Source organism: Okeania sp. SIO3B5, from assembly GCF_010692555.1.
Classification (GTDB): Bacteria; Cyanobacteriota; Cyanobacteriia; order Cyanobacteriales; family Microcoleaceae; genus Okeania.
In genome coordinates this window covers 1-45,111 of sequence record NZ_JAAHHG010000030.1, presented here as the reverse complement: position 1 = coordinate 45,111, position 45,111 = coordinate 1, and the positions used below count along the sequence as shown (strand labels likewise).

The window sequence follows — 45,111 nt, the reverse complement described above, 5'->3', positions numbered from 1 at the left end:
CAGTACAGTAAGCGAAAAGGTGTACAAAAAATAATGTGTAAATATGCCAGCGCACATTGCTATAGTTAACATCTTCCTTCTCTTTTATTGCGTATGTCGCAATAATACAATGTAAGACAAATGTGTTTCAGACGTTGGTTGATAGACTATAGAGCGATCGCTTGTATCAGATATAAAATCCTGATGTTAGAAAATGGGGTGATGGGGGGATGGGGTGATGGGGTGATGGGGGGATGGGGTGACGAAAAAAGCGCTCTGCACTATTTTAGGTGAAACAATCCAGTACAGTAAGCGAAAAGGTGTACAAAAAATAATGTGTAAATATGCCAGCGCACATTGCTATAGTTAACATCTTCCTTCTCTTTTATTGCGTATGTCGCAATAATACAATGTAAGACAAATGTGTTTCAGACGTTGGTTGATAGACTATAGAGCGATCGCTTGTATCAGATATAAAATCCTGATGTTAGAAAATGGGGTGATGGGGGGATGGGGTGATGGGGTGATGGGGGGATGGGGTGACGAAAAAAGCGCTCTGCACTATTTTAGGTGAAACAATCCAGTACAGTAAGCGAAAAGGTGTACAAAAAATAATGTGTAAATATGCCAGCGCACATTGCTATAGTTAACATCTTCTTTCTCTTTTATTGCGTATGTCGCAATAATACAATGTAAGACAAATGTGTTTCAGGCGTTGGTTGATAGACTATAGAGCGATCGCTTGTATCAGATATAAAATCCTTATGGGAGCTATTTAGGGTTTGCTGAAAAAATCTTTTTCAGCAGTAGGGGACTCACACCTAACCCCTCCCAGGAGGCTATTCCTTACCCATAAGTCTTGAAACCCTTGTGGGGAGCAGGGGAGAAAGGAGAAAAAATCATAGTAGCTAAGTAAAACTACTGAAGTTGTCAAAAAAAAAAGTATTTTTCCATACATTTTTTCTCCCGAAAAAGCAGAACCAAGGCTTATACATAACTCGTATATTTTGTCAAGCTTTATGTTAAGAAAGATGTGAGTAAAGCATAACCCAGGAGGCAGGGTCAATTTATTGTCATTAGAGAAAAATTGATGGGGGGATGGGGAGATGGGGAGATGGGGAGATTTGCACAATTAATGTATTTAGGGCTTGCTGATTAAACCTGAAAAATTTTACAGATAAAGGTTTTAGCCTTTTTAGGTCTGAAATACCTTGGTTTTCAGCTATTCATGGTCAAAAAGTTAGGATTTTGGGCAAGATATAGGAAAGGGATGATATTTTGACTACTTGTTCTATAATTCCTATTCCTCCTGAATTGGAGGATTGCTGGATTCTGGCTCCTGCCTTCACCACTCATACTTTTGAGCGCAAACCCTATTTATTATGAATATTCTCTGACGACAAAGAATTAGCTTCACCTATGAAATAGGTTATTAATATAGATAGATATACACGCTTAATATAGAGAAAAGGCAACGACTCAAGAGTACTAATGAAAAATTTCTGGAAACAAATAGAAACAGATGGGCAAAATAAAATTAACAACCATCACCCATCACCACGCAACCCTAAAGCTAATACCCAAAATACCAAAACTATTCTTTTTCAAAAATCTAGAAAACTTATATGGAGAATTTTAGCCACTGGGATAATTACTCAAGGTGCGTTACTAGGAACTCCAGCTTTTGCTAATAAAGCTAATAATCAAAACTCTCTCACCTACACTCAGCTACTAGAAAAAATCAAGGCTGGAGAAGTTACAGAAATAGATGCTTATCCCTCTCGAGGAGAAGCTAAAGTTAGCCTGAAAGGACAAAAGAGTAATGAATCTATGTATACCGTCAAGATTTTTGAGTATAATCCAGAACTACTGGATCTAGTTCGCGCTCAAAAAATTGACTTTGAACTAAAGCGCTCTGGCGATAATAGCGTAGCTATGGGCATTATTTTTAATGTACTAATAGTCTTTGTCGTTATCATTATACTGCTAAGTATTCTGCGTCGTTCTAGTCAATCACAGGGAAATGCTTTAAACTTTGGCAAGTCCAGGGCACGTTTTCAGATGGAGGCCAAAACAGGGGTATTATTTGATGATGTGGCAGGTATTGAAGAAGCAAAAGAAGAACTTCAGGAAGTAGTCAGTTTCCTCAAAAAGCCAGAAAAATTTACAGCTATTGGGGCAAAAATTCCTAAAGGAGTACTTTTGGTAGGACCTCCGGGAACAGGTAAAACTCTATTAGCAAAGGCGATCGCTGGAGAAGCAGGAGTTCCTTTTTTCAGTATCTCTGGCTCAGAATTTGTGGAAATGTTCGTGGGTGTGGGAGCTTCTCGCGTCAGGGACTTATTTCGCAAAGCCAAAGAAAATGCTCCTTGCATCATATTTATAGATGAAATAGATGCGGTGGGTAGACAACGAGGAGCTGGTATTGGTGGGGGTAATGATGAACGAGAACAAACCCTAAACCAGTTACTGACAGAGATGGATGGGTTTGAAGGCAATACAGGCATCATTATTATCGCTGCAACTAACCGCCCTGATGTCTTGGATGCTGCATTATTACGTCCTGGTAGGTTTGATAGACAAGTAACTGTGGACTTGCCTACTTATAATGGACGCTTAGGAATTTTAGAAGTCCATGCTCGGAATAAAAAACTAACTTCAGAGATTTCCTTAGAGGCGATCGCTCGACGGACACCAGGTTTTTCGGGAGCAGACTTAGCCAATATGCTGAACGAAGCAGCTATTCTGACTGCTAGAAGACGTAAGGAAGCAATTACACCCTCGGAAATTGATGACGCTATTGATCGAGTAACCATCGGTTTGAGTTTAACTCCATTATTGGATAGTAAGAAAAAACGGTTAATTGCGTACCATGAAATCGGACACGCTTTGTTAATGACTTTGCTCAAAAATTCCGATCCTCTCAATAAAGTAAGTATTATTCCTCGTTCTGGAGGAGTAGGTGGTTTTGCTCAACCAATTATGGATGAGGGAATGGTTGACAGTGGGTTATATACCCGTTCTTGGTTAATAGACAGAATTACAATTTCTCTAGGTGGGCGTGCTGCGGAGGAAGAAATTTTTGGCCCTGCGGAGGTAACGGTAGGAGCTGCTAACGATATTAGGAGTGTGGCTAATTTAACCCGTGAAATGGTTACTCGTTATGGAATGTCGGATTTAGGGCCAATTGCTTTGGAGAATCCTAGTGAGGAAGTCTTTTTGGGTCGAGGTTGGCAGTCACAGTCAGAATATTCTGAGGAAGTTGCGACTAAGATTGACCATCAAGTTCGAGCAATGGCTGTTCATTGTTATGAGGAAGCTCGCCGAATCATTAGAGAAAATCGTGTAGTTGTGGATAGGTTGGTAGACCTTTTAATAGAAAAGGAAACTATTGAGGGTGAAGAGTTCCGGAGAATTGTTTCGGAATACACGACATTACCTGAGAAACAGAAACTTTCTATTGGTTTAGAAAAGAAAAGTTGAAGTTTAATCTATAAGCAGGGAATAGGGAACAGGGAACAGGGAACAGTGGGAAAATATTTTCCTGTTTGACATCCTCCCGACGTTGCTCTACGAGACAACGCGGGATTCCCATCCATCAATCAAACAGACGCTCGCTGCTTGAAAGATTCAGGGCGGGTTGACACATCATTGCTGCTTGCTTGCTTTTTACGGCGAGTCTTACGGCTGCTCCGTGTCCGATAAATAATCGACCGTTGACCCTCGGCGACTTCATTGAAAAGTGATAGTTGTACAGGATTCTCAAGTTCAACAGCTTTTTTAACTTTGGTTATCGGTTGTAGTGACGCCTCGCGAGACATCACTACTGTTTGAGCTGTTAATGTATTAAGAATGTTTACAGCAGCATTCACATCTCTATCGTGAAATGTGCCACAACTGATACAAGTCCATTCCCTGACATTTAATTCTTTCTTGCCTCCTTTAAACCCACAACAACTACACTTTTGACTCGTGGGTTCCCATCTGTTTATGACTCTAAATTCTCTCCCATATTTCTCACATTTGGCCTCAGTTAAAGTTCGGAATTGTCGCCATCCTAAATCAGATATAGCCTTAGCAAGTTTAGGATTACGTTTGCGAAGCATTCCGTAGGAAACCATGCCTGAGACGTTCAAATCTTCCAAAACAATGGTGTCGTATTTTCTTACTAAATTAGTAGACAATTTGTGTAGAAAATCTGTTCTCATGTCTTTGATTTTGCCATGAAGTTTAGCTACTTTAAGTCTACGTCTTTCACGACGTTTACTGCCTGGTTGAGTCTTAACCAATTTACGTTGAAACTTAGCTAATTTCTTAAGGTTTTGTTTGAGTGGTTTAGGAGCTTCGTATTTTTCACCATTGCTCAAAGTTGCAAAAGTAGAAATTCCTAAATCAATCCCAATATAATTATCAGTTTTTGGCAGAAATTCCGCATTAGTTTCTACTACAAAACTAGCAAAATATCTATGAGCTGAATCTCTAATAATAGTTACAGATGTAGGCTGACTAGCTAATGGTCTTGACCAGAATATTTTAATCTTACCTACTTTTGGTAGATAGATTTTATCTCGGTTAATCTGATAGTTAACTCCTACAAATCTTGCTGTTTGTCTTGACTTTCTACTTTTAAATTTAGGAGGTTTAACCTTAATTCCTTTCCTTTTACCAGTACAACTATTAAAAAAGTTTTTATATGCTTGGTCTAAGTCTTTTAATGATTGTTGTAATGGAGTAGAGGCTACCTCTTTTAACCAAAGCAACTCTCTTTTAGCTTGTGTTATGAATTGTTTAGTTAAATCAGTATATGAAGGCTTTTTAATACCATCGGCATACAGTTGATTACAATGTGCTAATGATTGATTCCAAACATATCTACAACATCCAAATAATTGACTTAACTTCTGAATTTGGACATGATTAGGGTAGATGCGATATTTATATCTGGCTTTCAATTTTTTCGACCTTTTTTTTTGACACTAAATATTTACAGCATGGCATCTTTTATGTTATTATAGCACAAAAATTTGTTAGCATTCATCCCGACACCAAATCTGCATATTATGGTGCGGGTCTTCTGCTAACGTTTTGATAAATACTAATAAATACTACAGCGCTTTTCAAATTGATAAACCACATCTTCTAAATTACAATTGCAAGAAACCCTTCTGCCTTCTTCCTTTTGCCTTCTGCCCTCTGCCTTCCTTCCACTAAAGAATAAGTATTCAAGCGGACATGATATCAGAGATGACTTTTAACTTTTAACTTTTAACTTTTGACTTTTGACTTCTAACTTGCCCGTAGCGCTATAGATTTTGAGTGGTTTGTTGAGCATACATCTCTCGTAAAATTAAACCGGGGTCTACCCAACGACCCCCATATTTTAAGCCCCAATGAAGATGGGGGCCACTGGTTCGACCAGTCATTCCCACTCTCGCTATTCGAGTCCCGGCAGGTAGAACTTGACCTTGAAGTAGCATAATTCCACCATCACGATCTACTAGATAACGACGTCCGCCACGAGTTTCTACGCCTCCTTGAACATGGCAGTAAACGTGTTCCCAATAGCCTGACTTAATTACAATGCCAGTCCCACATCGTCTATCTTCCCAAACTTCTACAACTTTACCTGCCCACCAATTTCGGATATAGCTTCCCCGGGGTGCTGCTAGGTCTAACCCATAATGAAATCCTCCTCCTCTCGGGCCAAAAGGGGATGTATATCCTTGAAAGTTTTCGACTGGGAAGGAAGCATTTTGCCAGTTATTGACGTAGGCTATTTGTTGATTATTAATTGCGGGTTCTTGAGCTGTGACTAATTCTTGTTTGAGTCCTGTGGTGGTGAAGCCAACTCCGATGATTCCTAGTAATAGTAAAATTTTTTTTGATTTATTAAAATACTGCTTTATAGGATTAGATACCAAAGGCAAACCAAGAGGGATTGGATTTGACATGGTTTTTATTCACTCCTCAATTTCTTGTGACCAGGGATGATTTGATACATCTGAAGATTCTGAGGAATTGTATCATAATTTAACCATATTGCCATCAGTCAAAAATTAGTTTACTGAAAATTTGGGTTTCAAGCCCTGTCCCTGAAAGAAAGCTTTTTGAAACTATAGTGCTATATATGTAGAGTTTGCTGAATAAAGGCTTTTTGCTGGGGTAGGAAACAGGAGACAGGAGACAGGAGAATGAGCGAAGAGGTAGGAGCAAGAATTGTCCCTTAATTTTTCTAGCTGAAAGCTAATAGCTGAATGTTTACCAACTATGAGCCTAAAATACACTCCTTTTTGAGCGTGAAGAGCTGAAAACCAGGTACTTTTATAGAAAATTCTCACCATTTTTGCTGAGTAAATTTAGAGTTCTGAGCAATTTACTACCCAACCATTTCCAGTAGTTTCTATCAAAAGAGGAATTACTTAGGCAACAGAAGATTTTTTCTTCTTCCTTCTTCCTTCTTCCTTCTTCCTTCTTCCTTCTTCCTTCTTCCTTCTTTCCTCTTCCTTCTCAAAAAATGTCAAGTTGGTATTTCAATCACAAATTCCGCTCCTTTTTCAGGAGAAGAAATACATTTTATTCTGCCTTCATGTTGTTCAACAATAATTTGATAACTGATTGATAGTCCTAAACCTGTGCCTTGACTGACTGGTTTGGTTGTAAAAAAGGGGTCGAATATTTTAGAGTAATTTTCTTCTGTTATACCCAAGCCATTATCAGAAATATAAATCCCCAACCAATCATTTTCTAATTTTTCTGTTCTGATAAAAATTTGTGGTTGTTCTACTCCATATTTATTCTTATAAAATTTTATTTCTAGTGCATCAATGGCATTGTTAACAATATTCATTATTGCTTGCTTTAATGCGTTAGGAAAACAGTTAACTAGAGGCAGTTCGCCATAATCTTGAATGACTTTAATATGAAACAATGGATTTTGTAAACGGGGTTGAAGAATTAGTAAGATACTGTCAATAATTACATGAATATCTACAGACATTATTTTTGTTTTATCCAAGCTGGAGAAAACTTGCAATGATTTAACAATTTTACTAATGCGATTTGCTCCTCCTCCCATTGAATCTAATAATTTTGGTAAGTCTTCTTCAATATAATCCAATTCAATTTCTTCAATTTTTTCTGCAATTTCATCGGGTAAATTTGAAGAATTTTTATGCAAAAGATGAACTAAATCTAATAAATCTTTAGTATAGTTATTAATGTGATTTAAATTACCCAAAATAAAGGTGACAGGATTATTAATCTCATGAGCAATTCCAGCCACCATTTCTCCCAAACTAGACATTTTTTCCGCCTGAATGAGTTGAGCTTGAGTCTTTTTCAACTTTTTAAGAGTTCTTTGTAAGTAAATATTTTGCTTTTTTAAGGCTTTTTTAGATAATTGATGCTCAATTTCAGCTGCAGAGCGAGTAGCAATTACTTTTAAGATAGATGTTTGTTGTTCATAATTGTGTTTTAAAGGTTTAGTATCTAAACCTCCAACATGACCAACATTGTTTCCATGACTATCTACAATAGAAATCCCTAAATAACTTTCAGCTTCCAAAGTTAATAAATCTTGATCTTCTGGGAATAGTTCTTGAATTGAATGGGGATAAATTTGTAGACCTGTTTCATAAACAGTACTACAAGGAGTTCCTTCTATATCGTATTTAAAATTAGGTATAAACTTGTCTCCTGACCAAAAAGCTAATACCTTAATTTGTGGTCGAGTACTATCTATAAATTCTCCAACAAATCCATATTTTATTTGCAAAACTTGAGCCAGGTATTGAGCACAAGCCTGAAAAAGTTCTTCGCCGATTTTAGATGCAATTCCTGCAAAAATGAGTTTGAGATTATATTCCGATTCAAAATCATAATTTGTCATTACATTATTCTATAATTCTAAATACTATTTATACATATTTTTCTGGATGTGTTAATTATGCTTTTGCTATTTATTTAAGTTTATTCAGTATTAATTATGAGATATTTAGACATCATGTTTTACCCGATATTTGTCTTCTTAAGCATTTTTAAGATTAAGATATAATCCAGAGCTACATTTTACCCGTCTAGTTATTTTTTCATCGCTAAATTGGACAATATTAAAGCTGATAACCAACTATTATTCTGTTTGTTTTACAATTATATTAAATTGTTCTAGGTATAATCCTAATTTAAGTTATTTTTCCGATTTAGCAACAACAGATAATATCAATTATCGTAAGCATTTCCTAGGTCATGCTGCGCAAACAGCTAGCTTGCTGTCAGCTAGCCTCCTGAGTCAGAACTGCGGACTTCAGCAACAAGACTCTCTCATATAGGATAGTGTTTAAATTAACAACTGACTTTAAGGACAAGGAAGCCAATTTTTGTAGTAAGACAATTAATAAAGCTTTTATTCTAAACTGAAAGCAATAGCTGATAGCTGATAGCTGATGGCTGTTTGCGCAGCATTCCGCAGGAAATGCTTACCAATTATCTAATTTCATGTTATCTAATTTCATGTTTATGTTTAATTGAATGCTTAAAATATAATCATCACTGAAGTCTGTTATAATTCAGGAATTTAATATTTTGACGAAAAATAAAATATAAGATTTTAAAAAATGATACTAGAAGAAATTTTTCCCTTTAGATTGGCCATAGATGCCACAGCGATCGCAGGTGCATCTCTCTGGTCTTTGGCCTTATATTGGGGTTTTTCCCCTCTAAGTGAATGGGTGACATTACAACTTAACCGTTGGTTTAATTTTGCAGAAAGAGCATTGTATACATCCGAGAAGGAATTTGAAAAGACCCGTAAAGCTAGAGAGTCTCAGAATGCTTTTTATGCATCTATTTTTAGTATTGTACCTTTTTTAATTGTAGGAAGTTTATGCAATTGGGGTGTAGAAATTGGTTTAGATAAAAGTTGGTCAATTAGTATTGGGATGATTGTTTGTGTAACTTGTGCTGTTTATGAATTAGGAAGAAAAGATAGTAAATCATAATTAGGGAGTAGTTTAAAAATTAATAATTAATAATTAATAATTAATAATTAATAATTACCTCTCCTTGAAAGTGGATAGGATTGACTAAAAGGAAAAATTTTTCTTGTTTCTCCTTTAAAGGAGAGGCTTTAAACCTTAATTATTCAGTAATATAAGGAGCAGGATAGGAAACAAGTAAAAAATATTTACCCTGTCAACTGTACCTCATAACTTTGGAAATTGCTGTAGCTCAATTATCAAGCTCTATATATTATGAAAATAGACCAAAAGTTTTCTTTTCCTACTGATGTAGAAACAGCGATCGCTCTGCAACAAAAACTCCGTCATCAAGTAATAACTGAAGACCAATTTGGAACTATTAAATATGTAGCTGGTATTGATGTTGGTTATAGTGATTCAGATCAGATTACTCAAGCAGCAGTAGCAGTTTTAAGTTTTCCAAAATTAGAATTATTAGAACAGTCTATAGTTAAACGTCCTACTTCTTTTTCTTATGTTCCTGGATTATTATCTTTTCGAGAGATACCTGCTATTTTAGATGCTTTAGAAAAGCTAAATATTACTCCTGAATTATTACTTTGTGATGGTCAAGGATTGATTCATCCTCGTCGATTTGGTATAGCTTGTCATTTGGGAGTTTTAGTTAATATCCCTAGTATTGGTGTAGCTAAATCTCACTATATTGGTAAGCATGATTCTGTTGGTTTAGAAAGGGGTAATTGGCAACCAATAATAGATGAAGGAGAAGTTATTGGTGCTATTGTTAGAACTCGTGCTGGAGTTAAGCCAATTTATGTTTCAACTGGTCATAGAATTAGCTTAACAACTGCTATAAATTATGTTTTGAAATGTACTACTAAATATCGGTTGCCTGAAACAACTCGTTGGGCAGATAAATTAGCTTCTAATTAAGAAGGAAGAAGGAAGAAGGAAGAAGGAAGAAGTAATATCATGTCTGGTTAAATACTTATAAATAACTACGGAGGAGTCAGGAGTCAGGAGAGAAAGAAAAGGAAGAAGGAAGAAGAAAATAACCTAAAAAATTGTACAGTAAATTCTAGATTAATGTTGTATAGTTAACGGGGTAAATATTTTTTGCTTGTTCCTTATCCTGCTCCTCATCTTACCTGCTTCCTATTCCCTATTCCCTAATTGTTAACAGTAAATTCCAGATTAATGTTGTATAGTTAACTGGATAAATATTTTTTGCTTGTTCCCTATCTTAATTCCTTATCTTCCCTACTCCCTACTCCCTACTCCCTATTCCCTATTCCTACAATTGTTCAATCCTGAAATACTTAAAAATCTACTGTGGAAATAAAATATGCTCTTGTTCACGAATGGTTAACGCCTAAAGCAACTGGTGGTTCAGAACTGGTTGTCAAAGAAATTCTTCAACATATTAATGCAGATTTATATGCTTTAATTGATTTCGAGTCAAGGAATCCTGAAAGTTATCTTTATCAACGTAAAATAGGCAAAACATTTTTACAACATTTGCCTTTAGCTCGTAACGGAGTACAAAAATATTTACCTTTATTACCAATAGCAATTGAACAATTAGACTTACGAGAATATGATGTAATTTTATCTTCTTCTCATGCAGTTGCTAAAGCTGTTATTACTACACCCTATCAACTGCATATTTGTTATTGTCATACTCCTATGCGTTATGCTTGGGATTTAACTTTTGACTATCTAAATAGTAGTAAATTAGGTAAAGGTATTCCTGGTATTTTTACCAGATATCTTTTACATAGACTCAGGGAATGGGATGTAATTTCTGCTAACCGAGTAGATTATTTTATTGCTAATTCTCAACATACCGCCCGCAGAATTTGGCGTTGTTATCGACGTGAAGCTGAGGTAATTTATCCGCCAGTAAATGTGGAAAAATTTCCTTTTAAATCTCAGAAACAAAATTTTTATCTTACTGTTTGTAGATTAGTGAGCTACAAAAAAATATCTTTAATTGTCAAAGCTTTTAATCAGTTGGGGCGAGAGTTAATAGTTATTGGTACGGGTGATGAATTCAATAAATTACGTCATATTGCTAAACCTAATGTGAAAATTATGGGTTGGCAACCTGAAGATGTAGTTACTAAATATATGTCAGAAGCAAAAGGTTTTATTTATGCTGCTTGTGAAGATTTTGGCATGGCTTTAGTAGAGGCACAAGCTTGCGGAACACCTGTTATTGCTTATGGGGTTGGTGGAGCGACTGAAACAGTTTTAGATATGAGAAAATATCCAGATTCAGCAACGGGTTTATTGTTTTCTGAACAGACAGAACAAGCATTAATAGAAGCAGTAGAAAAATTTGAAAATTTTCAGGCATATTTTCAGGCAGAAATTATCAGAAAGCACGCCTATAAATTTTCTCCAGAAGTGTTTCAAAATAGTTACTTAAATTTTGTGGAAAAGTGTTATGAAGCAACTGGCAATAGGCGACGGGCAAAAGATGTATTTTGATAATAATCAAATTAGAGACTGTTGTTCAACAATTAATAATTAATAATGAATAATTAATAATTACCTCTCCTTGAAAGCGGATAGGATCGACTAATAATGAAAATTTTTCTTTATTATCCCCTTAAAAGGGGAGGCTTTAAACCACAATTTTTCGGTAAAATAAGTATTAAGAAACTTGTCGATCAACTCCTATTTATTGCGCAAATTGGCTTTTGAATTAAAAATAGAAAAAATGGCAGCAAAAGATATTTTCCATGAAGCCGTAAAACGAGCTTTAGAGAAAGACCAATGGATTATTACCAAAGATCCACTAGAATTAGAATGGGAAGAAGTTCTAGTTAAGATTGATTTAGGTGCGGAAAGATTAATTGCTGCTAATAGAGGCAACGAAAAAATTGCTGTGGAAATTAAGAACTTTGTCAGTATATCTGCTATCAGTAGTTTTCATACTGCTTTAGGCCAGTTTTTGAACTACCGCATTATGCTAGAAGTGAATGATCCAGAAAGGTTGCTTTATCTAGCAGTTCCTGTTGAAGCTTATCAAACTTTCTTTCAGAGTCGTTTAGCTCAGGTGGTAATTAAGCGTTATCAACTTAAACTTATTATTTACAAACCCGAAACGGAGGAAATTATTCAATGGATAAGTTAGAAAGTTATCGTTCCTGCATTGAAATTTTGTTAGAAAAGTATGCTCAATTTCAAACTGAAAATAAAGAGGTAGAAAATCAACTATTTTTTGACCCAATACGAAATCATTATCAGTTTATGCGAGTAGGTTGGAAAGATTTAGAACGAATTTACTATACCGTTTTACATTTTGATATTAAAGATGGGAAAATTTGGCTTCAGCAAAATGCAACTGAGAGTGATGTTGGTCAAGAATTAATAGAAATGGGCGTTGATAAAGAGGATATTGTATTAGGGCTACATCCACCTTATAAGCGTCCTTATACAGGTTATGGTGTTGCTTAATCAGTTATCAGTTATCAGTCAGTGAGGATATTGTATTAGGGCTACATCCACCTTATAAGCGTCCTTATACAGGTTATGGTGTTGCTTAATCAGTTATCAGTTATCAGTCAGTAAGGCTCCAAAAATATTTCGCCTTAAAAGGCGGGGTTTTAGACCCCATTATTTTGATAACAATTTATGATGAGAACTATTTATGGTGAGAACTATTTTAGATTTAAAACCATTAATTACATTAACAAAAGAAGATTTTTATCAACTCTGTAAAGTTAATCCAAAAGATTGATGCCAGCTAAAGACTTATATCACGATACAGTAAAAAATGCCTTAATTAAGGATGGTTGGAATATTACAGACGATCCTTTAATTTTGTCTATTGGCAAAAAAGATTTATTTGTAGATTTGGGGGCAGAAAAGTTAATTGCAGCAGAGAAAAGTAACCAAAAAATTGCTGTAGAAGTTAAAAGCTTTATTGGTATGTCTCGCATTAATGATTTAGAAAAAGCCCTTGGTCAATATATTTTGTATAGAGAAATTTTAAGAGAAAAGCGGGAAGCAAGAATATTGTATTTAGCAATTAAACAACCTGCTTATGAGGATATTTTTGAACAACCTATTGGTAAGATTTTATTAAAACAAAATCTTGTAAATTTATTAGTTTTTGATGAAATAGAGGAGGCGATTTTACAATGGATTCAATAACTAAATATTATCAAATTATTTATCCGATTTTAAAAGAATATGCAGACCTTCCTTATCGCTATGGAGAAGTTAAGCGTCATTTAATTGTGAGTGAGGATAAGTTACATTATCTATTTATGACTTGGGGATGGGAAAATAGGCGGAGGTTACATGGTTGTATTGTGCATTTAGAAATTGTTGGCGATAAAATATGGATTCACGAAGATGGTTTGGAGGATGGTATTGCTCGTGATTTAGTTAATGCAGGTATTCCAAAAAGTCAAATTGTTCTGGGTTTTCATCCGCCAGAAGTACGTCCTCACACAGAATTTGCAGTGAATTAATTTGATTTTTAGGGAGTAGGGAGTAGGGAGTAGGGAGTAGGGGAGCAGGGGAGTAGGGGAGCAGGGGAGTAGGGGAGTAGGGGAGCAGGGGAGCAGGGGAGTAGGGGAGATTGAAGTACCTAGAATCGCCAACGCTATACAATGCTTTTCAGATTTATAGAACACAAACTCATCCGCCAAGAAATAAATTTCTTGGCTCACAGCAGAAGTCATCTTTAGATGACTAAAGGTAGCTGATTATTATGGCTAATTTAACGAGACCTAATATAAAATCTTACTTTTGACTTTTGACTTTTGACTTCCTTAAAATCTTACTTTTAACTTTTAACTTTTGACTTCCTTAAAATCTTACTTTTAACTTTTGACTTTTGACTTTTGACTTCCTTGATTTACGCCCAAAATTTCGGTTAAAACTTTTTCTAGATTACGAATTGCTTCTTCATCCCCTAGTTCTTGATAGGTAGCTTTGGCATTTTTGAAATAGTTGCGAGCTTCATCCTCATTTCCTACAATTCCATTGGTAATAGCTAACCCTCCCTGAGTCATTGCCAAACCCTCTAAATTTTCCTCAGCTTTCGCTAGTTCCAAAGCTTTGAGATAGTGTTCTCTGGCTAATCTATTCAATCCAATTTGTTGATAAACTTTTCCTAAGAGTTGATGGATAGCTGTAGATTCAACACCATCCTTAATTGCACTTTTCAGCAGGGCGATCGCTTCATTATAAACTTCATTACTTTGATACAAACGTGCTAGAGCGAGTGCTTCAGCTTCCCGACTTAGTTGCTTCTGCTTGACTTCTTCAACTGCACCCAATATCTCTTGCACTTCTTTCTCTGAAACGGTACTAAATCCAATAATTCCCTCTCTAGTTGAAGTTGCACCCGTATCCGTTTCCACGGTGAACCAATAACGAGTTCCTGGTTTCAAGGGTTGCTCTGCTGCATAAACTACTTGGTTTTCCTTTGTTTTGTCGTTCCAATTAACACCCGGCCCCCGTAAACTCACGCGATAATTTTTAGCTCCCTCAACCTGGTGCCAGTGAAAAGTTACGGACTCAGTAGGTAGCAATTTTGTCTCCCTGGGACTGATGAGATAGGGAATACTGGGGGTGTTGGGATTTCGGGTAGGTGCGGTATCTTCTCCTTGATCAATCAGTCTAGGGTTACTAACAGAGGGACACCCTTCACGAACAATAGATTCCTTGCCAGCAGGAACTTTCCACATAACTAAATTCTGACATATTACTTTAGCTTTAGCTCCCTTTGGCAAGAATAAGCGATCGGCATCTCTCAGACGAGTTCCTACTGTTGTCGGCTGATATGTTTGCCACTGCTCACGTTTAAGTTTGACCTGCCCTGGTGGGCTGAAACTTATGAGTAAGTTAAAGCCGGGAATAACTGAACTTAATGGTTTGGCTAGAACATTTACTATAGTCACCCCGGTTAAGAATGGAATTATAAATTTGAAATTTCCCCATCGCATGATTTCCCTTCCTCCTTTAATTTTTTATGGGCTGAAATCAGCCATTGAGTTTCATCTGGATTAGAGACAGAACCAAATTTACAGCATTGCTGCCATTGTTCAACTGCTTCTGCTTGTTTTTCTTGCTGTCCTTCAAGTAATTGTGCCAGCAAACAATGGGCGGAACCTCGATTTTGAATATTTTCAGATTCCCCGATCTGAATTGCTAGTCTGAGAAATTCCTCAGCTTGTTCGGTTGCTTCCTCTTTCCAGAAAGCCCATCCTAAATTTTTGTACAAACTGTATGTGACTCTAAGTGAAGGATTATCCTCATTCCCCAAATTACCTAACCCACTCCACAAAAGAGGAATAGCTAGGTCTGGTTTACCTTCCAGAATATGAAGACGAGCTTGGTTATTTTGAGCTTTGATAAAGTTTGCTTTGACTGCCAACTGATACTGAGTTTTGGCTTTGTCAAACTGTTGTAAATCTTCGTACAATACTCCTAAGTTATAATTGGCTTTGAAATTATCAGGATCAATTGCTAATGCTTGTTGATAGGCTGACTCAGCTCCAGCAAACTCACCCTTTTGATATTTTTCCAATCCCTTTCTGTTGTAAAAATCAGAAAAAGCAGGAAAATTCGCTCGCAAAGCAACTAGAAGCAAAAGGAGCATTGTTGTTGAGCCAAGTCTGGCTTCTTCATGGAAATGTTCCGGAATTCGCAGTCGTTTCAGTAAGCGATTAAATCCTTCTTTGCCAGTTTGAGTAAGTTCACTTTTGGCTTGTAATAGGGCGATCAGGCTAGGGAAAGCAACTGCAATTGTTCCCAGGAGTCCTGTTCCTGCCCCAATAAACCGAGGCACAATATCCATCAGTAACCCCAAGTTTGCTGTCCAACCTGCAACGGTTAAACCACGCCACAACCAATCCAAACGGTCCCAAAAATGGGGAGGAACTTCTGTCTCTAATCTCCACCACCAAGCTTTTTCAGGAGGAGAAAAGCTACTACGATATTGGGAGAGATTGACTCCTTTAGTCTGAGTAATTCGATGAGCTTGTTCTCTCAACAAATTGTCTAATTGAAGCAGTTGTTGTTGAGAGTTGGCAGAAATGGAGGTGGACTGATTCCAGGCTGTTTGGACAACATCCCTAGCATTTAATACTGCTAAGACTTGTTCCGGTTTGGGGGGTTGAGAAGCCTTAAGTTCCTGGAGGACTTGTTTATAGGTATTCACAGCCGTTTCCAAATGTGATGAATCCATGGCAACAGTCGCTTCTGTTTAAATTATTTTATAGTATAGCAGGGAATAGGGAACAGGGATAAAACTGTAGGGGTTTGGTCTCCAAACCCAAGGTATAGCAGTAATACAACGTCCGCTCACACTGATTATGGCACGGATGCACGGATTAAGAGTCTAGTAGGCTATCCAAATTGTCAAGTATCAAAGAGCGATCGCTGTATCAATATCAGGACTTACGCAAAGGTACTATATATAGAGTGATGCTCAGTTACGCTAGCGCTAACACACCCTACCAATAGCGTCCATGCGTAAGTCCTGAATATCTTGATTTTCTCCATTATGAGAATGAAGAAGTAAATTCAGCAATTAACAATTAACAATTAATAATTAATAATTACCTCTTCTTAAAACGGATAGGATTGACTAAAAGGATTTTTTTTTGGTTTTATCCCCTTGAAAAGGGGAGGCTTCAAGGCGTGAATTGTTGAATGAATAATTATTAACTATCAACTCTTAATTATTCATTATTCATTATTCATTATTCATTATTCGGTGATTTCTATATCAAGTTGTTTAAGAAAATTAAGTAGTTTCCCTTCACTAAAACTTTGAAATTCTCCATTCATTAAATGTCGGCTCACACGGATTATGGCACGGATGCACGGATTAAGAGTCTAGTAGGCTATCCAAATTGTCAAATATCAAAGAGCGATCGCTGTATCAATATCTTGATTTTCTCCATTATGAGAATGAAGAAGTAAATTCAGCAATTAACAATTAACAATTAATAATTAATAATTACCTCTTCTTAAAACGGATAGGATTGACTAAAAGGATTTTTTTTTGGTTTTATCCCCTTGAAAAGGGGAGGCTTCAAGGCGTGAATTGTTGAATGAATAATTATTAACTATCAACTCTTAATTATTCATTATTCATTATTCATTATTCATTATTCGGTGATTTCTATATCAAGTTGTTTAAGAAAATTAAGTAGTTTCCATTCACTAAAACTTTGAAATTCTCCATTCATTAAATGAGATACTTCTGATTGAGAAATACCTAGAATTTCACTAATTTCATCCTGTTTAAGATGGCGTTGCTTCAACAAACGTATTACCTGAATACCTATTTTTCCTCGTGTAAAAAGTTCGTCTGCATCATCCAAACCAAGATCGGCAAATACATTACCACTACTTTCTTCAAAAATTTGCTCTTGTATCATTTTTGTTTCTCCTTTATTACTGCATCTTGATAGCGTTTTTTAATCAAGTCAATGTCAGACTGTGAGGTTTTAATTCCTGTCTTTGATTTCTTTTGAAAAGCATGAAGTACATAAATAGTTTCTCCAATTTTTACAGCATAAACAGCTCTATAAGTATCAGTATCATAACGTTTAACAATTTCATAAACTCCACTTCCAACTCCCTTGAAAAGTTTAGCTTCTAGAGGTGTTTCTCCAGCTTGCACTAATTGCAACGCATAACCTACTGATAAACGAACTTCGGTTGGAAAGTCACGGATATTTTTACGAGAGTTTCCCATCCAAATTAAAGGGCGTAAAGGAAATTCTATGTTTTCCTCCCTATCAGTCATTTTATATGAAATTTTCTATAATAACAATTAAGACAATACCATAGAAGAATATTTTTGATAACGTACTTCCCGGACAATTTCGCAAATTTCTTCTGTTGTTAATTGATTGGGATCGGGGTTAGCTGCTTCGACTCGTCGTTCCCATTCTTCCCAGTCAAAACCTTTTTTAACCTTCTGAAAAACTAAGCTATCTTCTGTCATTGTAATTTTATCAAAATAATTTGGTCGTGCAACCCCGCCTTTTAAGGCGAAATAATTTTTGGAGTCTTGCTCAAATCCCCTATTTCCCCTCCTGGCTCCCAGGGCTGTTTCAAAGTATAGTATATTAACGATTTAGGGAGAAAAGAAGATGAGAGGATAGTGGAATAGTGAAATATACCAAAATTTGCCTATTTTTCAGCCAATAAGCGTCGTTAAGCTCTGAGAAAATATTTAGTTTAACGCCTCTTAAAAGCCTCTATCCCCGTGTCTCCGTGTCTCCGCGTCCCCGTGTCTATTGAGAATGAAACAGCCCTCCCTCCTGGGAGGGGCAGGGGTGGGTTAACTTCTAACTTCTGACTTCTGACTTTTGACTTCTTTAAAGCGATCGCCTGGAGTAAGTTGCTGTTGAATTTCTGCAGGAATTTTTAACTGTCTATCTGTGGTAACATCAACTATAATTTCTGGTTTCATAGATACATTAGTTGTTGATTTTATAATAATTATTTTCTACCATAAACTATTATTATTGTCAAGTATAAATACGAATTTTGTACCTCACGCTTTTTGTAAATTGCTATAATATTTTTAATAATTCAAAAGCCCAGTTAAAGAAAAAATCACTATGGATTTTGTTAGTCCCAAAGTAGATTATGCTTTTAAAAAAATATTGGGTTCCGAGGAAAGCACAGAGATTTTAATTAGTTTCCTAAATGCCATAATTTATGGTGGAGAAAAAACAATTGAATCTTTAACAATTATTAACCCCTTTAATCTCGGTAAAGCAATTAACTTAAAAGACACTTCTTTAAATATAACAGCTGTCTTATTTGATAGTTCGGTTGTGGTTATTGAAATAGAATTTGCAGGGATGACTGCTTTTAGCAAGGGAGTAATGTACAACTTTGTCAAAGGTTATGGCAACCAGTTAAAAACAGAAGACGATTTCCTTCTACTACATCCGGCAATAGTACTAACGATTACAGATTTTATTTTCTTTAAAGACAAAAAAGTAGTAGATGTAATTAATTCTTTTGTGTTTAAACATGAAGATAAAAACTGGAAATATCCCGATGTAGAATTGCGGCTAATATTTGTGGAGTTACCTAAGTTTAAAAAAACTTTGGCCGAGTTAGAAACTTTGACAGAGAAGTGGATTTTCTTTCTTAAAGAAGCTGCTCAACTGAATGATATTCCAGAGAGTTTGGGAGTAGTTGCAGAAATAGAACAAGCTTTAGACATTGCCAATAAAATTAATATGACACCAGAAGAGTTAGAAATAGTTGAGCGTCGGGCCATAGCATTGTAGGATGAAATTTGTTTCTCCGTTAAACTAATAAGAAATAATCAGCAAAAAAACTATGACTGCTCACAGAGATTATGGCACGGATACACAGATGGAGAGTCCAGTCCTAAGCTTTGATTTGGTCTTGTATCATTTTTGTTTTGTCGCTAAACTAATAAGAAATAATTACCAAAAAAACTATGACTGAGGTTTTACAAAAAGCACTAAGCAAACTCTCTCAACTACCAGAAAGCCAACAAGAAGCCATAGCTTATCTCATCCTAGCAGAAATAGAAGATGAGAAAAGATGGGCAGAAAATTTTGCTAATTCTCAAGATAAACTTGCTCAACTTGCCAAGGAAGCGAAGTCGGCTGTCGCCAATGCCGAGTTTAAACAAGGTAAAACTAAACCTTTAAACTTCTGATGAACTCTCAAACTACCTCTAAATTTTGGAAAGTATTTAATAAACTTCCAAGGATTAAAAATTTATATAATTTTTGAAGATTCAGGAGAACAAAACTTATGAAAAATGCTATTGATATAGCTCAGTATTTTTTATGCCGTGTTGACAGAGAAGCAGGGGATACAATCTCTCCTCTAAAGCTACAAAAAATTGTATATTATGCACAAGCTTGGAGTTTAGTATTTAGAAATCAACCTCTGTTTTTTCAAGATATTGAAGCTTGGGTTTCTGGGCCTATTATTCGTGATGTTTGGAATGAATATAAACCTTACCATTATCGGGATATTCCACCACCAGAAAAGTTAGAAATAGAATTGGCAAAAGATGAAATAGAAGTTCTTGAGGAAGTATGGAATACTTATGGAGAATTAAGTGCTAGATACTTACAGGAATTAACGCATTCTGAAACTCCTTGGCTAAATGCTAGAAAAGATTTAGAACCTGCTCAACCATCGAATAATATTATTTCTCAAGAGGATATGAAAGCTTTCTATTCTCAAATGGTGGAGGCTTAATTCAGTTATCAGTTATCAGTTATCAGTTATCAGTTATCAGTTATCAGTTATCAGTTATCAAAATCCTAGCTTTAGATTTACCGAAAAATTGTGGTTTAAAGCCTCCCATTTTAAGGGTATAATAAAGAAAAAAATTCATTATTAGTCAATCCTATTCTTTTCAAAGATAGGTAATTATTCATTATTCATTATTCATTGTTGAAATACACAGATAAAAATCGTTGGGTTTTGTCTAATTGGAATTCATCAGAAATTAATGACTTAATTCAAGGGTTAAAGAAAATAGAAAAATATACCTGGGCGCAGATAAAAACTCATGGTTCTAAAAAACCTGGTTTATCAGTTGGCACAGGTTATAAATTAATTAGTAATCATCCATCTTTACCAGAAAATATACCGGAGGATATTAAATTATCAGAAATGAGAATAGATGAAAAAAAGCGAATTTTTGGATTTCGGGTAGATGCGGTTTACTATATAGTTTGGTTTGATAGAGACCATTCTGTTTGCCCTGAATAATTTTGACCAAGAACCTTTGAAAAGTTAAAAGTCAAAAGTAAAAAGCAAGATTTTAGAGGTTCAAAACCTCAACCGAGACATTTCAAACCTCATTAGAAAATTTGTTATGATAACTAGACTAAGTAAGCAAACTAACTTTTAACGGCGTTGGTGATTCTGGGTATGATTTTGCCCCCCTAGCCCCCCAAAATTGGGGGGAATAAAACTCTAAAAGTCTCCCAAAATTGGTGGATTTAGGGGGCTTTACCAGAACCAAACAATCGCACATTCATACTTCAATTCAGCAACACCCTTTTAACTTAAAAATATGTTTTGAGTTTATAAAATCTTACTTTTAACTTTTAACTTCTGACTTTTGACTTTAAAATTTGAGCTTATAAAATCTTACTTTTGACTTTTGACTTTTGAATTTTGAATTTAATAATTATGTTTCCCAGAATACTCAGCACAACTCACTTGGCCAAAACTTCCCTAGCTGTCATTGTTCTCATCAACACCCTGGAAGCCGCTGTTATGCTGCCAGGAATAGCACAGACTTCTGTCCCCTCACAACAGCGATCGACACCGGAAGCTACTCAAGAGCTGATAATTAATGGGACTCTCAATCAAAATAGTCAGCAGTTAGAAAAAGATGGGAGTTACTTTCAGCAGCACACTTTTGCAGGGAGAGCGGGTGAAGCAATTACTATTGAGCTGAGTAGCTCTGAATTTGATGCTTACTTAGTCTTATTTGACCCAAATTCAAAGGGAATTGCTAAAAACGATGACGGGGGAGAAGGTAGCAATGCCAAGATTACAATAACTCTACCCACCACAGGAACTTATACAGTCATTGTCAATACTTATGAAAAAGGTGAACAAGGAAGTTACAAACTGAGTTGGCGAGAAGCTTCAGATAAAGAGCTGTCTCTAGCTGAAGCCACAGAACTTAATCAGCGAGGTATTGAGCTATATAAACAAGGTAAGTATGATGAAGCAGTTCCCTTGTTAGAGCAGTCTTTGGCAATTAGGAAGGGGGTATTGGGAGATGAACATCTTGGTGTTGCCACCAGCCTCAACAATTTGGCAGAACTTTACAAATCTCAAGGAAGATATACAGAAGCGGAACCATTGTTCAAACAAGCATTAGAGATGAGACAGAAGCTCCTGGGAACGAAACATCCTGATGTCGCTGAAAGCCTCAAGAATTTGGCAGCGCTTTACTCATCTCAAGGAAGGTATACAAAAGCTTTATCCTTGTACCAACTAGCATTAAAGATGATATTAGAGAAGGAACAGTTGGGTTCGCTCGGTTATGCACGATATCCATTTGTCGCCACCAGCCTCAACGATTCGGCTTTACTTCACTATTTTCAAGGTCGGTATACAGAAGCAGAACAATTGTTTAAACGAGCATTACGAGCGGCACAGCGGGAAGGTAAACATTCATTGGTCATCTACAGTTTCAACAATTTAGCAGCACTTTACTATTCTCAAGGTCGGTATACAGAAGCAGAACCATTCTATAAACAAGCATTATGGATGAGAAAGAAACTGCTGGGAACGAAACATCCTGATGTCGCTCAAAGCCTCAACAATTTGGCAGCACTTTACTATTCTCAAGGTCGGTATGCAGAAGCAGAACCATTCTATAAACAAGCATTATGGATGAGAAAGAAACTGCTGGGAACTGAACATCTTGATGTTGCCTCCAGCCTAAATGATTTGGCAACACTCTACCATTATCAAGATCGGTATATAGAAGCGAAACTATTGTATAAAGAAGCATTAAAGATGAGAAAGAAACTGCTGGGAGATGAACATCCTGATGTTGCCTCCAGCCTCAACAACTTGGCAGCACTTTACTATTCTCAAGATCGGTATACAGAAGCGGAACCATTGTATAAAGAAGCATTAAAGATGAGAAAGAAACTGCTGGGAGATGAACATCCTGATGTCGCCACTAGCCTCAACAATTTGGCAGTACTTTACTATTCTCAAGGTCAGTATACAGAAGCAGAACTATTGTACCAGCAAGCATTAGAGACGAGAAAGAAACTGCTGGGAGCTGAACATCCTGATGTCGCCACTAGCCTCAACAATTTGGCAGCACTTTACTCATCTCAAGATAACATGGCTTTAGCACTGCAATTCCTTGAACGCGGTTTGGAAGTTCAAGAAAAAAACCTAACTCGCAACTTGGTGGCTGGCTCTGAGTCTCAGAAACAGGACTATCTCAAAACTATCTCAGAAGCCAAAGATGGAGTCATTTCTCTCCATCTGCAAACGGCACCAGATAATCCTACTGCTGCTGCTCTGGCTTTCACCACCATCCTGCGTCGTAAAGGTCGCCTGCTCGACTTTCTCACCATCAACCAACAACTGCTGCGACAACAGCTTGACTCTCAAGGACAAGAATGGCTGGAAAAGCTCAATACTATTTATAGTCTACTTTCCACTCTGCTCTATAACCAACCAAAGAATCTCTCTCCAGAAGACTATCGCGAGCGGTTTGCCGATTTACAACAACAGGCAAAAAACCTAGAAGACAAAATAGGTCGTCGCCATAACGAGTTTTGGGAAGCGACTCAACCTGTTACTATAGAAGATATTCAGCCGTTGATTCCTGTCAATGCTGCTTTGGTGGAGTTTGTGCAGTATGAGCCTTATGATCCCAAGACGAGAAAATGGGGTGAACCACGCTATGGGGTTTACGTTCTGACTTCTGAAGGAGAACCTCAAGGCATCGATCTGGGAACAGTTGCAGAAATTGAATCAACCATGGAACTGTTCCGGCTTTCTCTACGAGACAAAGGCACTCCCCAACAACAGCTTAAGGATGCAGCCAGAGAACTTGACCAAAAGCTCATGCAGCCTGTACGTCAACTACTTGGCTCAACGCAACAAATTCTGATTTCTCCTGATAGTAATCTCAACTTAATTCCCTTTGAAGCTTTGGTGGATGAGAATAACCGCTACTTAATAGAAAACTATCGCTTCACCTACCTTAGCTCCGGACGAGACTTACTCCGGTTTACCTCTACCTCTGAGAAGCGCTCAAAAAAATCAGTATTATTAGGTAATCCAAATTTCAGCGACAAGGGTGATGTGACTATTAGGGGCGACTTCGATGTCTCCGAATGGATATTAGGAAAATTACCAGGAACGGAGGAGGAAGTCAAAGCTATTGGTGAGTTGCTTGAGGTTGAACCTTTACTAGGAACCGCAGCTACAGAAGAAGCAGTCAAACAAGTTGAAAGTCCTTTCATTTTGCACATTGCCACTCATGGTTTCTTTGAAACAACTAAAACTCGTGATGATCCTCCCACTGTAGACAGTAATTCCCTACTACGTTCAGGGTTAGTTCTCGCAGGGTTTAAGCAGGAGAAAATAGGAGGGGATAATGGTTTATTGACAGCTTTGGAAGCCACAGGATTAAATTTGTCTGGCACAGAGCTGGTGGTATTATCCGCTTGTGACACGGGGTTGGGGGGAATAAGTCCAGGAGAGGGAATTTATGGACTACGACGAGCATTTGCGATCGCTGGTTCACAGAGTCAGTTGATTAGTTTATGGAAGGTTGATGATGAGGCTACTAAGGAGTTAATGGTGAAGTATTATGGGCGGTTGTTGAAGCAGAATATGGGGCGAACGGAAGCGTTAAGAAAGACTCAATTGGAGATGTTGAGAGGGGAAACGGAGAGAGACTATAGTCATCCTTATTATTGGGCGAGTTTTATTCCTTCTGGGAATTGGAGAGCCATTACTCAAGTCAAAAGTCAAAAGTCATTTTAAGTCAAAAGTAAGATTTGATGGGTTCAAGACTTTCAATTCAAAAGATGAAAAAGATGGCATACTCCTCAAGAGTCATCTGAAGATGACTTAAACTATTAGCCAAGGATTGAAATCCTTGGCGAGCCATATCATCTTTCAAGTCAAAAGTCATTATTAAGTTAAAAGTCAAAAGTAAGATTTGATAGGTTCAAAATTTTCAATTCAAAAGTCAAATTATCAAAAGATGAAAAAGATGTCATACTCCTCAAGAGTCATCTGAAGATGACTTAAACTATTAGCCAAGGATTTCAATCCTTGGCGAGCCATATCATCTTTCGAGTCAAAAGTTATTATTAAGTTAAAAGTTAAAAGTAAGATTTGATAGGTTCAAAACTTTCAATTCAAAAGTCAAATTATAAAAAGATGAAAAAGATGGCATACTCCTCAAGAGTCATCTTAAGATGACTTAAACTATTAGCCAAGGATTGAAATCCTTGGCGAGCCATATCATCTTTCGAGTCAAAAGTCATTATTAAGTTAAAAGTTAAAAGTAAGATTTGATAGGTTCAAAACTTTCAATTCAAAAGTCAAATTATAAAAAGATGAAAAAGATGGCATACTCCTCAAGAGTCATCTTAAGATGACTTAAACTATTAGCCAAGGATTTCAATCTTTGGCGAGCCATATCATCCGCCAAGAAATAAATTTCTTGGCTCAAAGCAGAAGTCATCTAAAGATGACTAAAGATAGCTAATTTATTATGGCTAATTAATGAGATTTGATATTAGCCCTAAAGTATAGATACATAGTTCCATTTTCAGTTATTGTCAAATATGACAATGATAGTTAATTTTCGGCAAATTCTGTATATTTCCTCAAATTAGGTGGATGATAGGCCAAAACAATATCTTGTGCCGGAACTCCTTTTTCTATTAATTGGTCAGCGATCGCTTCTTCAGTCCCATCATGTTGCACCCAGATTTTTCCATCAATAATATCGACATGAATAGAACAACCATAAATTCTGGTATTGTTATTTCTCCACCCTAAATTTACCATTTGATAATGGTCTCCTTCGTGGTCAAAAACAGTTTGACTTTTGATGGGGTCATTAGGAGAACGTAACTTAGCCCTTGCTGTTAGTAATTCCTGAATTAATTGACGATATAAATCTAATTTATCCATTGAGATATCGCCTCCTTTTCAACATCATAAATAATTAAGGGAATTTGATTACGATTAATTACAGTTTGAATAAATGGATACTTGAAAAAGCATTTATATAGCGTTTATCAAATTGGTGAGATACAGTGTTATATCCCCCCTAACCCCCCTTAATAAAGAGGGAACTGCTTAAAGTAAGGTTTCAAAGTCCACCTTTTTAAGGGCAAGTCAAAGTCCCCCTTTTTAAGGGGGATTTAGGGGGATCGTAAATGTACCTCATTTTTATGAGAAATGCTATCAATCTCTAAAGGAATTGCTAAATACAATAGCAGGCATTGTAGCGTTTAACGGAAGTTAAAGGTCAAAAGTCAAAAATAAGATTTTATAGGCTCAAAACTTTGACTGATAACTGATAACTGATTTGTTGGGTTGCGCTGGTGCTTAACCCAACCTACAATAGAATAAATTTTTAAATTAATTATAGCTTATGTCGGTGCAAAACCAAACAAAACTTAATCAACCATCCTTAGAAAAACATCTAAAAAATTACTTTGGTTATGATTCATTTCGCCCTGGGCAAAAACAAATTATTGAAACAGCACTTCAACAAAAAGATATGCTAATTGTTATGCCTACTGGTGGGGGAAAATCTTTATGTTTTCAATTACCAGCATTACTCAAACCAGGCTTAACAATAGTAGTATCTCCTCTCATTTCTTTAATGCAAGACCAAGTAGCAAGTTTACAAGATAATGGTATTGCTGCGACTTTTTTAAATAGCAGTCTTGGACTGACAGAAACTCGCAAACGAGAAACAGATATTATGCAGGGCAAAATCAAACTTTTATATGTTGCTCCAGAGAGATTATTGTCAGAGAGATTTTTACCATTTTTAGAGTTAATTAATACTCAACAAGGTATCTCTACTTTTGCCATAGATGAAGCTCACTGTGTTTCAGAATGGGGTCACGATTTTCGCCCAGAATATCGACAGTTACAAATGTTACGAGAAAGTTATCCAAATGTGCCGATGATGGCTTTAACTGCTACAGCGACAAAACGAGTCCGGGGAGATATTATTGCTCAATTAAATTTACAACAACCTTATATTCATATTGCTAGTTTTTTCCGTTCAAATTTATATTATGAAGTTCGTCAAAAAACTAATGCTAAAAATACTTTTGCTGAAACATTACAGATAATTAGAAAAATTGGTGGTTCTGGAATAGTCTATTGTAATAGTCGAAAAAAAGTTGATGAAATTGCTCATAAATTGCGACAAAATCATGTATCTGCATTACCTTATCATGCAAGAATGAGTGATGAAGAAAGAACTATTAATCAAACTAAATTTATTAGAGATGATGTTGATGTCATAGTGGCAACTGTGGCTTTTGGCATGGGAATTAATAAACCAGATGTTAGGTTTGTAATTCACTACGACCTGCCCAAAAATATAGAGAGTTATTATCAAGAAACTGGTAGGTCTGGTAGAGACGGAGAACCTGCTAAATGTATTCTATTTTTTAGTTATGGGGATAAGAGAAATATAGAATATTTTATCGATCAAAAATCTGATGAGCAAGAAAAAAGAATTGCCGAACAACAGTTAAGAAGAATTATTAATTATGCTGATGCTACTGAATGTCGCCACCGAGTTTTATTAGGCTATTTTGGTGAAGATTTGCCCGAAAATTGTGGAAATTGTGATAATTGTAAATATCCTAAACCAATAGAGGATTGGACTATTGAAGCAATGAAGTTTTTGTCCTGTGTGGCGAGAACTAAAGAACGGTTTGGTATGAATCATATTATTGATGTTTTAAGAGGTTCTAAAAGTCAGAAAGTTTTAGATAAAAAACATGACAAACTTTCTACTTATGCTATTGGTAAAGATAGAAGTGCTGATGAATGGAAACATTTAGCAAAATCTCTCTTACATCAAGGTTTAATGGAGGAAACAACTGATGGTTATTCGGTGTTGAAACTTAATCAAAATAGTTGGGATGTAATGGGGCGAAGAAAAAAGGTAGAAGTTGCTATAGAAAAGAAACATAAAATTGAAAAAACTACTACTTCTTTAGCCGCAGATGAACAACGATTATTTGAAGAATTGCGGGCGTTGCGGAAACGAATTGCTGATGAAGAAAATGTGCCTCCTTATGTAGTTTTTCAAGATACAACATTACAACAAATGGCACAGAAACGACCTCAAACTTTAGATGAATTTATGGATATTTCTGGAGTAGGTAGTCGCAAACAAGATAAGTATGGCAAAAAGTTTATTCAAGCTATTAGAAATTATTGTGCAGAGTCTGGTTTACCTACTAATTCAGAACCAATTAGAGAGTTAGCAAAAGTTGTAGATAATGTTCCTTCTTTTACTCAAATAGAAACATTAGAATTGCATAAACAAGGATTAAGTATTGATGCTATTGCTAATCAAAGAGGAATTAGTTCTGGCACTGTTACTGGTCATTTAGCGGAATTAATAGAAAAGGAGCAACCAGTAGATATTGATAAATTAGTAACACCCGAACATCAGGAAAAAATTATTGCTGCAATAGAAGAAATAGGAGATGGAGCATTAAAACCTATTTATGAATATTTACAAGAACGTTATAATTATAATGAAATTAAATTAGTTAGAGCATATTGGCGGAGCGATCGCCTAGATTTTTAGTAATTAGGGTTTGCTGAATACGAAATATCTTATGCCTTTAAACCCTACTCCCTACTCCAAAATAAATGTAGTAAAACTTTTGATAAATGGTATAACATAATTGATGATAATGTAAGAATTTTCTACGGAATGCTGCGCAAACAGCTATTAGCTGTCAGCTATCAGCAACAATAGTATCTCCTTAAAGATAGTGTTTAAATTAACAACTGAGTTTAAAGGCAAGGGAGGCAACTTTTGCAGTAAGACAACTAATAAAGCTTTTATCCTAAACTAAAAGCAATAGCTGATAGCTGATGGCTGACGGCTGAATGCTTACATGATAATTGATGTAGAGATTAATTTTTATGGAAATAATTGATTATATAATTGTAATAATTTACTTAGTATTTATTCTAGTTTTTGGTTTTTTTCTACAAAGAAAAGCTTCTGCAGGAATAGAGTCTTACTTTCTCGGAAATCGGAATTTACCTTGGTGGGTTTTGGGTGCTTCTGGTATGGCTTCTAATACTGATCTTGCCGGTACTATGATATTAACTGCTTTAGTTTATGCTTTGGGAACTAAGGGATTTTTTATTGAAATTAGGGGTGGAATAGTATTATATTTAGGGTGTTTAATGACATTTATTGGAAAGTGGAATCGTCGCGCTCAAGTAATGACTGTTGCTGAATGGATGCAGTTACGTTTTGGTACAGATCGAGAAGGAAATATTGCCAGAATTATTAGTGCAGTTGCTAATATTATTTTTGCTATTGCTTCTATTAGTTATTTTGCTGTTGGAGGTGGGAAATTTTTAGGAGATTTTTTTGGTATTGATGATGGAATTGCTGGAGTTTTACTGATTTTATTGGCTTTAATTTATACTGCTGTTAGTGGTTTTTATGGAGTAGTTTTGACAGATATTTTTCAAGGAATATTGATTTTTGTAGCAATTTTATATATCTGTTTTATAGCTTTTCAAACTGTAAATTTACCAGAAACTTTTTCAATTTCTATTCCTGGTACGGAACAATTACAGCAATGGAATTTGGCAGAATGGAGTAGTATTACTCCACCAATAACTATTGATTTGCCAGGGGATTATAGTATTTTTAATTTGTTTGGTGGAGTAATGTTATTTTATACTTTTAAAGTATTTCTCGAAGGTGCTGCTGGTGGGGGTGGTTATGTAGCTCAACGTTACTTTGCTGCGAAGAGCGATCGTGAGGCTGGGTTACTTTCTTTATTCTGGATTTTTTTATTATCATTTCGATGGCCTATGGTTACTGCTTTTGCAGTATTAGGAATAGATTATGGTCTGAAAAATCAGGTAATTTCTGACCCTGAATTAGTTTTACCTACTGTAATTGCTGAATATATTCCTGTAGGAATTAAAGGTTTATTAATTGCTTGTTTTATTGCAGCAGCAATGTCAACTTTTGATTCTATTATTAATTCTAGTGCTGCATATTGGGTTAAGGATATTTATCAAGCTTACCTTCAACCTGAAGCTTCTAATCAAAAATTACTTACCCAAGGTCGTTTAGCGTCTATTGTTATTGTTGGTTTAGGGTTAATTTTTAGTTTTAATATTACGAATATTAATGATATCTGGGGATGGCTAACTTTAGGCTTAGGAACTGGGTTGTTTATTCCTTTAGTATTGAGATGGTATTGGTGGAGATTTAATGGTTATGGGTTTGCCATTGGTACTGGAGCGGGTTTAGTTGCTGCTATTTTGACAAAAGGGGTAATTTTACCTGTGGTAAATAATTCTCAAATTCAGGAATATATTTTATTTTTAGTGCCAAGTATTTGTTCTTTTTTAGGATGTATTTTGGGGACATTTTTAACTCCAGCAACTAACTTAGAAACGATTAATAATTTTTATCGAGTGACCAGACCTTTTGGTTTTTGGGGAGTAGTGAGGAAAAATTTACCAACTAATATTCAGGCAAAAATTCAGGCAGAAAATCGACGAGATGTTGTGGCAGTTTTGATTGCTGTTCCTTGGCAGTTGGTTTTATTTTTGATGGGAATTATGTTGATGATGAAGCAGTGGGATAATTTTGGTATTTTATTATTAATATTTATTTTATTGTCGATTGGATTGTATTTTACTTGGTTTAAGTATTTAGATAAAATATAGACTTAAGCTAAGAGGATATCTGAAAAGTTTTTTGATACCGAATTTTGCCCCCCTAGCCCCCCAACTTTGGCTATCCCTTATAAGGAACTCCTCAGATACGGGGACACGGAGACGCGGGGACGCTGGGACGCGGGGACACGGGGACACGGGGACACGGGGACACGGGGACACGGGGACACGGGGACACGGGGACACGGAGACACGGAGACGCGGAGACGCGGAGACGCGGAGACGCGGAGACGCGGAGACACGGGGACACGGAGACACGGGGACACGGAGACGCGGAGACGCGGAGACGCGGAGACACGGGGACACGGAGACACGGGGACACGGAGACGCGGAGACGCGGAGACGCGGAGACACGGAGACACGGGGACACGGAGACGCGGAGACGCGGAGACGCGGAGACACGGGGACGCGGAGACACGGAGACACGGGGACACGGAGACGCGGAGACGCGGAGACGCGGAGACACGGGGACACGGAGAGCAGGGGAGAAGGGAGAAATAGTCATAGCGTCTAAGTAAAACTATTTAATTAATCAAAATTAATTTACTTTTAAATACATTTTATCTCTAGAAAAAGGCTTTTAAAATCTTGAACATAATTTGTCTATAATGTCTACGTTTTATGTTAAGAAAGATGTTTATAAAGCATAGCAACTTTGGGGCTAATAAGAGTCAATTTGCTTCTAAAAGTCCCCCAAGATTGGGGGATTTAGGGGGCTTGGGTAAGGTCAAAATAATTGAGAAATTGAGACATAATAAAAATTACTGTTAAAGTCTTCTTTCTAAACCTTAGAAGTAATGAATAATTACTAATAGCTGTTAACGTAGTTCCTCTAAAAGTCCCCCAAAATTGGGGGATTTAGGGGGCTTGGGAATTGAGAAATTGAGACATAATAAAAATTACTGTTAAAGCCTTCTTTCTAAACCTTAGAAGTAATAAATAATTACTAATAGCTGTTAACGTAGTTCCTCCGGAGGAGGCTAGCTGAATGCTAATAGCTGTTTGCGCAGCATTCCGTAGGAAATGCTTACATTAGGTCAGTATAGAAATGTTTTAACTTTTATATAGCAATCAGGAATCAGTCGTGAGAATTGAGATGTTCCTTAAAAGTATAGAATATAGCAATTAAAGTATAGAATATAGCAATTATTATATTCATATGATACGTTTTTTTCTTCTTCTCTATTCCCTATTCCCTATTCCCTATTCCCTAAAAGTTTTCAATATCTCACAACTCAAATCATATTGCTATATGCTTAGAATCAAAATTTGCCATAACTGAAGATTATTAGCTCAAATTTGTATTTCCTTATCAAATTGTAAAAATACTTAATACTAATTGAGGCAAATTTTAGTTAAACTGTAAGGTAACTCACCAGATATAAATCTAAATAGGTAAAAATATATGGCAACTATTTCTCCAAATCTGGAATCTAATCAAAAACGTTGGCAAACAATAGTTTGTTTAACTTTAGGTTTCTGGTTAAGCGCCTGCATAATTTTAGATGGGGTAATTATGCCTAGTATGTATGCTTCTGGCATGATGAATACATCAGATTTTACAGCAGCAGGCTCAATAATGTTTTCCTTATTTAATCGAGTTGAACTAATTTGTGCAAGCTTGGGTTTAACAGGTTTATTAGTATTAAGTGCTACGCCAAATAATTTAATTAAAAATACTAAAACAGCAATTATTTTTTCTATAGCATTGTTGGCGATCGCTCTAATTGATACTTATGGTTTAACACCTCAAATGAGTGCTTTGGGTATAAATCTAAATCTGTTTGAGTCAGTGAAAGAACTTCCTGTTACCATGAATCAAATGCACGGCGGTTACTGGTTATTAGAAGTAATTAAATTAGTTGTTGGCGGTACTTTACTCGGTTGGTGTTATCAACAAAAAAACTAATAAGTTGTAGGTGAAAAAAGTAAGATGGGTGAATTTTGGTTGAGATAAGAGGTTGTCTGAGAAGTCCCATTTGCTACATCCAAGCCCCCGCGCATCCCCCAAAATTGGGGGACTTTTAGAAGCAAATTGACTATTGTCCCCCCCAAATTTGGCTTGATCGGGGGGCAAAATTCAGTATCAAAAAACTTTTCAGATATCCTCTAAAATTAATCTTAATTAAGTTAATATTTGCCCACCCTACACTCTTAAAAGACAACATATATTTTTATTGCTTCCTATTCCCTAAAATCTAGAACTTTACTTATAACAGAGGTACTGATAACTGACTAACTGATAACTGAAATAACCTCTAAAGAAACTCATGCCTTACAGTAAATTTACCTTAGAGGAAGTTCTCACTAATTTTAATCTTCAACTGGTCGAAAATTTTGGTAAATTTAATAAATTACCAGATGTTATTCCCAGTAAATTTCTTCAAGAAGCTTTAGAATATTATCTACCATTAGCAGTGGCGATCGCTTCAGAAAAAGCTCGTTCAGAATTTATTATTGCTCCAGTATTAGCAGAAGTAAAAAAAATATCTAATAATCAAATAGGCTTATTTTCTGGCATCGAATTTAATGTTAACCCAGAGCTAGGATTAAATGGTTTTTGTGATTTTATTATTAGTCGTTCCACATTACAAACGATAATTCAAGCACCAATAGTTACTCTTGTAGAGGCTAAGAATGATAATATTAAATCTGGCTTTGGTCAATGTATTGCCGAAATGGTTGCTGCCCAGATTTTTAATCAAAATAAAGGCAATGAAGTTAGCAAAATTTATGGAGCTATTACCACGGGAACAGCTTGGCAATTTCTAGAGTTAGAAGCTCAAACAATAATCATAGATTTAGAAGAATATTCTATCAAAAACTTACCGAAGATTTTGGGAATATTAACCAGTTTTGTTAGTTAGTAAGAGGTAGAGGGAGTAGGGTTCAACAATTAATAATTAATAATTAATAATTACCTCTCCTTGAAAACGGATAGGATTGACGAACATGAAAAGTTTTCTTTATTATCCCCTTACAAGGGGAGACTTTCAACCACAACTTTTCGGGAAATAATTAATAATTTATGTACGATAATTGATTTTATTCTTTATTATTAGAAATGTCTAAAGTAGATTCCAAGTATATTGAGCTACAAATATTAATATTCAAATCTCCGTAGTGCGAGCATCTTGCTCGCTAGTAGCATACTCAGACAAAACAATATTTTTCCTTCTTCCTGCTTCCTTCTTCCTTACTTTTGACTTGTTACTTATTCTTCACTTTTGACTTTTGACTTTTGACTTGTTACTTATTCTTCACTTTTGACTTTTGACTTTTGACTTTTGACTTCTAAATTCCTTCTTCCTTCATAAATCTAATATAACCAAGCAAATAAATCTGCAACAGATAATTGCCAATCTGTTAATAAATTGAGGATAGGTAAATTATCAGAATCATATCTAACTTCTGGTTGCTGGTTAGGTTGAAAAATCACTACAGATTCATCTTCAGAATCTATTAACCAACCAAGCTGAGTGCCATTATTTAGACAGAAAATAATTTTATTAATTAATTGATTAGAACTTTGGTCTGGCGAGAGAATTTCTATTATCCAATCTGGTGCTATTTCAAATCTATTCTCGATTCTACCATTGGGTTTTCTCGGAATACGTTGCCATGGAAAAACTGAAACATCTGGAACTATGGAACATCCGTTAAAAGTACATCTTAATTCTGGCAATGCCATTGCTAACTTTTGTGGTTCACCTGCTTGACTAATAGCTGATGAGAGACAAACTTGAATTGCGCTATGCTCTCCTTGTGCCATTGGTTTTTGATAAATTTTATTGTTAATATATTCGCTTTCTGGTTTTGTTTCTGGCAATTGTAAAAATTCTTCGAGAGTAATTTGTTTTGGTGAATTAGTAGAGATTAACATAATTATTTTACCTCAATGGGGATTTTTTCTTGATTCCATTCATTATATCTATCAAAAGTTTATGGTAAAATTTTAAAATTGAGCCAGACAAAGTATTACTTTTCTTATTGAGGAGATTTTAAAGATATGTTCATAAAAAATCATTCATCCATACCGTTTCTCGCTATTTTGACAACCCTGACTTTATGGGTTCCCAAAGAAGCGGTTGCTATTTCTATCAAAGCTACTGCTACTGGTTCTTCTAACCCAACTCCTATTGTTGGAGGAGATCTACAGAATGGAGACTTTCTGATCCGAAATTCTATCCCTGGTCAGCCTACAGGTGATGGAGATGATGAAAGAACAGACTGGTTATTTGATTTCTCAAGTGACAGTAATCTAGAGTTTTTTCCAACTTCTAGCCCTCTAGAATCAGCTCTTCTAACTTTGACTATCTCTCCTGGTATTACTGCATTTACAACAGATTTTACTGGAATTTCTCTTACACAATTTGTTAATATATCTGACATTCCTGGTATCCCCGAAGTGGGAACTACAGGTACAGTTTCTATAGATTTGCTAGACTTTGGTTTTACCTCCGAAGATATTATCAATTCATTAGATCCTGTTACTGATACAATTCGTTGGTTGTACTTTGATGATGCAGTTGTTTCTTATGCAGAACTAGAGTTGAAAGCAGAAACAGAATCAGTTCCCGAACCAACAAGCACATTGGGAATGTTCGGTTTAGGAGCTATGGCTTTATTTGGTTATAAGCGTCAACGTTGCAGTTAATTATATCAAATCCGTTGGCTTCCAAATAATATAATCCCCGGATATTCATACAATGTGTAGGGGGAAATGGCCATTCGCCCCTACAGAGTTTTAGTTGTGAGGATAGGGTTGATAAATAGACAATTTCAAATATTAGTTAAAGCAATATTTAAACTTAACTATTTTCAGATTCTTCCGCTTCCTCTTCACCAGAGAATAAAAGACGAAAACCCATAATTGCAAATCCAATTGCAGCAGTAACCTTTACTATATTTGTTGGTAAAATTTCTGCTACTCCTTGCCCTACTAAAACCCCTAAAAAGCTAGTTAATAATAGAGCAGTTGCCGTACCAAAAAACACTGCCTGGGGAAATTTTGAAGATCCACCAAGAGCGATCGCTGCTAATTGACTTTTATCTCCTAATTCGGATAAAAAAACTGCGATAAAACTTAAACCTAAAAGTTGCCAATCCATAGTTAGTTAATAAGTGAGAAGTAAGAAGTAAGAAGTAAGAAGGAAGAATTCATTAATTGATAATTGATAATGGATAATTGATAATTACCTCTGGTTAAAACCGCTCTTGATTGAATATAAGGAAATATTCTTTCTTTTTTTTCCCCTTAAAAGGGGAGGCTTTAAACCATAATTATGTAATTATGTAATTATGTAATTATGTAATTATTAATTATTAATTATTCGGTAAGAAGGAAGAAAAAATAAAGAAGGAGGAAATAGGGAGTAGGAAGAAGAATATTTATATAAAGTCAAGCTTTTATTAAGAAAGAAGTCAGAATTTAATTTTATAAGTAGGATATAGATATCCCTTTTTTCTGATGAAGGAGAATAATTTACTTTAAGACTTCTGAGTTTTATATTCTTAATTTTTTCTCCTGTAAGTCGCCAATTAGACAGCCCCCTAACTGACTCCTGATTTCTGATTTTTTAACCAGGCAAATATTCATAAAATACCTCTACTACTAAAGTTAAAGATATTAGTAATAAAATAATTCCTGCTGCTCTTTCCACAGTTTTAGGAGAAAGGCGACTGGCTAACCATTGACCCAACAAAACCCCTAACAAACTTGTAGTTACTAATGCGCTACCTGCACCTAAAAATACTATCCAAGGAGATTGAGATTCGGCAGTCATTAACAGAGTAGTAAGCTGAGTTTTATCACCAATTTCTGCTAAAAATATTGTAACAAAAGTTGAAGCAAATACTGCCCATGCTCCTGTTTTTTGTACCTTTGTTTCTTGTGGTTCTGATTGAAAATTAGTAGGGGGTAAAATTTCACCTTTTTCTGAACTAACTTGCAAAGGTAAGTTCTGAGAAACTTCTTTTTGTTCTAAATCTATTTGGGTTTTATCTGTATTTTCTCTGGTCTGGAAAAATTTCACTGGCAACTATAATAAATTACTGAATATATGTAGATTTTTTCAATCTGGTTTATTGTTTCAGATAATCACTTTGAATGTCAAATACTTACCGAAGAATTAATTATTAATTATTAATTGTTAATTATTAATTATTGAAAATACCCACCGCATGATTAAAGCGCAACATTTCTAGACTACGATCGCCGTACATATCTCCAATATGCTGCTGACAACAGTCAATGGCAAATTCATTGAGTTCTTCTGGTTCAATACCGTACAATTCTCTAAAGGTATCTGGTTGGACTCGACAAAAACGGGGCCTCTCAGTGTAAATACGACATTCTCGCTTTAAACTATCGTAATTAATACACCATCCATCAGCCCCTACTAAACTCATATAATGCTTTAGCTCTTCTGTAGATAAATATTCTTCTAATTCTGGGCGCTCTGTTGGGTCTAAGTAACAACAAGCACCACAATTTTTTACACAACGCCAACTAGCCATTTTTTTTTAGCCAATAGTTATCGATTAACGGCCTTTTGATTGTAGCAAACTAAATTATTGAGTTTTGTAAAGTACCTTAAATTAAAGTAGCAATAGCTTGGTAGAATAAAAGACGGTTTTTCAGCTCAGTATATATTTGATTTATTTTTTAGGGGAAATATGGGGTTTTTAACTGATTTGTTCAGCAACATTAACTTTGAAACTATTGCCCAGTTAACAATGTTGGCCATGGTTGTCATTGCTGGCCCTGTAGTTATTGTGCTACTGGCACTTCGGGGCGGCGATTTGTAATACTGTTTCATGGAAGTCAGAAGTCAATTGTTTGGGGTTATTAAGACACGGAGTGGCCTGTCGAAGACTATCCATAAGCAATTAGACCTTCTGCCTTCTTCAACAATTATTCGATGATCGGCGATCGCAATTACCGAAAAATTCAGGTATAAAGCCTCTCCATTCATGGAGAAAAAAGAAAAAAAATCCTTTTATCCAATCCTCTTAAGTTTATAAGAAGAGGTAATTCTAAATTCTAAATTCTAAATTCTAAATTCTAAATTCTAAATTCTTGAATTTCTCCAAATCGATAACCTTTTCGATAAACAGTATAAATAAGTGGCAACTCTCCATTTACTTCTATTTTTCGTCGCAATAAACGCACTTGTGCTGCTAAAACGTTACTGCTTGGTTTTTCTCCTTCTCCCCACAAATATTCATAGATTTGCTGATGAGTTAGAAGTTGACCGGGGTGGGTCATAAAATATGCCAGTAATTTACATTCTTTTTCTGATAAATTAATTATCTGTCCACTACGATAAGCCACTTGATTTTCTATATCTAGCTCTAAATCTGCTACTTGTAGATGTTTCTCAGTTGTGCTTGTTTCCATATTTTGGGGACGACGTAATAATGCCCGAACTCTTGCTAATAACTCTCGCAACTCAAAAGGTTTAACTAAATAATCATCTGCTCCAGCATCTAATCCAGTAACGCGATCGTCTACCGTATCTTTGGCAGTAAGAAATAAAACTGGTGTATAGTCCTGGCGCGATCGTAACTCCTGACAAATTTCCAATCCTGTTTTGTGAGGTAACATCCAATCTAAAATCAGCAAATCATAGTTACCCTGACTTGCCATCTGACTACCAATTTTTCCATTATCAGCAACATCAACACTATACCCCTCTCGATTCAAAGCACGACTTAGAGGAGAAGTTAGCTCCGGTTCATCATCCACTAAAAGAATTTGCATTTTGCATTTGATGAATTTAAGGTTCGTTATACCGTTTTACAGAAGTTATAAGTCAAAAGTCAAAAGTCAAAAGTCAAAAGTAAGATTTTATAGTGCTACGCCCTAGGGAATAGGGAATAGCAAACTGTAAAAGGGTTTTAGCATTGAAAAATGTCCTAACCAATTCTTGTAGTGCTATAGCTAAGATCAAGACTTTGATGCTACACTAATTTCAGGAAATTATTTAACATTTAAAGTTTGAAACTATTTGTGACCAAAAAATAAGGTCTCAAGCCTCCCCTTGGCTGCGCCACGAACTACGGCTCTACAAGGGGATGAAAAAAAATAAAGTTCAATATTTCAAGCCTCTGCCTGAAGTCAGAGGTACTGTTAGCGTAGCTCCTCCGGAGGAGGCTAACTGATAGCTGATAACTGAAATGACATCTTTAAAAGTGAATTGGTATCAGTTAAAATTTTGAATCAAAAATAGTTTCTGATTCAACCTCTGCTGCTGCTAACCATTCTTGCATATCAGCTAATGCCCAAACTGCTTCAGCATAAGCTTGTGCTACTGGTTCGAGTTTCACATGATAAGTGGCAAAACGAGAGACTACCGGAGCATACATAGCATCAGCAATTGTAAACTTACCAAACAGCATATCACCTTCTGCTCCAAATTTTTCGCGACACTCTCGCCACATTCTGCCGATCCTCTCAATTTCAGGTCTCACCTCTGGAATTATGCCTACCTCTGGATAACGACCTCGACAATCCATTGGCATATATTGGCGTAAATTTGGGAATCCTGCGTGCATCTCGGTACTAATTGCCCGTGCTACTGCTCGTGCTTCGCAATCTTCAGGCCACAAAGAATTTGCAAATTTATCCGCTACATATTCACAAATTGCTAGAGATTCCCATACCTTAATATCCCCGTCTAACAAAACTGGTATCAGACCAGTGGGAGAATATTTTAAAATTTCTTGGTGGGTAATATGTGTATCTAGAGGAATTTTAATTTCAGTAAATTTTACTCCTGCTTGTTTCATAGCTAACCACGCTCGTAATGACCAAGAAGAATAATTTTTGTTACCGATAACTAGAGTCAATTTACTCATCATTTTTTCAATATTTTATAAGTACAACATACAACTAACTATTAGGCTGATATTCTTTGCTTAAGATAGTATAGTATACCACGTTAGTCTGATAATAATTACCCTGTTTTTCGTATTTCATTCCTAATTTTTCCATTACTCGTCGGGAGGCAATATTTTCAGGTTGAGCAACTGCTACAATTTTTTCTAACTTTAACTCTTCAAATCCATATCTTAAACTTGCTTTTGCTGCTTCTGTTGCTAATCCTCGATACCAATATGCAGAATTTAATAAATAACCAAGCTCAATTTCTGGAGTATTGTCTAGAAAACAAAGCCCACAACGACCAATCATTTTATTATCTCTTTTATACACTACAGCCCACATTCCAAAATTATTTTTTTTCCAACTCTTGATCATACTGAATATCTTTGCGTCTGTTTCTGCCCTAGTTAGGATGCCTTTTCCCACATACTTCATTATCTGTGGATTATGATACATATTGTATAATTCATCCAAATCATTAAGGATAAACTGTCTTAATTTTAATCTTTCTGTTTCAATTTCAACCATGATAATTAGAATGATTTATGAACAATTAATTGTGCATATTTAGCTGATATGCTACCTTATAAAAACATCAGACTACCTATAGTTTAACTAAAAAACATCTATGAGAAGCATCTCACCGAAAAACAATAGAAACAAAGAGAGAAATAATAATAAAACAGACTGGCAACTAATTAAAAAAATGATCGGCTATGGTCTAGGTCACAAAAAATTAGTATTTGCCTCACTCATATTATTGTTACCATTATCAATTTCCAGCGCAATTCAACCACTATTAATCGGACAAGCAATTTCTATAATTTTGGGAGAAAAAACCTGGTCATTTCTCCAACAAATATCATTATCTCAAGGATTGAATATTTTAGGAGCTATGTTAATTTCGACTATTATTATACGACTAATATTTCAATCTTTACAAGGTTTCTTAGTACAAAAAGTTGGACAAAAAATTACTGCTGATATTAGAAATGACTTATTTAAACACGTTCTTTCTTTAGGAGTTAGATTTTTTGATAGTACCCCTGTGGGAAAATTAATCACTCGTCTTACCAGTGATGTTGAAGCTTTAGGAGATGTATTTTCTACAGGTGCTATTGGTATTGTGAGCGATTTATTTTCAATTTTAATAATTGCTATTACTATGTTTAGTTTGCAATGGCAACTAGGTTTAATCCTGACATTAATGATGTTACCAGTAACAGCAATTATTATCTATTTTCAGCAAAGATATCGGCAAGCTAATTATATAGCTAGAGATGAACTTTCTGGTTTAAATGCTCAATTACAAGAAAACTTAATTGGTATAGGAGTAGTACAATTATTTCGCCGAGAAAAATTTAATTCAGAATTATTTAGAACTAATAATATCGATTATGTAAAAGCACTAGATAAAACTATTTTTTATGACTCAGCTATCTCTGGTATTTTAGAATGGGTTTCTTTAGTTGCGATCGCTGTAGTATTATTCTTGGGAGGGAAATTTGTTTTAGCAGAAAATATAGATTTTGGTACTTTATCTTCCTTCATTTTATATGCTCAACGTTTATTCGATCCTCTGCGACAATTTGCTGAAAAATTTACAGCTATTCAAGCAGGTTTAACAGCAGTAGAACGTATTATTAATCTTCTCAATGAAGAAGTTGAAATTCTAGATCCAGAAGGAGAAATTAAAAAATTACCTACTCTTCAAGTTAACAATTCCAAAATTGGTGAAATTAGATTTGAAAATGTCTGGTTTGGCTACAAACCAAATGAATATGTTCTGAAAAATCTCAACTTTACTATTAAACCAGGGGAAAAAGTTGCTTTGGTTGGGCCTACTGGTGCAGGAAAGAGTTCTGTAATTCGCTTACTTTGTCGTTTATATGATGTTAATAAAGGCAGAATTTTAGTTGATGGAATTAATATTAAAGACTTACCTCAAGCAGAATTACGAAAACATATTGGGGTAATTTTACAAGATGGTTTTTTATTTGCTGGAGATGTGAAAAGCAATATTACTTTGGGAGAAGATTATTCATTAGAGGAGATTCAAGCTTCAGCAAAAAATACAAATATAGATAAATTTATTGCAGAATTACCCCAAGGATATAATACTCAATTAAGAGAAAGAGGAGCAAATCTTTCTGGTGGTCAAAAGCAGTTATTAGCATTTGCCCGTGCTGCTATTCGTAAACCAAGAATTTTAGTACTTGACGAAGCAACTGCTAGTTTAGATGTGGTAACAGAAGCTTTAATTCAATCAGCATTAGAAAAACTTTTAGCAGAAAGAACAGCTATTATTATTGCTCACCGACTTTCGACTATTAGAAATGTTAATCGGGTTTTTGTGTTGAAGCGAGGAGAGTTAATTGAGTCTGGTACTCACGAAGAATTATTACAAAAAGAAGGTCTTTATGCTGGTTTGTATAAATTACAAATGTTAGGAACTTGACCAAAAAATAAGGTCAATAGCCTGCCCTTTCAAGGCAGGATCTATTTATTGTCACGCTTAGAAAAATTGATGGGGAGATGGGGAGATAGGGAGGTGGGGGGATGGGGAGATGGAGAGATGAGGAGATGGGGAGATAGGGAGGTGGGGGGATGGGGAGATGGAGAAATTTGTATATTTGCACAATTAAATGTATTTCATATAACTGATAACTGAAATAACATACTCCCGAGGTTGCGCTTACGCGACATGACGAACGCGGGATTCTTCAGCCTGGAAATTCCGGGCTGCTGTTTCGTGTGAGGTGATGTCCTCCCCCTGTGTTGATAGCAATCCAATTTTCTGTATTAGAAGTGCTGAATTATAGTCTCTATCTGCTGTTGAAATGGAAATACTATTCAACAAAATTTATCAAGAAGTAGATTTTTCAGAAAGTGAAGAATAGCGATCGCTCTCACCTGAATCCTTACGCTACTTTTGTTCCTAAAATTAATTTTATCTATTACTTAGGGCTTGCTGATTAAATCTAAAAGCATTATGAATCTTAAGTTCTGACATTTAACAGCATTTTCTATTGATGACCACAGTTTGAACATATTTGAGAACTTGGATAAAATCTATCTGCTATGACTAATTCACTGCCGTACCATTCACATTTGTATGTAAGTTGACGTTTAAACTCATAAAAACCACAGTCTGCTATGGCACTTGCTAGTTTATGGTTTTTCAACATTCCACTGAAATTGTCATATAGAACCCCTAAGCGTATCTTTTAGCTCTCTCCAGAAAAGAGGGAGTAGGGAGTAGGGAGTAGGGAGTAGGGAGTAGAGAGAAATAATTGATGATTTATCTACAATAATTGATTTTATTTTTGATGATTGGAGATGTCTTTTGAGGATAAAGATATATGCTTAAGTTAAGTAAACTAGCGATTGCTGACGCAAAGCTCCGCTAACGCCTAAATTTTTAGAGATACCAAACAGGTTCTATATAGTTAATAAGTTAGATATAAACAGGACTTACGCAGTACCGCCACATACAGTGTATGATTTGGTCATTATTTCTGATTTAACCACTACAATTAGTGTCGTTGCGTAAGTCCTGATAAATTTAGTATATCACAGCAAATGTCTAATTGTGTCTGACTTTGTCCAATTATTTTAATACTGTTGATAGCCCCACATAGGCAGCAAAAAGAATTTTCCCTCTTGCTTCTTTTTTCTTCCTTAGTTCCTTCTACTATAAAGCACTTTAAAGTATCAGCACAAATTAACAATGTAGCATTCAAAACTATTTGATCGTGATTAATTTTAATTTTATTTTTATGTTTGACAAGCTGTCGTTTGACTTAATATAGAGGTGCAATTTACAATAAGCAACGCAAATTTAATAATTTTCTGTATTTGTGTTGAGAGAGGAGAACTAAATTGAAAAAATTACTATCAATTGTGGTATTGGCCATAACTTTTTTTGTTGTTGCTGTACAACCCCCCGCTTTAGCTGCAGACTTAGCTCATGGAAAGCAGATATTCATAGGTAATTGTAATGCTTGCCATTTGGGAGGTCGCAACACAATCATGCCAATGAAAAATCTTCAAAAAAGTTCCTTAGAAAAATACCTTAAGGACTTTAAAGCAAAAGGAGTAGATGCGATCGCCTATCAAGTAACAAATGGTAAAGCTGCTATGCCAGCTTTCAGAGGTCGTCTCAAACCTAACGACATTGCAGATGTTGCAGCTTATGTCCTAGATCAAGCTGAAGGCGGCTGGAAATAATTTAGATCAAAAATTAGCTTCATCTTGAAATAAGTCGGACTGGATTTGTTCGGTGACTATCAACCGCCGTAAAAACACATATGAAAAAAGCAGCTCCCTTTTGTCTTTGACCATGGGAAGCGAGGGTGTTGTAGTTCATGAGCGTCAGAGTAACACCTGCAAAATAAGGATATGTCATATTTGACTATATTTTTATGAACTATTGGCGAGAATAATTTTCTACTTCACAATTGAAAATTTTCTCGTCTTCATGGATTTTTCTTTAATAGTTAGTTGGGGTGAAAATTTAGAGCGAAAGAAACTGTTGAGTTTGCTCTAGATGTTCACCCCAATATTAATTTTGAAATAAATATAATAAATTTAGATAGAACTCGAATAATCAGTTGTAATAAAAACTATTGGAGGCTAATTAGCATTTGATTTTAAGGCCATAGCTTATTATCACTAATAACTATTATCAATCTTCACAGATATTATGAACAACTTTTATCGATTTCTACTAAGTATTGGCATAGTTTTTGCAGTAATATTTTTTTCATTCTCCCCGCCAATGAAAACTGCAACTGCTAGCTCAGAGAGCGGAATTTATCAAAAATTTTTCACCGAAGGTATAGCTAATACTCAAGATAAAAACTATGAAGAAGCAGTTAATAATTTCACCAAAGCAATAGAACTTAATTATAAATTTGCCAGTGCTTATAGTAATAGATGTTTAGTCTATCTTCAGTGGGAAAAGTACGAGCAAGCGATCGCTGACTGTACCCAAGCAGTAAAAATTAATCCAGATAATATTGAAGCAAATCTTAATCTAGGTTTAGCCTACTACAACATTGGTAATTACCAACAGGCTATTGCAGAATATACCAAAGTCCTTAATCATAATCATCATGATTTTCGTGCTTTATACAATCGAGGTTTAGCTAATTTTGAACTGAAAAATTATCAGAAAGCTGTAGTTGACTATAACCTAGCTTTAGCAAATACTAAGCAAGACAATAATTTTGATCAAGCAGATATCTATAACGAGCGGGGTTTAGCACATTTAATGTCAAAAAATATGCACAAGGCAATGGCAGATTTTACTTATGCTATTAATATTGATGCTAATAATTCCAGAGCTTATTTAAACCGAGGTTGTGTCTGTAGCAAGATGGGAAATATAGAAGGAGCAATGGAAGATTTTAGCAAAACCCTACAACTTAATCCCCATGAAGCTCAAGCTTATTTAAACCGAGGACTATTACACCACCACCAGGGACTTTATCAAGCAGCAATTCAAGACTGGCAAGCAGCAGCAAAATGTTTCTGCGATGGAGGGGATATGATAGCTTATCATCACACTCAAGCTCTGATTAATCAACTACAAACATGGCTTCTATCATCTAATCAAACTGCCATTGCTTGACATAACTACTGAAGTTGCCTATGGCCTCACCTTGATTATTCAACCTCCAACCTATCATGATGGGAAGATGGGGAGATGTGGAGATGGGAGATGGAGATATTTAGGGCTTGCGCTCATAAAAGTGTAATCAATAC

The 45,111-nt window shown here is 35.7% G+C and carries 45 protein-coding genes and 2 pseudogenes; 26 read left to right on the top strand and 21 right to left on the bottom strand.

Annotated elements, in window-relative coordinates:
• Positions 1-120 precede the first annotated feature (120 nt).
• From F6K54_RS07015 to ftsH, 3 genes are all read left to right on the top strand, one after another.
• Positions 121-273: a hypothetical protein gene (locus F6K54_RS07015; protein ID WP_293075962.1), complete on the top strand. Its 153-nt coding sequence runs from the start codon at positions 121-123 to the stop codon at positions 271-273.
• A gap of 127 nt (positions 274-400) precedes the next feature.
• Positions 401-553 (top strand): hypothetical protein, encoded by a 153-nt coding sequence (locus F6K54_RS07010; RefSeq protein WP_293075962.1) that lies wholly within the window; start codon positions 401-403, stop codon positions 551-553.
• 917 nt (positions 554-1,470) lie between these two features.
• Positions 1,471-3,462: an ATP-dependent zinc metalloprotease FtsH gene (gene ftsH, locus F6K54_RS07005; protein WP_293075960.1), complete on the top strand. Its 1,992-nt coding sequence runs from the start codon at positions 1,471-1,473 to the stop codon at positions 3,460-3,462.
• A gap of 119 nt (positions 3,463-3,581) precedes the next feature.
• Here the strand turns inward: ftsH and F6K54_RS07000 are convergent, their stop codons facing one another.
• The 3 genes from F6K54_RS07000 to F6K54_RS06990 form a co-directional block, all read right to left on the bottom strand.
• The gene (locus F6K54_RS07000) at positions 3,582-4,931 is read right to left on the bottom strand and encodes an RNA-guided endonuclease TnpB family protein (RefSeq protein ID WP_293075958.1); all 1,350 of its coding nucleotides are present in this window, start codon (positions 4,929-4,931) and stop codon (positions 3,582-3,584) included.
• 351 nt (positions 4,932-5,282) lie between these two features.
• Positions 5,283-5,930, bottom strand: a complete 648-nt coding sequence (locus F6K54_RS06995) for a M23 family metallopeptidase (RefSeq protein ID WP_293075957.1) — start codon at positions 5,928-5,930, stop codon at positions 5,283-5,285.
• 566 nt (positions 5,931-6,496) lie between these two features.
• The gene (locus F6K54_RS06990; RefSeq protein WP_293075955.1) at positions 6,497-7,867 is read right to left on the bottom strand and encodes an ATP-binding protein; all 1,371 of its coding nucleotides are present in this window, start codon (positions 7,865-7,867) and stop codon (positions 6,497-6,499) included.
• Between the two features lie 727 nt (positions 7,868-8,594).
• On the opposite strand from F6K54_RS06990, the gene F6K54_RS06985 reads away from it, so the two are divergent.
• The 7 genes from F6K54_RS06985 (at position 8,595) to F6K54_RS06955 (ending at position 13,441) form a co-directional block, all read left to right on the top strand.
• A complete protein-coding gene (locus tag F6K54_RS06985; protein ID WP_293075974.1) occupies positions 8,595-8,975 on the top strand; it encodes a hypothetical protein in 381 nt (126 codons plus the stop codon).
• 252 nt (positions 8,976-9,227) lie between these two features.
• Positions 9,228-9,887 (top strand): deoxyribonuclease V, encoded by a 660-nt coding sequence (nfi, locus tag F6K54_RS06980; RefSeq protein ID WP_293075953.1) that lies wholly within the window; start codon positions 9,228-9,230, stop codon positions 9,885-9,887.
• A 399-nt stretch (positions 9,888-10,286) separates the two neighbouring features.
• Positions 10,287-11,447 carry a glycosyltransferase gene (locus tag F6K54_RS06975; protein ID WP_293075952.1) on the top strand — a complete coding sequence of 387 codons (1,161 nt, stop codon included), beginning with the start codon at positions 10,287-10,289 and terminating at the stop codon, positions 11,445-11,447.
• 232 nt (positions 11,448-11,679) lie between these two features.
• A complete protein-coding gene (locus F6K54_RS06970) occupies positions 11,680-12,096 on the top strand; it encodes a XisH family protein (RefSeq protein WP_293075951.1) in 417 nt (138 codons plus the stop codon).
• Positions 12,084-12,419, top strand: coding sequence for a XisI protein (locus F6K54_RS06965; RefSeq protein WP_293075950.1), 336 nt, complete (start codon positions 12,084-12,086; stop codon positions 12,417-12,419). The genes F6K54_RS06970 and F6K54_RS06965 overlap by 13 nt, the downstream gene beginning before the upstream one ends.
• A gap of 282 nt (positions 12,420-12,701) precedes the next feature.
• A complete protein-coding gene (locus F6K54_RS06960; protein WP_293075948.1) occupies positions 12,702-13,118 on the top strand; it encodes an element excision factor XisH family protein in 417 nt (138 codons plus the stop codon).
• Complete coding sequence (locus F6K54_RS06955) at positions 13,106-13,441, top strand: XisI protein (RefSeq protein WP_293075947.1); 336 nt, start codon at positions 13,106-13,108, stop codon at positions 13,439-13,441. The genes F6K54_RS06960 and F6K54_RS06955 overlap by 13 nt, the downstream gene beginning before the upstream one ends.
• A 354-nt stretch (positions 13,442-13,795) precedes the next feature.
• On the opposite strand, the gene F6K54_RS06950 is transcribed toward F6K54_RS06955, so the two are convergent.
• The 6 genes from F6K54_RS06950 to F6K54_RS06925 all read right to left on the bottom strand — a co-directional run bounded on the left by F6K54_RS06950 (position 13,796) and on the right by F6K54_RS06925 (position 18,411).
• Entirely contained in the window at positions 13,796-14,878 is a 1,083-nt protein-coding gene (locus F6K54_RS06950; protein WP_293075946.1) for a tetratricopeptide repeat protein, read from the bottom strand.
• 17 nt (positions 14,879-14,895) lie between these two features.
• Positions 14,896-16,167 carry a tetratricopeptide repeat protein gene (locus F6K54_RS06945; protein WP_293075945.1) on the bottom strand — a complete coding sequence of 424 codons (1,272 nt, stop codon included), beginning with the start codon at positions 16,165-16,167 and terminating at the stop codon, positions 14,896-14,898.
• Positions 16,168-17,095: 928 nt separating this feature from the next.
• Entirely contained in the window at positions 17,096-17,368 is a 273-nt protein-coding gene (locus F6K54_RS06940; RefSeq protein WP_293075943.1) for a helix-turn-helix domain-containing protein, read from the bottom strand.
• Positions 17,365-17,739 carry a type II toxin-antitoxin system RelE/ParE family toxin gene (locus F6K54_RS06935; protein WP_293075942.1) on the bottom strand — a complete coding sequence of 125 codons (375 nt, stop codon included), beginning with the start codon at positions 17,737-17,739 and terminating at the stop codon, positions 17,365-17,367. The genes F6K54_RS06940 and F6K54_RS06935 overlap by 4 nt, the downstream gene beginning before the upstream one ends.
• A gap of 27 nt (positions 17,740-17,766) precedes the next feature.
• Positions 17,767-17,940, bottom strand: coding sequence for a hypothetical protein (locus F6K54_RS06930; protein ID WP_293075941.1), 174 nt, complete (start codon positions 17,938-17,940; stop codon positions 17,767-17,769).
• Between the two features lie 339 nt (positions 17,941-18,279).
• Entirely contained in the window at positions 18,280-18,411 is a 132-nt protein-coding gene (locus tag F6K54_RS06925) for a hypothetical protein (protein ID WP_293075939.1), read from the bottom strand.
• A 151-nt stretch (positions 18,412-18,562) separates the two neighbouring features.
• Here F6K54_RS06925 and F6K54_RS06920 point away from each other — a divergent pair, with 151 nt between their 5' ends.
• The 5 genes from F6K54_RS06920 (at position 18,563) to F6K54_RS06900 (ending at position 24,494) form a co-directional block, all read left to right on the top strand.
• On the top strand, positions 18,563-19,246 hold the full coding sequence (locus tag F6K54_RS06920) for an Rpn family recombination-promoting nuclease/putative transposase (protein ID WP_293075938.1): 684 nt from the start codon (positions 18,563-18,565) through the stop codon (positions 19,244-19,246).
• 176 nt (positions 19,247-19,422) lie between these two features.
• Entirely contained in the window at positions 19,423-19,647 is a 225-nt protein-coding gene (locus F6K54_RS06915; protein ID WP_293075937.1) for a hypothetical protein, read from the top strand.
• A 98-nt stretch (positions 19,648-19,745) separates the two neighbouring features.
• Entirely contained in the window at positions 19,746-20,201 is a 456-nt protein-coding gene (locus F6K54_RS06910) for a Panacea domain-containing protein (protein ID WP_293075935.1), read from the top strand.
• Between the two features lie 198 nt (positions 20,202-20,399).
• Positions 20,400-20,720, top strand: a complete 321-nt coding sequence (locus F6K54_RS06905) for a hypothetical protein (protein WP_293075934.1) — start codon at positions 20,400-20,402, stop codon at positions 20,718-20,720.
• A gap of 426 nt (positions 20,721-21,146) precedes the next feature.
• A complete protein-coding gene (locus F6K54_RS06900) occupies positions 21,147-24,494 on the top strand; it encodes a tetratricopeptide repeat protein (RefSeq protein ID WP_293075933.1) in 3,348 nt (1,115 codons plus the stop codon).
• A gap of 37 nt (positions 24,495-24,531) precedes the next feature.
• Here the strand turns inward: F6K54_RS06900 and F6K54_RS06895 are convergent, their stop codons facing one another.
• The 4 genes and pseudogenes from F6K54_RS06895 to F6K54_RS06880 form a co-directional block, all read right to left on the bottom strand.
• On the bottom strand, positions 24,532-24,663 hold the full coding sequence (locus tag F6K54_RS06895; RefSeq protein WP_293075931.1) for a hypothetical protein: 132 nt from the start codon (positions 24,661-24,663) through the stop codon (positions 24,532-24,534).
• Positions 24,664-25,065: 402 nt separating this feature from the next.
• Positions 25,066-25,203, bottom strand: coding sequence for a hypothetical protein (locus tag F6K54_RS06890; RefSeq protein WP_293075929.1), 138 nt, complete (start codon positions 25,201-25,203; stop codon positions 25,066-25,068).
• Between the two features lie 116 nt (positions 25,204-25,319).
• Positions 25,320-25,658, bottom strand: coding sequence for a XisI protein (locus tag F6K54_RS06885; RefSeq protein ID WP_293075927.1), 339 nt, complete (start codon positions 25,656-25,658; stop codon positions 25,320-25,322).
• Positions 25,646-25,747, bottom strand: a pseudogene (locus F6K54_RS06880) (fatty-acid oxidation protein subunit alpha); the annotation flags it as partial. The pseudogene F6K54_RS06880 and the gene F6K54_RS06885, both read right to left, overlap by 13 nt.
• Positions 25,748-26,124: 377 nt before the next feature.
• Here F6K54_RS06880 and recQ point away from each other — a divergent pair.
• The 4 genes from recQ (at position 26,125) to F6K54_RS06860 (ending at position 33,322) form a co-directional block, all read left to right on the top strand.
• Positions 26,125-28,320: a DNA helicase RecQ gene (gene recQ / locus F6K54_RS06875; RefSeq protein WP_293075925.1), complete on the top strand. Its 2,196-nt coding sequence runs from the start codon at positions 26,125-26,127 to the stop codon at positions 28,318-28,320.
• Positions 28,321-28,664: 344 nt separating this feature from the next.
• On the top strand, positions 28,665-30,446 hold the full coding sequence (locus F6K54_RS06870) for a sodium:solute symporter (protein ID WP_293075923.1): 1,782 nt from the start codon (positions 28,665-28,667) through the stop codon (positions 30,444-30,446).
• Between the two features lie 1,414 nt (positions 30,447-31,860).
• The gene (locus F6K54_RS06865; protein ID WP_293075921.1) at positions 31,861-32,364 is read left to right on the top strand and encodes a DUF4149 domain-containing protein; all 504 of its coding nucleotides are present in this window, start codon (positions 31,861-31,863) and stop codon (positions 32,362-32,364) included.
• A 361-nt stretch (positions 32,365-32,725) separates the two neighbouring features.
• On the top strand, positions 32,726-33,322 hold the full coding sequence (locus F6K54_RS06860) for a hypothetical protein (protein ID WP_293075919.1): 597 nt from the start codon (positions 32,726-32,728) through the stop codon (positions 33,320-33,322).
• Positions 33,323-33,774: 452 nt separating this feature from the next.
• On the opposite strand, the gene F6K54_RS06855 is transcribed toward F6K54_RS06860, so the two are convergent.
• Positions 33,775-34,338 carry a Uma2 family endonuclease gene (locus F6K54_RS06855; RefSeq protein ID WP_293075917.1) on the bottom strand — a complete coding sequence of 188 codons (564 nt, stop codon included), beginning with the start codon at positions 34,336-34,338 and terminating at the stop codon, positions 33,775-33,777.
• A gap of 126 nt (positions 34,339-34,464) precedes the next feature.
• Here F6K54_RS06855 and F6K54_RS06850 point away from each other — a divergent pair, with 126 nt between their 5' ends.
• Positions 34,465-35,112, top strand: coding sequence for a PEP-CTERM sorting domain-containing protein (locus tag F6K54_RS06850; protein WP_293075915.1), 648 nt, complete (start codon positions 34,465-34,467; stop codon positions 35,110-35,112).
• 154 nt (positions 35,113-35,266) lie between these two features.
• Here the strand turns inward: F6K54_RS06850 and F6K54_RS06845 are convergent, their stop codons facing one another.
• The 3 genes from F6K54_RS06845 to F6K54_RS06835 all read right to left on the bottom strand — a co-directional run bounded on the left by F6K54_RS06845 (position 35,267) and on the right by F6K54_RS06835 (position 36,974).
• On the bottom strand, positions 35,267-35,566 hold the full coding sequence (locus F6K54_RS06845) for a TMEM165/GDT1 family protein (protein WP_293075913.1): 300 nt from the start codon (positions 35,564-35,566) through the stop codon (positions 35,267-35,269).
• A gap of 468 nt (positions 35,567-36,034) precedes the next feature.
• The gene (locus F6K54_RS06840; protein WP_293075911.1) at positions 36,035-36,490 is read right to left on the bottom strand and encodes a TMEM165/GDT1 family protein; all 456 of its coding nucleotides are present in this window, start codon (positions 36,488-36,490) and stop codon (positions 36,035-36,037) included.
• 124 nt (positions 36,491-36,614) lie between these two features.
• A complete protein-coding gene (locus tag F6K54_RS06835) occupies positions 36,615-36,974 on the bottom strand; it encodes a YkgJ family cysteine cluster protein (protein WP_293075909.1) in 360 nt (119 codons plus the stop codon).
• 159 nt (positions 36,975-37,133) lie between these two features.
• Here F6K54_RS06835 and psb30 point away from each other — a divergent pair, with 159 nt between their 5' ends.
• The gene (psb30, locus tag F6K54_RS06830) at positions 37,134-37,265 is read left to right on the top strand and encodes a photosystem II reaction center protein Ycf12/Psb30 (RefSeq protein WP_124144053.1); all 132 of its coding nucleotides are present in this window, start codon (positions 37,134-37,136) and stop codon (positions 37,263-37,265) included.
• 256 nt (positions 37,266-37,521) lie between these two features.
• Here psb30 and rppA read toward each other — a convergent pair whose 3' ends face one another.
• The 3 genes from rppA to F6K54_RS06815 all read right to left on the bottom strand — a co-directional run bounded on the left by rppA (position 37,522) and on the right by F6K54_RS06815 (position 39,870).
• Positions 37,522-38,220, bottom strand: coding sequence for a two-component system response regulator RppA (gene rppA, locus F6K54_RS06825; protein ID WP_293075903.1), 699 nt, complete (start codon positions 38,218-38,220; stop codon positions 37,522-37,524).
• Between the two features lie 446 nt (positions 38,221-38,666).
• Complete coding sequence (locus F6K54_RS06820) at positions 38,667-39,320, bottom strand: glutathione S-transferase family protein (protein ID WP_293075901.1); 654 nt, start codon at positions 39,318-39,320, stop codon at positions 38,667-38,669.
• A 31-nt stretch (positions 39,321-39,351) separates the two neighbouring features.
• Positions 39,352-39,870 (bottom strand): GNAT family N-acetyltransferase, encoded by a 519-nt coding sequence (locus F6K54_RS06815; protein WP_293075899.1) that lies wholly within the window; start codon positions 39,868-39,870, stop codon positions 39,352-39,354.
• Between the two features lie 100 nt (positions 39,871-39,970).
• Between F6K54_RS06815 and F6K54_RS06810 the strand changes: the two genes are divergently transcribed.
• Both F6K54_RS06810 and F6K54_RS06805 read left to right on the top strand, forming a co-directional pair.
• Positions 39,971-41,800, top strand: a complete 1,830-nt coding sequence (locus F6K54_RS06810) for an ABC transporter ATP-binding protein (RefSeq protein WP_293075897.1) — start codon at positions 39,971-39,973, stop codon at positions 41,798-41,800.
• Between the two features lie 48 nt (positions 41,801-41,848).
• Entirely contained in the window at positions 41,849-42,013 is a 165-nt protein-coding gene (locus F6K54_RS06805; RefSeq protein ID WP_293075895.1) for a hypothetical protein, read from the top strand.
• 358 nt (positions 42,014-42,371) lie between these two features.
• On the opposite strand, the pseudogene F6K54_RS06800 reads toward F6K54_RS06805, so the two are convergent.
• Positions 42,372-42,542 (bottom strand): annotated as a pseudogene (locus F6K54_RS06800) (zinc ribbon domain-containing protein); the annotation flags it as partial.
• 682 nt (positions 42,543-43,224) lie between these two features.
• Between F6K54_RS06800 and petJ the strand changes: the two are divergent.
• From petJ to F6K54_RS06785, 3 genes are all read left to right on the top strand, one after another.
• Positions 43,225-43,572, top strand: coding sequence for a cytochrome c6 PetJ (gene petJ, locus F6K54_RS06795; RefSeq protein WP_293075893.1), 348 nt, complete (start codon positions 43,225-43,227; stop codon positions 43,570-43,572).
• 475 nt (positions 43,573-44,047) lie between these two features.
• Complete coding sequence (locus tag F6K54_RS06790; RefSeq protein WP_293075891.1) at positions 44,048-44,977, top strand: tetratricopeptide repeat protein; 930 nt, start codon at positions 44,048-44,050, stop codon at positions 44,975-44,977.
• Complete coding sequence (locus tag F6K54_RS06785; RefSeq protein ID WP_293075889.1) at positions 44,970-45,104, top strand: hypothetical protein; 135 nt, start codon at positions 44,970-44,972, stop codon at positions 45,102-45,104. The genes F6K54_RS06790 and F6K54_RS06785 overlap by 8 nt, the downstream gene beginning before the upstream one ends.
• Positions 45,105-45,111: the final 7 nt, after the last annotated feature.

What these genes read in the sequence shown, in the direction of transcription:
- F6K54_RS06965 (WP_293075950.1), top strand. Translation starts at nt 12,084, where the DNA reads ATGGATAAGTTAGAAAGTTATCGTTCCTGCATTGAAATTTTGTTAGAA.
- F6K54_RS07010 (WP_293075962.1), top strand. Translation starts at nt 401, where the DNA reads ATGTGTTTCAGACGTTGGTTGATAGACTATAGAGCGATCGCTTGTATC.
- F6K54_RS06870 (WP_293075923.1), top strand. Translation starts at nt 28,665, where the DNA reads ATGGAAATAATTGATTATATAATTGTAATAATTTACTTAGTATTTATT.
- F6K54_RS06885 (WP_293075927.1), bottom strand. Translation starts at nt 25,658, where the DNA reads ATGGATAAATTAGATTTATATCGTCAATTAATTCAGGAATTACTAACA.
- F6K54_RS06990 (WP_293075955.1), bottom strand. Translation starts at nt 7,867, where the DNA reads ATGACAAATTATGATTTTGAATCGGAATATAATCTCAAACTCATTTTT.
- F6K54_RS06820 (WP_293075901.1), bottom strand. Translation starts at nt 39,320, where the DNA reads ATGATGAGTAAATTGACTCTAGTTATCGGTAACAAAAATTATTCTTCT.
- F6K54_RS06835 (WP_293075909.1), bottom strand. Translation starts at nt 36,974, where the DNA reads ATGGCTAGTTGGCGTTGTGTAAAAAATTGTGGTGCTTGTTGTTACTTA.
- F6K54_RS06960 (WP_293075948.1), top strand. Translation starts at nt 12,702, where the DNA reads ATGCCAGCTAAAGACTTATATCACGATACAGTAAAAAATGCCTTAATT.
- F6K54_RS06850 (WP_293075915.1), top strand. Translation starts at nt 34,465, where the DNA reads ATGTTCATAAAAAATCATTCATCCATACCGTTTCTCGCTATTTTGACA.
- F6K54_RS06845 (WP_293075913.1), bottom strand. Translation starts at nt 35,566, where the DNA reads ATGGATTGGCAACTTTTAGGTTTAAGTTTTATCGCAGTTTTTTTATCC.
- F6K54_RS06865 (WP_293075921.1), top strand. Translation starts at nt 31,861, where the DNA reads ATGGCAACTATTTCTCCAAATCTGGAATCTAATCAAAAACGTTGGCAA.
- F6K54_RS07015 (WP_293075962.1), top strand. Translation starts at nt 121, where the DNA reads ATGTGTTTCAGACGTTGGTTGATAGACTATAGAGCGATCGCTTGTATC.
- F6K54_RS06860 (WP_293075919.1), top strand. Translation starts at nt 32,726, where the DNA reads ATGCCTTACAGTAAATTTACCTTAGAGGAAGTTCTCACTAATTTTAAT.
- F6K54_RS06940 (WP_293075943.1), bottom strand. Translation starts at nt 17,368, where the DNA reads ATGATACAAGAGCAAATTTTTGAAGAAAGTAGTGGTAATGTATTTGCC.
- F6K54_RS06910 (WP_293075935.1), top strand. Translation starts at nt 19,746, where the DNA reads ATGAAAAATGCTATTGATATAGCTCAGTATTTTTTATGCCGTGTTGAC.
- ftsH (WP_293075960.1), top strand. Translation starts at nt 1,471, where the DNA reads ATGAAAAATTTCTGGAAACAAATAGAAACAGATGGGCAAAATAAAATT.
- F6K54_RS06855 (WP_293075917.1), bottom strand. Translation starts at nt 34,338, where the DNA reads ATGTTAATCTCTACTAATTCACCAAAACAAATTACTCTCGAAGAATTT.
- rppA (WP_293075903.1), bottom strand. Translation starts at nt 38,220, where the DNA reads ATGCAAATTCTTTTAGTGGATGATGAACCGGAGCTAACTTCTCCTCTA.
- F6K54_RS06930 (WP_293075941.1), bottom strand. Translation starts at nt 17,940, where the DNA reads ATGACAGAAGATAGCTTAGTTTTTCAGAAGGTTAAAAAAGGTTTTGAC.
- F6K54_RS06815 (WP_293075899.1), bottom strand. Translation starts at nt 39,870, where the DNA reads ATGGTTGAAATTGAAACAGAAAGATTAAAATTAAGACAGTTTATCCTT.
- F6K54_RS06955 (WP_293075947.1), top strand. Translation starts at nt 13,106, where the DNA reads ATGGATTCAATAACTAAATATTATCAAATTATTTATCCGATTTTAAAA.
- F6K54_RS06945 (WP_293075945.1), bottom strand. Translation starts at nt 16,167, where the DNA reads ATGGATTCATCACATTTGGAAACGGCTGTGAATACCTATAAACAAGTC.
- F6K54_RS06915 (WP_293075937.1), top strand. Translation starts at nt 19,423, where the DNA reads ATGACTGAGGTTTTACAAAAAGCACTAAGCAAACTCTCTCAACTACCA.
- F6K54_RS06970 (WP_293075951.1), top strand. Translation starts at nt 11,680, where the DNA reads ATGGCAGCAAAAGATATTTTCCATGAAGCCGTAAAACGAGCTTTAGAG.
- F6K54_RS06890 (WP_293075929.1), bottom strand. Translation starts at nt 25,203, where the DNA reads ATGACTTCTGCTTTGAGCCAAGAAATTTATTTCTTGGCGGATGATATG.
- F6K54_RS06925 (WP_293075939.1), bottom strand. Translation starts at nt 18,411, where the DNA reads ATGAAACCAGAAATTATAGTTGATGTTACCACAGATAGACAGTTAAAA.
- psb30 (WP_124144053.1), top strand. Translation starts at nt 37,134, where the DNA reads ATGGGGTTTTTAACTGATTTGTTCAGCAACATTAACTTTGAAACTATT.
- F6K54_RS06935 (WP_293075942.1), bottom strand. Translation starts at nt 17,739, where the DNA reads ATGACTGATAGGGAGGAAAACATAGAATTTCCTTTACGCCCTTTAATT.
- F6K54_RS06810 (WP_293075897.1), top strand. Translation starts at nt 39,971, where the DNA reads ATGAGAAGCATCTCACCGAAAAACAATAGAAACAAAGAGAGAAATAAT.
- F6K54_RS06995 (WP_293075957.1), bottom strand. Translation starts at nt 5,930, where the DNA reads ATGTCAAATCCAATCCCTCTTGGTTTGCCTTTGGTATCTAATCCTATA.
- F6K54_RS06900 (WP_293075933.1), top strand. Translation starts at nt 21,147, where the DNA reads ATGTTTCCCAGAATACTCAGCACAACTCACTTGGCCAAAACTTCCCTA.
- F6K54_RS06920 (WP_293075938.1), top strand. Translation starts at nt 18,563, where the DNA reads ATGGATTTTGTTAGTCCCAAAGTAGATTATGCTTTTAAAAAAATATTG.
- recQ (WP_293075925.1), top strand. Translation starts at nt 26,125, where the DNA reads ATGTCGGTGCAAAACCAAACAAAACTTAATCAACCATCCTTAGAAAAA.
- nfi (WP_293075953.1), top strand. Translation starts at nt 9,228, where the DNA reads ATGAAAATAGACCAAAAGTTTTCTTTTCCTACTGATGTAGAAACAGCG.
- F6K54_RS06790 (WP_293075891.1), top strand. Translation starts at nt 44,048, where the DNA reads ATGAACAACTTTTATCGATTTCTACTAAGTATTGGCATAGTTTTTGCA.